This window comes from Shewanella sp. ZOR0012, assembly GCF_000798835.1.
Lineage (GTDB): Bacteria > Pseudomonadota > Gammaproteobacteria > Enterobacterales > Shewanellaceae > Shewanella > Shewanella xiamenensis.
In genome coordinates this window covers 446897-502041 of record NZ_JTLE01000094.1, presented here as the reverse complement: position 1 = coordinate 502041, position 55145 = coordinate 446897, and the positions used below count along the sequence as shown (strand labels likewise).

Genomic DNA, 55145 nt, shown 5'->3' with positions numbered 1-55145 from the left:
TATGAAAACGGGTCAAATACTCGGCCAGATACACCAGCATCTACACTAACTCCCCACGCCCGAAGGCTACTGTTAGGCCATCCACGACCCGCTCCATTGCGGCACTTCGTGAACCTTTAACTAAAACCGTCACCTGTCCCGGCAACTGGTTAATGTGTTTTATGAGTTTTTCTACTAACGTCGCCACGCTATCATGGTGCTCCGCCCCGAAAGCTTGGCTAGTATGCTGAGTCAAGGTGCCAGTACAGAACAGGGCATCAATCCCCTGTTGCTTTGCCAGTTGTCCCAGTTCAGCGTGTAAAAGGGGCGCATTGTCGCCTAATTCGCCCAAATCTCCCAGTACCAAACAACGATTTTCAGAAATTTCCTTTAACCAAGCGATAGCCGCCCCCACGGATACAGGGTTAGCGTTATAGCTATCATCGATTAAACGGACTCGGCCTAATTGAGTCGGCTGCATACGTCCCTTAACGGGGATCAGTTTGCTTAAGCCTTCGGCGATCTCTTTTAGAGTTAATCCTAATGCGATACAAACACTTGCAGCAGCTAAGGCATTGCTGACTTGATGACGTCCCGCTAAAGGTAAGGTCACTTCGCAGGACTCACCCGCATAATTAAGAATAAAGCGGTAACAACCATCGCTATTGGCTTTATGACCTGTCGCAATCACATCGATTTGGCGTTTCGCCGCGCCTTCCTGCTGGGAGAAGCTCAATTGCTTATAATGCTTGGCTTTAACACGCATCACATCAGCAAAGGCGTCGTCGGCATTAATAATCGCAGTACCGCCTTGTTGCAGATGGTTATAAATTTCCGATTTTGCCTGCGCCACACCGGCCTGCGAGCCAAAGCCTTCTAAATGGGCACTGCCGACGTTATTGACTAACGCCACATGCGGACGGACCAATGCAGAGGTGTAATCAATCTCGCCTTTATGGTTAGCCCCTAACTCAAATACCCCATACTTATCTTCGGGGGTTAAGCGCAGTAGGGTTAAAGGTACGCCGATTTCATTATTAAAATTACCCGCGGTGTAAAGTACTTGATGCTTAGCCGACAAAATAGTGGCAATCATCTCTTTCACGCTGGTTTTGCCGTTAGAGCCAGTTAATGCCACACAAATAGGATTCACTTGGTCGCGGACATAGGCGCCAATCGCGCCCATGGCCTTTTGGCAATCAGCAACAATTAGCTGCGGAATATCAAAGGCCAATTCACGTTCAACCAGTAATGCAATGGCGCCATTTTCAATTGCCGTGGCCGCAAAATCATGGCCATCAAACCGCTCACCCTTTAAGGCGACGAAAAGGGTCGCGGGGCCGATTTTACGGCTATCGCTGCTTAATGCTTGGATGGTGACATCGTCACCGACTCGATGCGCACCTAAGTATTGGCTCAGTGCCCCGAGGGAAATTGGGATCATTAGCGTTGCTCCGATAACTGACGTGCCAGGGCGCGTTCATCATAGTCATGACGCACACCTGCCGCCTCTTGGTAAGTTTCATGGCCTTTGCCCGCAAGCAAAATCACATCCCCAGATTTAGCCTGTGCGACGACTTGTTTAATCGCAGCCACACGGTCAACCTCGGTCAGCGCTCGCTCTGGGTGAGTCAGCCCTTGGATAATATCGGTAATAATTTGGTTAGGATCTTCGCTGCGGGCATTATCGCTAGTCACCATAATGCGATCGGCAAATTGCTCCGCCGCACGCCCCATTAAAGGCCGCTTACCCTTGTCACGGTCGCCACCGCAGCCAAACACGCACCAAAGCTCCCCTGCACAGTGACGACGCAGGGCATTAAGTGCCTGTTCAATCGCATCGGGGGTGTGGGCATAATCGACGACTAAGGTGATGTTGTCCGCGGTGGTAAAACGTTCCATACGGCCAGACACGGGCACTAAGTAAGGTACCTTGGCAGCTAATGCACGCATATCCATTCCCTGTAAATACAGGGCTGATAGTGCAGCGAGTAAATTCGAGAGGTTAAAAGCGCCTAATAACGGCGAACGAATATCGATTTCGCCCTCGGGCCAGACTAAGGTCGCCTGCACGCCTTGGTCGTTAAATTGGGCATTCTTAGTGTAAAACGCAGCATCGGTATGCGCTTCAATGCTAAAACCCCACATCTTCGCAGGAACGTTTGCCAGCTCGGATAACCAAGCGACGCCCACGGGATCGTCTAAATTCAGTAAACCATGGCGCAGGGAGTCGAAGCGAAACAGCATTTGCTTGGCCGCGGCATAGTTTTCCATATCGCCGTGGTAGTCCAAGTGATCACGGGTTAAGTTAGTAAATACCGCCACATCGAAGGGTACGGCATCGACTCGCCCTTGGACTAAACCATGGCTCGAGACTTCCATCGCACAGGTATTTACACCTTTATCTGCAAATTCATTAAGTTGGCGCATTAAGGTAATGGCATCGGCGGTCGTATTGCCGCTATCGACTAACTCGCCCCACAGGCCATTGCCGAGCGTGCCCATCACCGCCGCTTTACCCTCAAGCAGGGTCACTAATTGCGCGCACAATTGGCTTGTCGAAGTTTTGCCATTAGTCCCTGTAATACCCACAATGGCCATAGATTGACCTTGAACAACGGGATAACGCACCGCAGCCACCGCTGAAACGTGCTTAGCTAACTCATAGAAATAAATCTGTACGCCTTGCTCAGCCGCAATAACTTTGCCCTGCTCTTGGTGATTATCCGTATGCACTAACACTGCAGCCGCACCTTGGGCTAAGGCCTTATCGATAAACTGACGACCATCGACCTTGTGTCCAGGCAGCGCTAAAAACACATCGCCGCGACGTATTGCGCGGCTATCTAGAGTCAAATCTTGGAAGGTTTGTTCGCCCGCGTAGGGGAACCAAGGAGCGAGTAGATCCCTTAATAACATTATTCAGTTCTCCCGGCGAGACCCGCCAATTGCACCTGTTCTTTATCGGAAATGGGTTCAACATTTAACATTTGCAGTGCGCCTGACATCACCTTAGCGAAAGCAGGCCCTGCCACTGAACCACCATAATAGAGATCGCCCTTAGGTTCATTGACCACAACGACGATAGCGAGTTTGGGATTATTCACCGGCGCAACGCCTGCAAATAACGCAACATAATCATCACCATAACCACCGGCTACCGCCTTACGGCTGGTGCCCGACTTACCTGCGACGGGATAACCATCGATATGCGCAAGTGTACCTGTACCACCTTTTTCGGTGACACCCACCATCATTTGCAGCACGTCTCTAGCCACTTCTTCTGAAATCACCCGTTCACCTTCGGGCGGCTTTTTAAGTTTTAAAATCGATACTGGATATAAAGTGCCGCCATTGCCTAAAGTCGCGTACATCCGCGCTAATTGCAGCGTCGTCGCGGTTAAGCCGTAACCAAAGGATAAAGTGGCACGCTCAAAGTCAGACCAACGGTGGCGATCTTGGATAAGGCCTGCGCTTTCTCCCGTTAAGTTAATCCCTGAAAAACTACCTAATCCCATGGATTGATAAGTGCCGAGTAACTGCTGTACTGGAATCGACAGGGCTAATTTACTAATGCCCACGTTACTGGATTTGGCCAAAATACGCGCTAACGTCATATCACCGTAGTTAGATGCATCACGCACTTGGCGTCCACCTAAACGCATCCAACCTGGAGAGGTTGGGATCACATCGGTGGATTTAACGGTGCCCGCTTCTAACGCCGCCGCAACCACAAAGGGTTTAATGGTCGAGCCGGGCTCGAAGGTGTCCGTCATCGCGCGGTTACGCATTCTGAAGGTTTGAAAATTATCACGGGAATTAGGGTTGAAGGAGGGCGTATTCGCCATCGCTAACACTTCACCCGTGTGGATATCGAGTACCACAATCGACCCTGACGTCGCTTGGTTCATCTCTGTGGTGCGCTTTAACTCGCGATAGGCAAGCTGCTGGATCCTATGGTCGATACTCAGGACAAGATCATTTGGGCTTTCGCCTTCTTGGACGATATCGAGGCGCTCAACCACATGACCATCACGTGACTTACGTACTTTCTGTTTGGATGGCGTACCAGTAAGCCAACTGTTATAGGCATTTTCAACGCCTTCAATACCAACATCATCGATATTAGTGATACCAATAAGTTGGGCAGTTATCTCACCACCGGGATAGTAACGGCGAGACTCAGACTTTAAAAATACCCCAGGCAATTTAAGCTGAGTTATGTAATCAGCCACCGCGGGAGTCACTTGACGCTTAAGGTAGGTAAAACGTTTAGTTGGATTGCTACGGACTTTATCGAGTACGTCTTCAACGGGTTCGTGTAATACGTCAGCCAGTGCTTGCCAACGACGCATATCTGTAAAGCCATTGCTATCGTTAACTTGCTTTGGATCTGCCCACACTGCACGCACTGGCACACTCACCGCCAGCATATCCCCATTGCGATCAGTAATTAAGCCACGCTGTACCTCACGACTGGTAGTACGTAACGTACGCATATCGCTCTCATGGCGAAGCTTATCAGGCTCAATAATTTGGATATAAGCAGCACGACCCACCAGGCTTGAAAACATCGCAAATACAAAACCAACCACGACGTATAACCGCCAATGGATCAGTTGTGGCTTTTGCTTTTTGCTTGCCTGTTTGGTTTTTGCTTGCCTAATCATATCTTCCCTATGTTCACGGCACCTTTACCACAACTTCTTCGCTGGGTAATGGGCGACTCATGTTGAGATCCTTCGATGCAATCCGCGTAATTCGGCTATGCTCCGTTTGGGATTGCTCTTCCAATAATAAATTGCGCCACTCGATATCTAACCTGTCACGCTCCTGCAATAGCAGATCCCATTCAGTAGTGAGTTTGCGACTCACATGGCTGGTATACACCACAGCCACTGCATTACTGAGCACGAGCAGGGCAAGTAACAAAATCCATTTGTGTTGCCAAAGGTCGTGTAATACAACCTGTGGTAGACTCAATGAGGGCTTACTCATTTGTTTGCCCTCTAGTAATCTAGTCGCTCGGCAATGCGCAATACCGAACTACGGGCTCTTGCATTGCGCTCAATTTCCTCATCGGATGGCATAATCGCCTTGCCAATGGCACGTAGTTTACGCGACTTATTAATCTGATCTTCAGTGATGGGTAAACCATGGGGCACACTCTCACCTTGACTGTGGCGGCGGATAAATCGCTTCACTATGCGGTCTTCTAAAGAGTGAAAGCTGATAATCGATAAACGACCCTGCGGAGCAAGCACGGTTAATGCACCTTCAAGTGCTTGATCAATTTGATCTAACTCACTATTGATATAGATACGTATTGCCTGAAACACGCGGGTGGCAGGATGTTTATTACGCTCTTTGTTTTTGGTGATCCGCGCAATTAAATCGGCTAAATCTTTGGTACGTAAAAACGGGGTTTTATCGCGGTCGGCAGCAATGCAACGGGCAATATGACGAGCATTTTTCTCTTCGCCATAGGTTTTGAATACCCATGCCATATCTTCAATTTCAGCACGGGCTAACCACTGGGCAGCGGTTTCACCTTGGCTATTGTCCATGCGCATGTCGAGTGGACCATCACGCAAAAAGCTAAAACCACGTTCCGCATCATCGAGCTGCGGTGAGGACACGCCTAAGTCGAGTAACACACCATCAATCTTGCCAACCAGACCAAGCTCTTCGACGTAATCGGCTAACTGACCAAAGCCACCGTGTACGATTTGAAAACGGGGATCATCGGCAAATTGTTTAGCAGCTTCAATAGCCTGAGGATCGCGGTCGATCGCAATCAGGCGTCCGTTTTCACCCAGTCTTTGCAATACTTGTCTTGAATGACCACCGCGGCCAAACGTGCCATCAATATAGATGCCATCGTCTTTAATGTTTAAACCGCCAACCGTTTCTTCGAGCAAAACGGATAAATGGGCAAATTCTTGACTCATTAATTTCTTCTTATTTAATTATGCGACTCGTTAGAGTGAAAAATCCGCCAGACGCTCGTTGTTAGCAAGCTCCTCGCTTCGAATCGTTTCCTGACACTCATCAATTTGCTGCAGCCAAGCTTGCTCATCCCACAGCTCAAATTTGTTTAACTGTCCCACCAGCATGATGCGCTTATCCAAATTGGCATACTGCCTTAGCGGTGGTGGCAGTAATATGCGTCCGTTGCTATCGAGCTCCACCTCATGGGCATAGCCCAGCAACATGCGCTTAAGGGATCGTTGGGTTTTATCTGTATCCGAAAGCTTGAGCAACTTAGCTTCAATCAACTCCCATTCGTGGAGGGGATAAAGGAGCAAACACGCAGATTGAATATCGACTGTGATGACGATGCGGCTCTGGTGCTCTAGTTGCAAAGGTTCGCGGTATCGCACTGGAATAGCGATCCGTCCCTTTGTATCTAAGTTGATAGCACTGGCTCCACGAAACACGCTAATTCATCCTATCCTTTGCTTTTTGATCCACAAATATCCACTATTTCCCACAAATGCTAAGTTTAGGGATAGTCGACAAGCATTGTCAAGGGATGGGATCCTTTTATAAAGCCAGTCGGCAAGCGGGTTAGCAGCATGTTGACCCCATAACTTAGCGACAATGTTTTGACAAAATGAGCAGCTTAAAATCAGCTAAACGATGGAAACCATAGAAATAAAAAGCGGACAAAAAAACAGCAGCCTTTTGCTTTCAGGCAGTTGCAATGAAATTTCTGCCACAAAATTTCGGTAAATGTGGGATTTTCCTCATAGGTAAATCACGCTAGACTCACAACGCGTAACAAAACAAACCTAAAATTAACCTTTTTGTGATCCCGTAAAGTGTAAAATTTCAGCATAAATAGCTGAAATTTTATTTTTGGTTGTAGATTTATTCTGCAATTAGGTGAGTATTTTTATTTCACGATTGCGAGGAAGATCAAAACTCCCATGGGATTAACTCAAAATAAATCGCCTATGACCGCAACTCAGATCCGCACCTACCACAAATGGTTTGCACTCCTCGCCGCCTTTCAATTGTTGATATGGGTTGCAACAGGTGCTTATATGGTATGGATGGATATCGAGTTTATCCGTGGCAAACCTTTGGCAAACAAGAACAATGCCGCAATTTTCCATGTAGAAGCTCCCGCTTATAGCTTGACGGATTTCATCAAAACTCACCCAGATGCAACAGAAATCAATTTATATGCTCACCAAAGCACACTCTTTTATAGCGCCAAAATAGCGGGGAAATTACAGCGTTTTAGCACTGTGACGGGAGAATTATTACCCCTCTTAAATCAACAACAAGCACTCGACACTGCTCAGCAACTATACACGGGCAAGGCTAAGATCATCCATTCAACACTCCACCAGCAAACAGCACCGAATGAAATCTCCCTCCGCGCATTACCTGTATGGCAGTTGGAGTTGGACGATGCAATGAACTCGACACTCTATATCTCCGCGGTCACAGGACAATTGGTCAGCGCTCGACATAATTACTGGCGGCTGTTCGATATAATGTGGATGCTGCACATTATGGACTACAAGACTCGGGAGAATGTGCAGAACCCGTTACTCACGGTAATGAGTACACTCGCCCTATTGACCGCACTCTTTGGTATCGCGTTGAGCTATATCAGTTTTCGCAATACTAACTCCCAAGAGGAGCCAAAATGAGCTTCTCAAACAAACGGAATGCTGAGAGTAAACGCCATATCAGTTTAGTGATGCAAACTCTACACAAATGGCTATCACTTATTGTTGGCCTGCAACTGTTGATTTGGATCGTAACAGGACTGGCCTTTAACCTGATTGACGAGCGTTTTTTCGATGCGAACCCATATCGCACTACGCATCAAACAGCGAGTCCCACTACTGCACTCGCCCCCACGGCTAATCTACTGCAACAATATCAAGCAGAAGGCATTATCGAGCTTAAGTTGACTTCAGTGCTTAGCCGCGCAGTGTATGCCCTTACAACAACTCAGCAAAACCGCTGGTTTTGGGCCGACTCACTCCAACCGCTATCCTTGCATGATGCCGAGATACTCGCTATTGCCAAACAGAGTTACTCAGGCCCTGGTGAACTCAGCGCACCGCAAATCCTCACCCATGAAACGCCATTCGACGCCAGTGGCCCAGTTGCTATGCTGACAGCCGCGGACAAAGTAGGCACTCGGATTTATATCGATACAGCCTCGGGCCTGATTCTTGCCCACCAAAATCGCCAATCGGATCTTAAAGATCTGCTGTTTATGCTGCATTTTATGGATTATGCTCCCGATAATGGCATTGGTTTTAACCACGTATTGGTACAACTCGTCAGCATTGCCGCGCTGTTATTCGGTCTTTCGGGGATTTACATCCTTGGGCATAAATTCCATCAAAGTCAGTTATCACTCCCTTTCTTTAGACGTAAGGCCGCAACAGGAAAACTGGCGCTTTATACTCAGGACAATCAACCTCTTGCCGAATTTACCGAGCTCAATGGCACTTATTTAGAAAGCATTAATCGAGGGAGTGAAAGGCTAAGAACCCAATGTGGCGGTGGCGGACGCTGCGGCCTGTGTAAACTCAGGTTTGTCGAGCAGGCGCCCAGTCCCAATGATTATGATCTGGATAAACTCACCACAGCAGAGCTTGAACAGGGCATTCGCCTAAGCTGCCAACACAAGGCCAGCTCTAGCAAACTTGCACTCGTCACTAAGGCGCAACACAGATATTGGCCAAAGTCAGAGTGCCAGTAGAGTATCGCGCATAAGCTTCAATCGGCGTATAGTCTAAATATTGAGCAGCCCCTGCCGATAAAGGATTAAGTGGTCATAAACCAAGGAGGCGCTATGAGTGGATTGGACAGTCTTTACGCTATGCTGGCTCAGCCAGTAAAACCCGTATTAACCCCAAAGCGGATCGTTGATCAGGTGAGCAGTGCCACCGCCAATGCGCCCGATAGCCATGAAACGCCGCAGTCGCAATTGCCACCCACCCTAGATGCGAAAGTCAGGGAAAGACGTAAACAGGATAATGCCAGTCGCAATAAAAAACGCCGCGCAGCGGACAAACAAGATTTAAAAGAAGGAAAAGTACTTGAAGTCACTGACGATACCGCTGACACAGCGCAGCCAGCTAACAAACATATTATCGATATCGAAGTTTAACGTGCTGGCCGTTAAATAAATATATTCTCGCAGGCGCAACCTCAGGGTGCGCCTTATGTGTTTCAAGCCTAAACGAAACTAAGAACGCGTTCTTGCCACCGCATCTTGCCAACCAGCGTATAACCGCTCCCTTTTACTCGCATCAATATTCGGTTTGAAGTGTTTATCGATACAGGCCTTATGCTCCAGCTCAGTTACCGAGTGCCAAAATCCAACGGCCAGCCCAGCTAAGAATGCCGCACCCAAAGCGGTCGTTTCGCAAACACTCGGCCGTAACACTTCAACATCGGTAATATCTGCTTGAAATTGCATTAAAAAGTCATTTGCGACCGCGCCACCATCCACTTTCAAACGCTTTAGGCTGACGCCACTGTCTTTAATCATGGCATCGAGTAAATCCTTACTCTGGTAGGCAATCGACTCTAATGCAGCACGGATAATATGATTACGGTTAGCGCCGCGCGTTAACCCAAACAGTGCGCCACGGGCATTAGGATCCCAATAGGGAGCACCGAGCCCAACAAAAGCAGGCACTAAATACACCCCATTGGTATCCGCGACTTTAGAGGCAAAATATTCGGTATCGCTGGCATCGCGAATAAGCCCCAGCTCATCCCTTAACCATTGAATTGTCGCGCCGCCCATAAACACTGAGCCTTCTAGGGCGTAGTTCACTTCACCTTGAGCGCCTACCGCCACTGTGGTTAATAACCCATGGGATGAGCGCACGGCTTTATTGCCTGTGTTCATTAATAAAAAGCAGCCAGTGCCATAAGTATTTTTAGCCATTCCCGGCTCGACACAAAGCTGGCCAAAGAGCGCTGCCTGTTGGTCGCCCGCGATCCCCGCGAGTGGAATTTCGCTGCCCTCACCGGCAATACGGGTTGTGCCATAGACACTGCAAGAAGGTTTTACTTCAGGCAACATGGCGGCAGGAATATCGAGCGCCTCCAGCAGCTTGCTATCCCAACTCAGGCTGTGGATATTAAACAGCAACGTACGGGCTGCATTGGTGGGATCGGTCACATGGACTTTGCCTTCGGTGAGTTTCCACAGCAACCAAGTATCCACAGTGCCGAATAACAGTTCACCTCGTTTGGCCTTCGCACGTGCATCCGGCACATTATCTAAGATCCATTTGATCTTAGTGCCTGAAAAATAAGGATCGAGTAAAAGGCCGGTATTCTCACGCACATAATCTTCTAAGCCGTGCGCTTTCAGTTGCTCACAGATCTCAGCGCTGCGGCGACACTGCCACACAATGGCATTGTAAACCGGTTTGCCTGTGGCCTTTTCCCAAACAACGGTGGTTTCCCGCTGATTGGTAATACCAATCGCCGCCACTTCATCGCTGTGAATCCCCGCTCGAGCCAACGACTCAATAAGCACTGAACTTTGGCTTGCCCAAATCTCCATTGGATCGTGTTCAACCCAGCCGGGATTAGGATAAAGCTGAGTAAACTCCCGCTGTGAAACACTGACAATATTGGCATCGTGGTCAAACACAATCGCTCTTGAGCTGGTTGTGCCTTGATCTAACGCCACTACATATTTTTTCTGCACACTCTTTCCTTTCTTCAAGCCAAATCAACGCCATTGAGATTTTATGGTCAACATTATCGCCACAAAATTCCCTTGGGGTGAATATATTCTTAATGGCTGTCTTTGACCAGCATCGGCCGAAACAGTGAATAAAATCAAATAAATCATTAAGAAGATACTCAGGTGTGTAGCGTGTCCGATGACATACTGTTTGCTAGGGCAGCACTATTATCCGTTTATCTAGAATAAGGACAGCACAAGTGCATACGCCCGCTTAATTGCAGCCAAAATGCCCCTAAAGCATCAATGCGCCCAACTCGCTTTGCAAATAAACAAATACCTTCTACGCTTTATATAATTAGAAAAATCTAATTGATAAAATTTAGATTATACAAAGACCAAGGCAGGTTCTTTGTTAACAATATCCATTCGGAGGAGTAGATAATGAAAAGAGTCATTGTAATTGGGGCGGGACTAGGTGGCGTATCGGCAGCATTTGAACTCAAACAGCGACTGCCTTCCGATTGTGAAATAGGTGTGATCAGTGAAGGGGCTGACTTCCAATTTGTTCCCTCAAATCCTTGGGTAGCACTCGGTGAACGTAAGCGCGAAGACATCAGTCTTCCAATTGGAACCTACTTAGCTAAACGTAAGATTAGTTATTCCGGTGAAGGTGTTACCCATATAGACCCACTCAACAAAAAGCTCACCTTAGGGGATGGTACAACAAATAATTACGACTATTTAGTCATCTGCACAGGCCCTAAACTCGCCTTTGAAAACGTCCCAGGTTCGGGCCCTGAAGGGTTTACTCAATCTATTTGTACCATTGATCACGCCGAAAAAGCCTATGAATGCTTTCAACAACTGCTCGCAAAACCCGGCCCAGTGGTAGTAGGCGCATTGCAAGGGGCAAGTTGTTTTGGTCCAGCCTATGAGTATGTGTTATCCCTAGAAAGCTTATTACGTAAACATAAAGTTCGTCAGCATATCCCTATTACCTTTGTGACCAGTGAGCCCTATGTGGGTCATATGGGGCTCGGTGGCGTTGGGGACTCTAAGTCACTTATGGAACATGAATTTAGAGAACGTAGCATCAAGTGGATTTGCAATGCTAAAACAACCCACTTTGAATCAGGTATGGCTTATGTTGACGAATTGGATCGAAAGGGCGAAGTAGAATTCCAACATATCTTACCCTTCTCCTTGGCGATGTTTTTACCGCCCTTCAAGGGCAGTGCAGCCATTGCATCGGTACCTGAGCTATGTAACGAGAAAGGCTTTGTTCTCACCGACTCCTTCCAACGATCACCACGTTACCCAGAAATCTATGCCGCTGGAGTTTGTGTCGCGCTGCCACCACTGGAAAAAACCCCCGTACCGATTGGCGTACCCAAAACAGGTTTTATGATTGAATCGATGACGACAGCAATTGTGGATAACATCCTTGCCAACCTAAAAGGAGAGCCACCACAAACCCACCCAACACTCAACGCCATTTGTTTAGCTGACATGGGAGATAAAGGCGCCGCTTTTGTGGCTCTGCCGCAAAATCCACCCCGTAATGCTAACTGGACGTCCATGGGTAAATGGGTGCATGTGGCCAAAATTGCCTTTGAGAAATACTTTCTCTACAAAGTCCGCAATGGCACCAGCGAGCCTATTTACGAAAAATACGTACTCGGAAGTTTAGGGATCCATCGAACACATGGCCCAAAAGATAGTGAGTAGCCCTACGCTTAGAGACAAAAAAGCCCTGAGAATTCAGGGCTTTTTAATTATTTAGGCATTACATCTTATAACTCATTTGAATGCCTGCTAACCAAACATCACCGCTCGCTTCGCCGTTAAAGTTCACTGTTGCTAAGTTGAGCAGGTTTTGCTGCTCATTAATAGGAGCATCACCCATTGCACGGATATAAGTGATCGCCAAATCAATATTGAGATTCTTAGTCGCTCGATAACCTGCCCCCACAGAGAACCACAAACGGTCAGAGTCAGGGATAGTTGTCGTGCGCCACTCATCATTTGCGGCGGTTTTATCTAAGGCAACACCGGCTCGAACTAACCAATCATTGCTCACTTGGTAAGTCGTACCTAAAGCAAAACGCCAGTTATCTTCAAAGTGTTCTTCTTTTACTAGATCAGATTCTAGACCACCCTTTGGCTTAACTTCACCAGGAAAATAAGCCACTAACTGATCGAATACACTCCAATCCGTCCAGTTAACACTGGCGTGCATTGCCCAGTTGTCTGTCAATTGGTGATAAGACGACAGCTCTGCAAACGCAGGCAACTCAAGTGGTAAATAACCTTCGATTGACAGATTTTGACCACCATCGTAAATCACACCAGAAGCATGACCGTCTAAATCAAGCTGCACACCACTGTGGTAAGCAAAACCTAAACGATGGGCAGGGTTAATTTGCCAGCTAGCACCGAGTTGCCAACCGTAACCAATGTCATCACCCTTCATGCTTTTGAGTTCAGTGCCACCAGGAGGCAGCATACCAGCTACTTGTGGAGGTAAACCGGGTTTAATTTTATCCACCCAGCCCGGTAACGAAGCACCGATTTCACCTTCACCATAAACGATACGCACACCACCACCAACACTGACTGCATCATTGATGCGGTACGCAATGTTTGGATTAAACTCAACGGTCGTTACTGATGTCTTGTTACCAAAAATGGCCGCAGCATGGGTCGCTGGCAATTCAGTGGCGAGACCATAGTTAGAGTTTACCGCTAGACCCCAAGTCCATTGGTCATTTAACTGATTGGAATAATAGAAGTTAGGTACCAAAGCGTCATCGGCTACGTCGATAGCATCACCGTTCATCACGATTGGATTAGGACCAAGCAGAGGCGAGCTTAGGCTCACATCACCTTTTACATCCACATTTGGCATCACATAGATACCACCAGCAGATAACTGGCGACCTTCTAAATAGGTCAGCATCGCAGGGTTGCGCGCTTGTGCCGAAGCATTATCCGCCATCGCAGCTTCACCGGCGAAGGCACGGCCTAGGCCAGTTGCTGAGTATTCGGCAAGTTGAAAACCTGCGGCATGGACTTGAGTCGTTGTACTTAATAGGGCCGCAGTCACAGCCAAAGTCAGAAGACGTTTTTGCATCATTATTCTCGAAAAATATTATTGTTATCTTGTGCCATTCACGGGATCACAATGGCGCTCACACAAAATAGAGCAAACACTCCATATTGAATGCTCGGCAGTTTACTGATGCAGAAGATGTTTGCAACAAGCGAGAATAAAACAGATAAAAAAACTAGCCAAAACAATCTAATCAATATTTTTAGTGAGGCAAATCACTTTTAAAACAAGAATAATCAGTGCATTTCCAAAGATAGATTTGCTGAAAGCATTTTCAAGGCAAGCACCACAAGAGTTAAATTAATTTAAAAACAATAAATTAAATAACATAAAACTCATAAACACTTGTAAGCCATTTTATTCATAAAAATTCAGCACAAATCACTATCGATCATTTTCCTTACCATACAGGAAAGTCACCCTTCATTTTAAACTAATAAATACAATAAATTACATTTAGCCGCTTAAGCAGAAATAACAAAAACGCCTAGTTTTCGAACTAGGCGTTTAAGATTAACATCTATTAAGGTACAAGTGTTCGCCGAATAGCTCAGCGTCGCCAACTTGGGATTTGTGATTCGTATTCGCTGATCTGCGTCCCGTGGGATAAGGTCAATCCAATGGCATCTAATCCATTCAGCAATTTATGTCGCGCCGACTCGGCCAGTGTAAAGCTAAACTCAGCGCCAGAAGGCGATGTCACCTTACAAGTGGTTAAGTCGACGGTGATTTGTGCGCCTTCTTCGCTCGCCACCTCATCCATTAACTGACGCACTTCACTCGCGCTAAGCTTCACCGGCAGTAAACCGTTATTGATGGAGTTTCCATAAAAAATATCGGCAAAGCTCGGGGCGATAATGGCGCGCAGGCCAAAATCCGCCAATGCCCACGGGGCGTGTTCACGGCTAGAACCACAGCCAAAGTTTTCCTGCGCCAGCAGAATCGAGGCGCCGCTATAGCGAGGTTTGTTTAGGGTGAACTCAGGGTTTGGCACATCTCCCGCATCATCGAAATAGCGCCAATCGTGAAATAAGTGCACGCCGAATCCATCGCGCGTCACCTTAGATAAAAATTGCTTCGGGATAATTTGATCGGTATCGATATTCGCGCTGTCGATCATCACCGCAAGCCCGGTATGGCAAGTAAAAGGTTGCATTAACTTCTCCTGTTGGGATTACGGTTAGTAAGGTTTGCGGATATCGACAAAATGGCCCGCGATCGCCGCCGCTGCCGCCATCGCCGGACTCACCAAGTGCGTACGACTACCACGTCCTTGGCGACCTTCGAAGTTACGGTTACTGGTCGAAGCGCAGCGATCACCCGCCTCTAATCTGTCATCGTTCATCGCCAAACACATAGAGCAGCCCGGTAAACGCCATTCGAATCCGGCCTCGATAAAGATTTTATCTAAGCCTTCGGCCTCGGCCTGCGCCTTCACTTGGCCAGAGCCAGGTACTACGATTGCCGTAACGCCCGCAGCCACTTTGCGCCCTTGCGCCTGTTTCGCCGCGCTGCGTAAATCTTCAATCCGCGAGTTAGTGCAAGATCCGATAAAGACCTTATTGATCGCCACAGCTGTCATTGGCGAACCAGCAGTTAAGCCGATATAGTCCAGTGCTTTTTCCATGCTAGCGCGAATTGTTGGATTCACCTCATCGGCAGGATTAGGCACTGGCGCATCGATAGCAACGACTTGTCCAGGGTTAGTACCCCACGTGAGCTGCGGCGCGATATCGACAGCATCCAACACCACGGTGGCATCAAACTCAGCGCCAACATCGGTTTTCAGTGTTTTCCATTCAGCGACGGCTTGCGCCCAATCTTCGCCCTTGGGTGCAAATTCACGCCCTTCTAAGTAATCGAAGGTAGTTTGATCCGGCGCAACCATGCCCGCCTTAGCGCCCATTTCAATCGCCATATTGCAGACTGTCATACGCCCTTCCATCGATAAGGCTTCAATGGCATCACCACAAAACTCAACCACATAGCCAGTGCCGCCATCCATACCTATCTTACCGATAATCGCCAGTACGATATCTTTGGCGGTCACGCCATCGGTGACCTGACCACGGACTTCGATTTTCATGGTCTTGGCTTTTAATTGGCGCAGAGTCTGGGTCGCCAACACATGCTCCACCTCGGAAGTGCCGATACCGAAGGCCAAGGCGCCAAAGGCGCCGTGGGTCGCGGTGTGAGAATCACCACAGACGATCACAGTGCCGGGTAAGGTAATCCCAAGCTCAGGCCCCATAACATGTACAATCCCTTGATTCGGATGGTGAATATCATATAAGCATACGCCGAAGTCTTTACAGTTTTGCGCCAAGGTCTCGACCTGAGTGCGCGCCATCGGACTTAAAGCATCTAGACTAGCGCTGCGGGTCGAGGTGTTGTGATCCATGGTCGCGAAAGTTTTCTCCGGGGCACGTAATTTACGCCCCGCCACTTTTAAGCCACTAAAGGCTTGAGGCGATGTCACTTCGTGAACCAAATGTCTGTCGACATAAATGATCGGTGCTTCACCCTCGGGAATTGCTACAACGTGGGCATCCCACACCTTTTGATACAGGGTTTTCGGAGCGCTTGATATTGAAGGATTAGTCATTACACACCTGCCTTAACTGCATCGGCGATAAAGTTGCCCATTTCGACCGTCGATTTAGCCTTATGGCGTTGGTCGCTACTTAATAGCTCACCGGTTAAATAGCCAGAATTCAGCGCCTTAGTCACAGCACGTTCAATCGCACTTGCCGCCTCTTCTTGCTTTAAGCTGTGGCGCAGCATCAGTGCTGCCGATAGAATTTGTGCAATCGGGTTAGCAATACCTTTACCTGCAATATCCGGCGCGCTGCCACCAGCGGGTTCAAACAAACCAAAGCCAGTACTATTCATACTCGCCGAAGACAACAAGCCCATAGAACCCGTCAGCATGGCGATTTCATCCGATAGAATGTCACCAAACAAGTTAGAACACAGCATGACGTCAAACTCATCGGGGCGACGCAGCAACTGCATGGTCGCGTTGTCGATATAGATATGTTCCAGCTCAACGTCGGGAAAATCGACCGCCACTTCTTCGACCACTTGACGCCACAATACCGAGCAAGCCAATACGTTTGCCTTATCGACCGAAGTGACTTTTTTACGGCGTCCGCGAGCGGCTTCAAAGGCAATGCGCGCAATACGGCTAATTTCACGGCGGCTGTAACGCATGGTATCGAAGGCTTCTTCGCTCTCACCTTCACCTTGGCGCCCCTTAGGCTTTCCGAAGTAGATCCCACCCGTTAACTCACGCACGCAGAGAACATCGAAACCTCTTGCAGAAATATCGCTGCGCAGCGGTGACATATGTTCTAAACCATCATGCAATTTAGCGGGGCGTAGGTTACAAAACAGTTCGAAGTGACCCCGTAGCGGTAACAATGCACCGCGCTCGGGCTGATCATTGGGCGGCAGTTTTTCCCACTTTGGGCCACCGACAGAGCCGAATAGAATGGCATCGGCCGCTTCACAGCCTTTCAGTGTTGCCTCTGGCAATGGACAGCCATGATTGTCGATGGCGATACCGCCAACATCATATTCAGTGTATTCAATATTAAGACCAAAACGTGCCTCAACCGCCTTTAACACCTTACGCGCCTCGGCCATCACTTCAGGCCCAATGCCATCCCCGGCTAATACTGCAATTTGATAACTCATACGCCCGCTCACTCCTTCAATGTGAAAACTTTATGCTCGATATTACCTTGGCTATACGCCGCCCAGCTCTTTGTTTTTATGCATATTCTGTTTGTAATCTGCAACCTTATCGGCGCGGCATGTCAGGTTCATCACGTGCACTAATGCACGGGCTGATGCCTCAACCACGTCGGTCGCTAACCCGACACCGTGGAAATTTTGCTCATGGTAAACCGCGGTAATATCAACTTGGCCGAGCGCATTTTGTCCTACGCCCTTAGCCCCCAATTTGTAGCTGATGATATCGATACGGCGGTCAGTCGCGCGGGCGATAGCATTATAGGCAGCATCAACAGGGCCATTACCTGTAGCGGCCTCAGTTTTAATCTCACCGCCGACATCAATACGCACCGTCGCCGTGGCCACGCCTTCGGTTGAGTCAGATTGCACCACTAACTGCTGTAATTGATAAAAGTTATCTTCTGCGGCTTGTGTCTCCATGAAGGCTAAGGCTTCTAAGTCATAATCGAAGACTTGGCCCTTTTTATCCGCCAATTTTAAAAACTGTTCGTACAGGGCATCCAAGTTGTAATCCTGCTCGCTGTAGCCCATTTCCTCCATGCGATGCTTAATCACATGACGGCCGGAGCGCGAGGTCATATTCAGATTGTTACGATTCAGGCCGATGCTCTCTGGCGTCATAATTTCATAAGTGTTTTGCGCTTTTAACATGCCATCTTGGTGAATCCCCGACGAATGGGTAAAGGCATTAGCGCCAACAATCGCCTTATTCGACTGGATTGGCATATTGCACAACTGGCTGACTAAATTTGAGGTGCGGTGAATTTCCTTCGCATTGATCCCCGTTTCAAACCCTAGCAGGTTCTTACGGGTTGCTAAGATCATGGCGATCTCTTCTAAAGAGCAGTTACCCGCACGCTCACCAATACCATTCATGGTACATTCGATTTGGCGCGCGCCATGCTGCACAGCAGTAATCGAATTGGCGACCGACAGACCTAAGTCATCGTGGCAGTGAACCGAAATAATGGCTTGGTCGATATTCGGTACGCGATTAAACAAGGTTTGAATAATGCCACCAAACTCGCTTGGCACTGTGTAGCCCACGGTATCTGGGATATTGATAGTGCGCGCCCCCGCATGAATCGCCGCTTCCACCATACGGCACAAATTATCAATCGGCGTACGTCCCGCATCTTCGCATGAAAATTCAACATCATCGGTAAAACGACGGGCATATTTCACTGCACCGACCGCCATTTCCAACACTTGCTCGAATGAACGTTTTAATTTGCTCTCAACATGGATGGTCGAGGTGGAGATAAACGTATGAATGCGGAACTGATCAGCCACCGATAATGCTTGAGCGGCGGCATCAATATCTTTTTCCAAGGCGCGGGATAATGCGCACACGCGGCTATTTTTAATGGTGCGAGCAATGGTTTGCACCGACTCAAAATCACCGGGGGAAGATACGGGAAAACCGACTTCCATCACATCGACACCGAGACGTTCCAACGCCATGGCGATCTGTAACTTTTCTTTGACCGACAAGCTTGCCGCTAACGCCTGCTCGCCATCACGTAACGTGGTATCAAATATAATGACTCTGTTAGACATCGGGTTTCTCCATGGAACGTCACCGTTCATTATTTAACTTTTGCTGTATTCAGATACAAAAAACCCCGCAACATCGGTGCGGGGTTTTTGAGTGTTTTGCCTATCTATCGAGCGAGCAACACTAAGACCTCCGCGTTTGTGGCGCGAGAGAGAGAAGGAGGAGGTCGAGTTTGCTGCTAATTCTATTCATTTAAATTAAATATTTATTCTGTTGATTGAATATTGCTTTGGTTAATATTTAACTCGCTTGGCTAAATGTGTCAACCCCAATTTTTTTCATGTTCCTTAATATATCTGCTGCAAAATGGCAGAAACAGATATGTTTGTCTCAAGGTTGTATTGTTAATCCCTTGCAATACAAGATAAATAAATTAAATGCTGCACCTCAAACTTTTAACAAAAAAATCATTTTTTATGCAAAAATAGCCTGAGACACGTTATAATCCTCGCCCGAAGTTACGGATACTAGAATAAATGCACGGTATGGAGCAAAAAATGGATTTTCGCGTCTTAGCGCTGAGCCTATTATTGTGGCTTGTGCCATTATGGGCTTGCGCTAATGAGCAGTTAGATAAATTGACATGGGAAGTTTATCAGTATCCAACCAAGGCTTTGGCACAAATTACCGCATTAGAAAAACTGCAATCCACTCAATCCACTGATAATAAAAACGATATCGATAGGCTCCGCCTCAGTATATTGAAGTGTCAAAACCTGTTACAACTCGGTGAAAATGAAGCGGCGATTAATCTTGCGCAAATGGGTGAAGCCCATGCTAAACAGCTTAAGTTAGATCAAGCACGCCCCTATTTTTTGAATTGTCAGGCCGATGCCTATCTAAATTACGACAATATTAAAGATGCATTACCCATACTGGACTCCGCAATCACTCTTGCTAGACGCTACCAGCAGCCCCAAGCCCTTATCGATGCACTCCGCTTGAGGGGGCAACTGGATACCAATACGGATAATTTTTCCTCCGCGATTGAAGATTTACGCATCGCTATTGATATCTATCCCGATATCCATACTCAAACGCAAAATTGGGTCTGGCCGCCAGAGGGATATGTCTATGCTGCGATGGGGAATTTACTCTATGCCACCGAAGATTTACCCCAAGCCATGTATTACGCCAAGCTTGCCCTAAAAAGCGCTGATGCCCAAGGAAAAGTCCGGCATATATTACTGCGAAATGCCGCGCGGATTGCACTAGATAATGGTGAGCGTGAATATAGTGATCAACTAGAAAAACAAGCCAAAACTTTACTACCAGAAATAGGCTCCCCACTTGAACTCGCCTACAGCTATGCCATTCTGGCTTCAATTTCCCTTGATAAAGGCAAAATTGATACAGCCGAAGAGTATATCTCCATTGCAATGAACACTTTTAAGCAGCAAAAGCAACAGGTTGCCATGATGCGTTCGACTCGTTTACTCGCTCAAGTACGATTTGCACAACATAGGGATGAAGCAGCGCTAACACTCATGCACTCTGCCATTGAACAAGGCGAAACGCTTAAGCAATATACTGATCTTAAATGGTTTTATGGTATATTGAGTGATTATTACCACACTCAAGATAACTACAAACTCGCCTACGAATTTTTACAAAAGCGCTTCGATGCCGCAGAACTGGCTAACGAATCAATAAACAACATGCGAATTTTGCAGTTTAAAGCCAGATTAAATCAGCAGGGATTACAGCAACTCAGCGCAGATGATCCACAGAGCAATCCCACCTTAATGGATGAGCTGAATGTAGATTGGGCCTTTAGTACCTTGTTTTTAGTGAGCATGACACTCTTAGGTGGCGCCATTTGGTACTTTATTGATAAGCAAAATAAACATGCCCCATCACCTGACACCAAATCCAAGCGCCTTGCACCTATTCAGCAGCTTGAGCTCACCCTGCATAGTGCCAAACAGGGCGCTTATCCACTGACATTATTACTTTTTAATGCTAGCCAAATTCGCCAAGTCGATCTGCCAACCTTGATCGATAAATTACAAGATAAACTCCGTGAGCAAGACATACTATTACGGTATTCGATGGATGAAATTGTGATAGTGCTACCTTACACCTCCGCCCGCGGCGCACAACGAGTCGTCAACCAATTAACGCCCACAATTCAAACATCACAAGGATCAAGCAAGGTCAATATCGGGATTGCAGTGATGCAACAGTTTGATACTTTGGATTCTTTAGTGAAACGTGCCAATATCAATCAACTCAGCAAACTCAAGGTGACCGATACACAAAGCGACTACTCCCCCGCTAAATAAGCCGCGATTTCATCAAGGAACTCACCGCCAAATCGACTGAGTTTACGTTCCCCCACGCCATTAACTGCCAGCATTTCCCCAGGGCTTGTCGGCATCATAGCCGCCATTTCCGCTAAAGTAGCATCGTTAAACACCAGATAAGGCGGCACATCCTGCTCTTCGGCAATGGTGCGGCGCAGTGTTTTAAGGCGGGCAAATAACTTGCGATCATAGTTAAGCGGCACTCTCGACTGTGTCGTTTTACGCTTTATGCTGGTGAGTTGGATACGCGGCTCAGCCAACATCAACGCCACCTCTCCCTTCAATATTGGCCTTGCAGAGGGATTTAAGGTGATGGATGAGCCACGAGTAATATCTTGACTCGCTAAGCCTAAATGGATCAGTTGGCGAATAACACTCAGCCAATACTCATGGCTCTTATCTTTACCAATCCCCCATGTACTGAGCTTATCGTGGCCACGGTCAACAATCGCGGCCCCCTTGGAGCCACGCAACACTTCAATCAAATGATTAATACCAAAGCGTTGCCCGAGACGATAGATGCAAGAAAGCACCTTCTGCGCATCTTCGGTGCCGTTATAACGCTTAGGCGGGTCAAGACAAATATCACAGTTACCACAGGGTTCTAATGCGCTTTCATCGAAGTAATGCAACAGCACTTGGCGCCGACAGGTTTGCGCCTCGGCAAAGGCGGCCATGGTATTGAGTTTATGGAAATCCACCTGCTGCTGCGGCCCTGGCTCCGATTGCTCGATAAGATGGCGCACTCGACCAATATCAGCGGGATCGAACAACATAAAGGCTTCGGCCTCGAGTCCATCACGGCCCGCTCGGCCAGTTTCTTGATAATAAGCTTCGATACTCTTCGGGATATCGTAATGCACCACAAAGCGCACGTTGGATTTGTTAATCCCCATACCAAAGGCGACGGTCGCAACGACAATATCAATTTGATCTTTAAGGAAGCTATCCTGCACTTCGCCGCGCTCTTCTGCCGTCATGCCCGCATGGTAAGCCTTAGCATGAAACCCTTGCAGGGTGAGCCTTTCTGCCACCTCATCCACGCGGCGTCGACTGCTACAGTAGACAATGCCGCTACTGCCATTTTGTTGCAGTAAAAACTGTCGTAATTGATTCGCGGCATTGAGTTTTTCGGCAACCGTATAGCGAATATTGGGCCGATCGAAACTCGATAGTAATTTAAAGGGATTAATCCCTAGGCGCTCGCAAATATTTTGTCGCGTCGCCTGATCCGCGGTGGCGGTGAGCGCCATCATTGGCACATGGGGAAAGAGCTGCTTTAACTGCCCAAGGGCGGCATATTCGGGTCTAAAATCATGCCCCCACTGGCTGATGCAGTGCGCCTCGTCAATAGCAAACATCGACAGCGGCAGTGACTGCATGCGCTCGATAAAATCAGCCGTTAGCAACCGCTCGGGGGACACATACAGCAGTTTGAGCTCGCCGCGATGCAACTGCCTAAGCACCTCTACACTCTGCTCCCGCGGCTGCGATGAGTTTAAATAAGCGGCATTAACCCCCGTCTGTAACAGGCTGTCGACCTGATCTTTCATCAATGAAATCAGTGGTGAAACCACGATAGTGATGCCAGGCATCAGCAGTGCGGGCAACTGGTAACACAGACTCTTACCGCCGCCGGTGGGCATGATCACCAGGCAGTCCTCACCACTGCATACACGTTCGATAATCTCGCGTTGACCGTCCCTAAAGTCACGGTAACCAAACACCTGCGCTAGGCGTTGGGACAGCGGATCATCATGTATGTCGAGTAACTGAGTTTCCATGGATCTTCTAGCTAAAAAGTAAGGGCGCCTATTCTAAAGGACAGAATCGCTCCTGTCTTGCGCCATCTTGCCCAAACTGACCCACGCTAACAACCAGAGGATAGACTTAGCCTACTTCCACTGCTCATCACAACACCGAAGACGATTTGCCAGCACAGCGGCTTAAGTTGCATTAGGCATAGGCTTAGCGGTAGATTAATTGCTCTAAGTCGAATGCCATTACGCACACTTCGACCCTATTCTAAGAAGCCCTACAGCCTACAAGGACGAACTGCATGACAAACCCAATTCAAGCCGAAGTACTCAAACGTGTTGCCGAAGTGTTTGACCAGCACGTGCCGTTTCATAATTTATTGGGTCTGGATATCAAGCGCTACGACATAGATGGCGTTGAAGTGGTGATCAATATGAAGCCAGAGCTCATTGGCAATATTCATCAACAAATTCTCCACGGTGGTGTCACCGCCACAGTGCTTGATGTCGTAGGAGGGCTCACCGCCTTTGCAGGACTGGTCGCTAGCCGTGATGATTGGACGCTTGAAGAGTTACAGCAACGGCTGCAAACCTTAGGCACTATTGATATGCGTGTCGATTACCTGCGCCCCGGGCGTGGAAAGATTTTCACTGGCACTGGCAGTGTGATCCGAGCTGGCAATCGCGTCTCGGTCTGCCGAATGGAGTTACACAACGAGCAAGGAACCCATATCGCCTTCGGCACTGGCACTTATATGGTGGGATAGTCCGTTGTCACCCATGGTTTTTCAAGATTTCTTTATCGCATTCAACATCAATAAACAAAAGGGAAACACCTTGATTATTCAGGTTTTTCCCCTATTCTTTTTGTTGAGCTCTCGCCATTAGAGACATCCTGTAACGAAAAAGGCGGCTGTACACACCTTGAGTCAATTCCCATAGCCTCCTACAATCGCCGTCCTGTTGTCCTTCGAAGATGTCTCATGCCTGATACCGAATACCGCAAAGGGATCCTACTTGCCGTCAGTGCTTACTGTATGTGGGGATTTGCGCCCTTATATTTCAAACTACTCCACCATGTTTCGGCGACCGAAATTTTACTGCATCGGGTGATCTGGTCATTTGTATTTATGGTGATCATCATGCTGTTTATCGGTGGCTTTGGAAAACTGCGCCAGCTGTTTAAACAGCCAAAACAGCTACTCGTACTCACCATCACCTCCCTATTAATTGCAGGTAACTGGTTGATTTTTATCTGGGCAGTGAATAATGATCATATGCTCGATGCTAGCCTAGGCTATTTTATTAACCCATTACTCAATGTGCTGCTCGGCATGCTGTTTTTAGGGGAAAGATTACGTAAGTTGCAATGGTTTGCTGTCGCGCTGGCGAGTACTGGCGTGCTGCTCCAATTAGTCTCATTCGGCTCAATCCCCATTGTCTCCCTCGCCTTAGCGGGCACCTTCGGGGTATATGCGCTGCTACGTAAAAAGGTCAACGTGGATGCTAAATCGGGTCTGCTAGTCGAAACCGCCATTCTGCTACCGGTCGCATTGGTTTATCTGGTTGCGACCTTAGATAGCGCCACGGCGAATATGCTCACCAACGATTGGCACCTTAATTTATTGTTGATGGCAGCCGGGATTGTTACCACGATTCCACTATTGTGTTTTGCTGGTGCAGCGGTACGCATTCCATTGTCTATGCTCGGCTTTTTCCAATATATCGGCCCGAGTATTATGTTTATTCTCGCAGTAACCTTATTCAATGAACCCTTCGATGCAGAGAAGAGTATCACCTTTGGTTTTATCTGGAGCGCCCTGCTGGTGTTCACCTTCGATATGGCCTATAAACGCAAAACGGCGCGATAATATCGCGCTGTAGCCAATGGTTACAAAAGTAGTGGTAAGTGTACTGGACCTGCTACTTTTGTAGTTGGGCTAAAAATTTCTCGCCCTCGGGTACAGATAAGAGCAGATTGTAGCCTCGCGTCGTTGGCACTAACACTAGCTCGGATTTATCCGTCACTGCCACAAATGCCTTGCCCTTCCCCTTCAAATTAAACCAGCCGAGTTGAAACCCTGGCATACCGATACCATTGGTTTTAAAGCTGGGTACCAAATCCGCCTCCAGCTTCAAGTCGATAAGACGCGCCTGCTCGACTAACAGTTCGGAACGCGCTAATTGCACTTTATAGAAGGGAATATCGAGTTTTAGCTCGGTGTCGGTTAGCGCGATTTCAGCATTATGGGATTGATAAAACACCCAAGAAAATCCGCCAATCATTACTAACAAGATGCCTAAGCTCGCCGATTTAGCCACTTTCGGCATAGGTTTAACCCACAACATCCACAGTACGCCAGCTAAACCTAACAACAAGATAATAAAGCTTAAAATTGAAGTTTGAGTCAGAGGTGCGAGGGAGAAAAACTGAGTCACCATGGTGGGCAGTCCTTAAGGAAGAAAAGCTTAATCTGCCAACAAAGACATATTATGTCAACAAAAATGCCAGCGCTAGGCTGGCATCTTATCAAGCGTAAAAAGCTTACAGATCAAGGGCGAGAATTTTAGAGCGGCGCTGATAGTTATACAGCTGCTTTTTCTTCTGCGGCAATGCATCCACATCTTCAATCACAAAGCCATGCTCTAAGAACCAGTGAATGCTACGGGTAGTCAAGGCAAATAAACGGGAATAACCCCGATGACGCGCCTGACCTATGATGTTTTTCAGCAGCAGACTGCCCCTATCCGCATCGCGATAATCTGGATGTACCACCAAGCAGGCAAACTCACCGGCGTTATCCTCCTCGAACGGATACAGAGCCGCGCAGCCAATCACTAAGCCGTCTCGCTCAATCAACATAAACTGCTCGATCTCAATCTCAAGCTGCTCACGGCTTCGGCGCACTAAAATGCCTTGCTCTTCCAGAGGACGGATTAAATTCAATATGCCGCCAATATCGCTAATCGATGCGCGGCGCAGGCGCTCAGCGCTTTCTGTTACGATTTGCGTACCTATGCCTTCACGGGAGAACAACTCCTGCAGCAAGGCGCCGTCATCGAGGTAACTGACCAAATGACAACGTGGCACCCCATTGCGGCACGCATCAATACTCGCCTTGAGGAAGGCCATAGTGCCCACACAGGCAGAACCTTGCTCAGCGAGCTTATTAAGAATGTTTTGCGCGTCATTTGGCATTAATTCGGCAATCACATCGCCATTGCGATCGAGGATGCCATTTTGCGAACTAAAGCCAATCATCTTGTCGGCCTTCAGCTTGATAGCAACCTGAGTGGCAATCTCTTCGGCCGTGAGGTTAAAGCTTTCGCCAGTGACGGATGCAGCAATCGGCCCCATCAACACGATACAGTGGTTATCGAGCTGACGCTTAAGCCCTTGAGTATCGATACGGCGCACTTTGCCGCTTAGACAAAAATCCACACCATTATCGACGCCCAGTGGCTGAGCAATCACAAAGTTACCGCTGACTAAGTTAATTTGCGCACCTTGCATCGGCGTATTGCTTAAACTCATCGATAAACGCGCGGTAATATCAAACTGTAATGCACCCGCGACTTGCTTAATGACTTTGAGTGAGTCTTCATCCGTGATACGTACACCTTCGTGGTAGGCGGGTTCAATCCCATTGGCGGCTAACGCTGCATCGATTTGCGGCCTCGCGCCATACACCAACACCACTTTAATACCCAAACTGTGTAACAACGCCACGTCATTCAAAATGCCGCGAAATTGATTTTGTGCTAAAGCCTCGCCACCCAACATCACCACAAAGGTTTTCCCTCTATGGGCATTAACGTAAGGGGCAGAATGACGAAATCCATCAACCAGTTCAGTGGTACGCACGCGTTGTTTACACCTCATATTTAAGCTGGTAACCCCAAAATGGCTTACCAGGAGTGAATAACGAAAACCCGCGTATAGTATTGCATTTTAATTCACCAATAAAGAATTTATTCTCATTAAAATGCAGTTTTAATACAATAAAGTGCTTATATTTTCAAAAAATTGCACTTTTGATAAATGATCACATTTTTTTAACCAAATATGATTTAGTCGCGCTCGCCAAGTATGGGGCAGATTTATCTCATCTTGATGACGAAAAGCCAAAAAAAAGCCCCTTAGATAAGGGGCTTTTCTCGAAACAGGAAACCAAGATTACTTGATTTTTGCTTCTTTGTAGATAACGTGCTGACGAATAACGGGATCAAATTTTTTGATTTCCATTTTTTCTGGCATGTTACGCTTGTTTTTTTCAGTTGTGTAGAAATGACCAGTTTTAGCGCTTGAAACTAATTTGATCTTCTCACGATTACCTTTAGCTTTAGCCATGATCTATTACACCTTCTCGCCACGGGCACGAAGTTCAGCAACAACAACTTCAATACCTTTTTTATCGATCAGACGGATACCTTTAGTAGATACACGTAACTGCACGAAACGCTTTTCTTCTTCTAACCAAAAACGGTGGTTTTGTAGGTTAGGTAAAAAACGACGACGGGTCGCGTTTTTTGCGTGCGAACGGTTGTTACCAACCATCGGCTTCTTGCCAGTAACTTGGCATACTCTTGACATGTCAATCTTCTCCAAAAACAATTTTAACGCTCGAGCATTAATGTACCTCGTATGGCCGTCGCCCGAGGCACAAAGAGGGCGCATTTTATACACGATCACAGAGTGAAGATCAAGTGTTAGATTAATTAATCCAGCCTCGTTCCGCAAAAGAAACTATCTCTCGATCACCTACAACCATATGATCCAGCAAGGATACGTCTATGGTTGCTAACGCATTTTTTAATCGCTCAGTTATTCGTCTGTCAGCCTGACTGGGCTCGGCAATACCAGACGGATGATTGTGACACACTATAACGGCAGCTGCCTTTTTTTCAAGCACTAAGCTCACCACTTCACGCGGATACACTGAGGCTGAATCTATGGTGCCGCGGAATAATTCAACAAACTGAATTACTCTATGCTGGCTATCCAGCAGCAAAATTGCGAACACTTCATAGGAACGATCGGCTAATTGTCTCATTAAATAGTCCCGAGTTAAATCGGGATTTGTCAAAACCTGACCTCTATGCAGATTTTCTTGGGCAACACGCCGCGCTAATTCAGCCGCAGCTTGAAGCTGGGCGTATTTTACAGGGCCTACGCCCGGAAGTCGACACACCTGACTTTTGGGGGCACAAAGTAGGCTTCTTAGCCCGCCAAATTCTTGAATGAGGGCGCGAGCCAAATCCACCGCATTCAGCCCCGACAGGCCATTACGTAGTAATACCGCCAGTAATTCCGCATCAGACAAATGGGCCGCCCCCTTTTGCAAGAGCTTATCCCTTGGTCCCTCTCCTGTTGGCCAGTCCTTTATCGTCATAACACCTCCCTGTGATTACACACGCTGACTTAATTGCAGCTTACTGAGTATGGTTGAGTTTTTTTGAACTAGGATAGTCACTCACATTCGCTGCTTTGTGTTATGGTTGGCGGCATGATTTCAATCTCGGATGATGTCTGTGAGCCTGATAACGAAAAACGTCCTACTGGGTATTGGTGGCGGCATTGCGGCCTACAAAAGTGCGGATTTAGTGCGCCGCTTAAAAGAACGCGGCTTTGATGTACGTGTGGTCATGAGCCAAAGTGCGATAGAATTTATTACCCCACTCACACTGCAAGCCTTATCAGGGCATCCGGTATCATCGAGCTTACTCGATCCCGCTGCCGAAGCTGCGATGGGGCATATTGAACTGGCGCGCTGGGCCGATTTAGTGATTATCGCCCCCGCTACAGCAAATCTTCTCGCCCGAATCAATGCAGGCATGGCAGATGAATTAATCACAACCACTTGTCTTGCCACTGAAGCGCCAATTGCGCTCTGCCCTGCGATGAATCAGCAGATGTATCGTAATCTCGCCACTCAAGCCAATTTAGCCAGTTTACAAAGCCGTGGTTACACCCTATGGGGACCGGCAAGTGGCAGTCAAGCTTGCGGTGAAGTGGGCCCTGGCCGCATGCTCGAACCGCTCGAAATTGTCGAACTCGCGAGTCGCTTTTTTGCAACAAAAGATGTCTATGCTGAACAGGAGTCACAACCGCTAGCAGGCCAATCGGTACTGATCACTGCAGGCCCAACCCGCGAAGCCATCGATCCTGTACGCTATATCTCTAATCACAGCTCAGGCAAGATGGGCTTTGCCTTAGCGAAGGCCGCGGCCGATATGGGCGCAGTTGTGACCTTGGTCGCAGGACCCGTAAATTTAGCCACGCCTGAAGGGGTGACACGAATCGATGTCGAATCGGCGCAAAACATGCTCGAGGCGGTGATGAACCATGTTGATAAAAAAGATATTTTTATCGGCTGTGCGGCGGTTGCTGACTATCGCGTCAGCGATATTGCCACCAGTAAAATCAAAAAGTCAGCGGAAGAAATGCAACTTGCGCTGGTGAGGAATCCTGATATCTTAGCGACGGTCGCAAGCTTGGCAAACCGTCCTTTTATGGTGGGATTTGCCGCAGAAACCCATGATGTAGAAGCCTACGCCCGCGATAAACTCAAACGTAAAAATTTGAATATGATCGCGGCAAACGATGTATCCGTTGCTGGTCTAGGCTTTAACGCCGATGCCAATGCCCTGCGCGTATTCTGGCCACAGGGTAGTCAAGATTTGCCTGCTACCGATAAACTCACGTTGGCTCGGCAATTACTTTCGTTGATAGTGAAAGAAAAACAACACAAATGAAAACACCGATTGAATTAAAGATCCTCGATTCCCGTATTGGCTCTGAATTCCCGCTGCCTGCCTATGCCACACCAGGCAGCGCAGGCATGGATCTTCGCGCCATGATAGATACCACAATGACGATAGCCCCAGGAGAAACTCAGTTAATCCCAACGGGTATCGCCATCCACGTAGCCGATCCAGGCCTTGCAGCAGTGATTTTACCGCGTTCAGGCCTTGGGCATAAGCACGGTATCGTCCTTGGAAATCTGGTTGGGCTTATCGATTCGGATTATCAGGGGCCCTTAATGGTCTCTTGTTGGAACCGCAGCGATACCCCATTTACCTTAGAAATCGGTGATCGTCTCGCACAACTGGTGTTTGTCCCTGTGGTACAAGCACAATTCAAACTCGTTGATGAGTTCGATAGCTCAGACCGTGGTGAAGGTGGATTTGGCCATTCTGGCACTAAATAACCTGAATCGTTATTGAGCGAAGGATACTGCAATGGCTGTAAGCCCAAAAATTAATCGTCGTGAACACATACTGCAATGCCTAGCACAAATGCTAGAAACCAGCCCAGGACAACGTATTACCACCGCTAAACTCGCCTCAGAAGTCGGCGTATCGGAAGCGGCACTCTATCGCCACTTCCCGAGTAAGGCACGGATGTTCGAAGGGTTAATTGAGTTTATTGAAGAGTCATTACTCTCTCGTATCAACATCATCATGGATGATGAAAAAGACACCATGAAACGCTGTCAACTGGTGCTGCAACTACTGCTGATTTTTGCCGAGCGTAATCCAGGGATCTCGCGCGTCCTCAATGGTGATGCGCTTTTAGGTGAAAATGAGCGTCTGCGTAGCCGCATTAGTACGCTATTTGCAAAAATAGAAACTCAACTTAAGCAAATTTTGCGGGAAAAGACCCTGCGAGAAGGCAAAGGCTTTAATTTAGATGAGGCTATTTTAGCTAATTTGCTGTTAGCCTTCGCAGAGGGGCGAATTGCTCAATTTGTCCGCAGTGAGTTTAAACTAAAACCCACACAACACTTCGATGAACAGTGGCGCTTTATTCAGCATCAGCTGTTGCAAAGCTAATGATTTATCAACATAAAGGACGGTAATCACCGTCCTTTCTTTTATCCCGACTCCTTGTATCAGTAGTGCTTTTGCTTTAATCTTGTTTACACATTGTTAAAACTAAAACCACAATAATATTACAAGGATGTCAGATGAAATCTTTGCCATTTGCTGCATTGGCCGTAATTTGCTTACCCATCATGCCAATCAACACATTCGCGGCTGAAACATCGGCCAAGAATGCATTATCACAATCACAATTATTCAGTCGCGGTGATGAGTACGCTGATGTGAAAATATCACCTACCGGCAAATACTTAAGTGCAATTACCAGTGTTGAGGGTAAAAATGTACTCATAGTATTAGATGCTCAAACCAAAAAACTGCTGAATGCGATTCGCTTCCCAAGCAACGCCCAGGTAGGCACCTATGAATGGGCCAATAGCGAGCGTATTGTACTGGCAAAAGAATACCTTAAGGGCTGGAGCGATGTGCCCCAATACTACGGCGAATTAATGGCGGTCAACGCCGATGGTTCTCGCCCTAAATATCTCTTTGGATATAACAGCGGTGAGCAACAGACAGGTTCAAATATCAAGAAAAACACCGCCATAAATGCCACAGCATTCATTCTGGATCCTCTTCCGGATGATGAACGCTATATGCTGGTCAATGCGCTCCCATGGACTGGTGCCCCTGACTTGAGTGAAACGCCTCAGGATGTCTACCGCGTTGACCTTTTTAGCGGGGTGCGTAAACGCATCACAGGCTCTCCCATAGGCCAAGCTCGCTTTATGACCGACCATGATGGTGAAGTCCGCTTTGTGGCAGGGAAAGACAGCAAAAACATCACTAAAGTGTTTTACCGCAAAGATGGCGAGTGGATAAATACCGATAAACTCAACCTTGGCTTAAGTGATTTTACACCGATCTCCTTCGCTGATAATAAAAATACCATCTATGCTGCGGGTCGAGTAGGCACTGAAACCTTAGGCGTCTATCGCATCAACCTCGAAACAGGCGAGAAGGCCGAGATCATTCAAGATGAGGTCGTTGATCCCAATAACTTCTGGATCAACGGTACCAATAAGCAGCTTTATGCCGTTGAGTTTGAAAATGGCTATCCAAGCTATGCCTTTGTGGATAACAACGACAGCCACGCCAAACTACTTAAGGATTTAATTGCTGCCCTACCTGGGCATCAAGTACGGATTGTCAGCGAAACCCGTAATGGTGAGCAATTGGTGGTGATTGCATTTAATGACCGCAATCCCGGTGATTACTATGTGTTTGATACGAAAAAGCTCAAGCTAGAGTATCTATCCGCCGCCCGTAAATGGCTCGACCCAGAGCAAATGGCGGAGGTCAAACCTATTAGCTTCACTAACCGCGATGGCCAGAAAATACATGGCTATTTAACCTTACCCTTCGGCAAAGAAGCCAAAAATTTACCCTTGGTCGTTAATCCCCATGGCGGTCCCCATGGCATTCGTGACTGGTGGGGATTTGATCCACAAAATCAATTACTTGCCCAAAACGGCATGGCGGTGTTGCAGGTTAACTTCCGCGGCTCAGGTGGTTATGGTGAGGCCTTCCAGCAAGCTGGCTATCGAAAATGGGGCTCCGATATTCAGCACGACATAATAGACGCAACTCAATACGTCATTGACCAAGGCTTTGCCGATAAGGAACGGGTATGTATCGCTGGCGGTAGCTTTGGCGGCTATAGCGCACTACAAAGCGCGGTATTGGCGCCCGATATGTTTAAATGCGCGGTAGGGGTTGCCGGTGTGTATGATCTGGAGTTGATGTTTAATGAAGGTGACATCGCCAGAACACGTTCAGGAACAAGCTATCTTAAGGACGTACTTGGCCAAGATAAAGCCACCCTAAAAGCCATGTCTCCCTCTGAAAACGTTGCTAAATTAAAAGCGAACCTCTTACTCGTTCACGGTGGTGAAGATGAGCGAGCGCCAATTGAACAGTTGGAATCACTCGAAAAAGCCCTCAAAGCCCATAATTATCCCTACCAAAAACTGGTGATGGATAGCGAAGGTCATGGTTTTTATAACGATACTCATAGAGCCAAGTATTACGATCAGATGCTGAGCTTCTTAAAAACTAACCTGAAACTTTAGTACTCACTAAAATAACTAGGGCGTGTTGACGTTTCGAGATTAAATTTTGTTCGTTCTGGCAAGCACGTGCTCGCGAAACGAGGAATGATGTGTAGTTTACTCAAATGACGAGCGGCTCTTATGACAGAAAGTAAGAGCAAGGGCTTGCCAGACGAACCCTTCGGGCAGCATTTGGCTGACTTTTCTGCAGCGTTATCATCCGTTTATGTAGAATAACTACACTGCACGGACTTTGCCTTGCATAAAGCTGCAAAAATAACCCTGAAACGTCAACACGCCCTAACAATGGCAACAATATCTGTAGAAGAATAACTCAACACAGGCAAGAAACGAGCGAATCTAAAGCCTATATCGATATTTGTAATACATTTGCTCGGCGTTTAATCCCTAAAATGGCAAGGCCAAAAAATGCCGCAAATAATCCCCAAAGCTGTAACCACTTTGGCAGTACACTTGCCCACGTCGCGCCCATTTGGTTCAGCTCCAACATCCCCATAATGGCGGGCACCGCAGGGATAATCTGCGAGCCCAGCACAAGCGGCTCAGGGATTAAGGCAATCGGCCAGACAAAGCCGGAGACAAACAAAATTGGCATTGAAATTAATAGCAATACTTGAGTAGGCAAATCGCGGCGGGTAAACAAGGTGCTCATTGCAACTCCAGCCGCCGCCGTCGCCAGTAAAAACGGTAATAGCCACAGTGCGACCAGGCCAAAGCGCGCTTGAATACTCACGTTATACCAGTGATAGCAATAGCCCACATAAAAGCTGGTAAACACCATATAAATCAACATAAACGCCATAATTCGACCGCAAACCAATTGCAGCGGCGACACCTGCTGCCAATAGCCCTGATGGCGCCACTGGCCTGCACCTAAAATGCCAGTACCGATCAGCAATGTTTGATGCAGGATCAGTAAAAATAACCCCGGCACGACATAAGGTGTATAGCCTAGACTTGGGTTAAACGCAGGAACACTATTTAAGTGCAGCGAGTTGAGGTTCTGCTCGGCCTCTTTAGGATTTTTCCCCTGGGCGAGCATGCCAATCCATTGAATTTGTTTACCGGCATCCATCCCCGCACTGACAAGACCTTCGGCCACAGCAGAGTAAATCAAGAAGTAACTGGCATCACCGCCGTAGCTTAAGGTTACGCCCTTACCGAGCAACAAATCGCGGCGAAATCCTTCAGGGATCACCAATAAACCGTGCGCCTTACCCGTTTCGATAAAGCGTTTCGCCTCGGAGATAGAGCCGACTTGGCCTATCACTTGGATTTTTGCACTGGCATCCGCATGGCGAATAAGTTGACGACTCAGGGAAGAATGGTCTAAATCCACCACGATAAGCTGCTGTTCTGTTGGGACTTGGTGCAAATAAGGCAAGGGATAGAGCACCGAATAAAACAGCACACCGCCAAATAGGGTCACAGCGATAGCCTTATCGCTAATAATCGCCTTTAATTCAGTGAGCACTAACTGCCATAAATTCATGTTATTGCCCCTTCACTGATAGAGATGTATCGGTGTCAGCCGCTACCGAATTGGGGGTTACCGTTATCGGCAGTAGTTTGCTCGCCAAGGCATAAATCACGGGGAGCAGGCAAATAAATCCCCAATAACTACTCAATTGCTGCGCCATCGTTGACCAAGTAGCACCATAACTGACCACGCTCACATGGGATTCAATATAATGGCTCGATGGCATAATGAGCCGCCACCACTGGGCAAGTTGTGGCATTTCGTGGGTAGGAAAAGTGATCCCCATAAAGGCAAAGGCAGGTGCAAATAATGCGGTACAAAAACTGATGACCCGCGCGCTATCACGCATCAGCACAAACACCAGTAACACCAAACTCCAAACCGCCAGCAGCATGATCAACTGGGCAAACAGCAGCAGCGCTATACTGCCCGCAAAAGGCAGGACCAGATACAAATACAACCAAGTGAGGATAAACCCGCCCTGTAACATAAAGATAGGCGTAAACAGCAGGATTTTAGCCAACACCTTAGGCCAAAAATGCTCGGTCAATTGATTGGAGATCCCCTCCTCTGACTGCGCGGCATTAAGGTGTAACTCGCGATTTAAGCTGTTAGCCATCACTAGCATAGATAACAACTGCCAAAGGGCTACCAATACCGGCGGCACTAAAAAGCCAATATAGTTATTGTTACGATTAAACAATGCAGTGGTCTGGCTTTTGACCGGGCTTAAATTCACCGCCACTTGTGATTTTGGCGTGCCCGTCATCAGTTGCTTAAGGCCTGCGACCTGCAACAACCCATCGCCGAGACTCAACTGAATTTGACTCGACAACAGCTTACCCACCAGCAAAAACTGGCTGTTGTAGCGCACATCGATTGTGGGTGTATGGCCGGTAAGCAAATCCTTTTTCATATCATAGGGAAATACTACCACCGCATAGACCTGCGCCTGCTGCATGGCCTCGACGGCCAAGGAGAGATCGGTAAAACTCTGGGGATCGGTCACAGGATTGGCTTTGAGTTGACGGGTCAACATCCGGCTAAGTTGGCTATGGTCTTGGTCAACAATCGCCACGGGTAACTGCCGCGGTAAACCCGCACTAAATAACCACCACAGGCACAAAATCCCCAGTAACGGAATGTAACTGATAAGGGCTAGTTGCCAAGGATCGCGCCATAGCGCCTTAAGCTCGCGGCGCACCAATGCCATGAACAACGCCATAAAGCCTACGGAGGCAGACTCTGTCGCATCGGCGTTAGTGCCATGCTCGCTCAATGGCTTAGGCTCGCTCGGTAACTTGGTCACAGTCGTTACTCTGCACTGAGCAACACAGACATACCGACGCGCAGATCAGCAATTGGCGCCGTTGGGCGTAATTCAACCTCAAAGGTGCGCATATCAAAATCGTGGCCGCTTTCGGTCGAACGCCAAGTCGCAAAATCCCCCATCACACTGATATGGGAGACAGTAAACTCTACCGTTTTATCCAGCGCTGGCAGTGTTAATTGCAGTTTATCGCCCTTTTTAAAACGCTTTAGTTGATCTTCACGTACTTGGAATACCGCCCAAGCGTCCTGCATATCAATCAGACTCACCACAGGGAAACCACTCGGCGCCAGTTCACCTGCTTGCAATAATACTTCGCTAATTTCCCCAGATTTAGGCGCACGCATTTGGCTATCAGCCATAATGGCACTGACTTCTTTCACCGCGCCTTCGGCCATACGCGCATTCCCCGCCGCAGCAGCTTTGGTTTCGACCCGCGCGCCTTCTTCGGCCATTTGATACATGGCTAACGCCGCTTGTTCTGTATATTTTGCCGCTTGCCACTGGGTAAAGGCTTCATCGCGTTTTTGCCGTGCAGCGACTCCTTCAGCAAATAAGTTTTCAACGCGGGTATAGGTAGTTTTTGCCAGTGTTGCCGCGGCTTGCGCCTTAAGCCATTGCTCTTTAGCTGCCATCACTTCTTGGCTACGGGCACCATTATTTGCCTCTTGTTGCAAGGCTTTAGCGGCATCACGGCCACCTTCGGCCTGCATCAACTTGGCATCTAGCTCAGGGCTGTGGATCGCAAATAACAAATCACCTTCATTGACACTATCGCCACGGCGTACAAGCACTTGCTCGACCCGCCCAGGCACCTTAGAGGATACGTTATATTCGCGGGCTTCAATCTGCCCCTGCAACACACTCGGCTTTGGGCTATAAGCCAGTTTGAGCCCATAGGCTAAAATAAGGCCTAATGCGACCAACGCCGTGAGAGCAAGAATTCTGTTAGCGCGCATTGATAGTCTCCTGCGATTGAGTGCCTGTGGCACTGCGACCGATAAATTCATCTAATTGACCACTGATGGCCATTAATCTGGCATAGGCTTGCACATAGCGATAACTGGCACCAAGCTGCTGGGTTTTAACGGCGCTCAGTTTTAATTCGGCATCGACCCTATCGATAGACGTTGAAAGCCCTTGATTAAAGGCGATTTCCCTTAAACGCAGGTTCTCGGTGGCCAGTTCGAGTGAGGTATTCAGGGCCTTGAACTCTTCTTCGGCCTGTAATAACTGGCGGTAACTTTGGTCGAGCAGCAAACTTAAGTCTTGGCGTGTCTGCGCCTTAGTGTAACGGGCTTGCAGCAAGGCACTCTTAGCCGCTTCCACTTTACCGCTGCGGCCATCGCGGCTCAGCAAGGGCACTTTTACACCGACACCGACCATCCAGTCCGGTTCTACCTTAGAAAACAAGCTGTCATCTTCGTATAAGGTGTAATTACCAAAGAGGAAAACCGTGGGGTGATATTTACCTTTCTCTAAGGAAACCAAACCATTCGCCTGCGCCTCTTTAGCCTCGAGCAGTTTAAGCGCCGGGTGTTGATTTAAGGTCATTTGGGTCAAGTCCCCCAATGACGGCGCCTGCGGTAACACAAACAGTGGCGAGTTAGTACTAACATCACTCCGTTGCAACATACGCGATAGGGCGATAACGGCCATTTCATGTTGGCGGCGGGCGCTGCCTAAATTGACCTTAGCATTATCTAAGGCCACTTGAGCATTCAGGCGCTCGACCTTAGCGATTTGCCCCTCGCGCTCCAGCGCCAGCGCATGGTCAACGTGCTTAGTTAAGGAGGCCACCAGCTCGGTTTGGGTGCTGACGAGGGATTGAGTCACATCAACGGCATAATAACGATCAACCAACTGAGTGAATAAGTCGCGGGTTGCTAACTGTAATTCCTGTTGTTTCTCGGCCACCATGGCGGCATGAATGCCTTGAGCCGCAGTGATCTGGCCGCCGGTATAAATCGGCCACATCGCCTGTAAGCTGGCGCGAAAAATATCTTGCTCGGTAAAGGGCGTGACAAATAATGAACCTGGAATACTCGCCAATATGCCACCTAATTCAGGAGGTAATGGCAATGAACCCGAGGCTAGGGGATTGAGATCCCTTAAATCTAATTCAATTGGTTTTTCGAGGTGGGTATAACTGCCATTCAGACTGAGGGACGGCAGATTTAAACTTTCGCCCGCCTCTTGCTCGCCCTTGGCGCGATTCACCTCTTGGGATTGAGCCTGGAGTTTATCGCTCACCTTAAGCACTTGCTGCCAAGCCTCAGTAAAGCTACTGGGCTGGGCGTAGGCCGCTAACGGCAATAGTGAGGGCAAAGGCAATAAACACAGCCATGCCAAACGTGATAGTTTCATTAACACCTCTAGAGTAGTTACTCTAATTTCCTTTGCAAATGATAACATCCATCATGGAAGGCGGCTAGAACCCACCACAGGAAGTGTAAGATGGGTTCTAAAATAAGCACTTAGCCAATCAAGGTAGGAGCTTCTAGCTTCTCGTTTTACGCAGTACCGCCTACGGTCAGCTTATCGAGCTTAAGGGTCGGTTGACCGACACCCACAGGCACGCTTTGACCATCCTTACCACATACACCAACGCCCTTATCTAGCGCCATGTCGTTACCCACCATGGAAATCTGACTCATGGCTTCAGGGCCATTACCGATCAGGGTTGCGCCCTTAATCGCTTGAGTCACTTCACCATTTTCGATCAAATAGGCTTCAGAGGCCGAGAACACAAACTTGCCCGAGGTGATATCGACCTGACCACCACCAAAGTTAGGCGCATAAATCCCCTTCTTCACCGACTTGATGATCTCGCTTGGGTCGGACTCGCCCGCCGTCATATAAGTGTTGGTCATCCGCGGCATCGGCAGATGCGCATAAGATTCACGGCGACCATTACCCGTTGGTGCCACACCCATCAGGCGCGCATTTAATTTATCTTGTATGTAACCTTTAAGAATACCGTCTTCAATTAACACGGTTCTCTGGGTTTGTACGCCTTCATCGTCGATGCTCAATGAGCCACGACGATTCGCAAGCGTGCCATCGTCCACCACAGTCACCAGTTTCGACGCCACTTGCTGGCCAACCATGCCACTAAAGGCGCTGCTACCCTTGCGGTTAAAGTCGCCTTCCAGACCATGGCCTACAGCTTCGTGCAATAACACGCCTGGCCAACCATTACCGAGCACCACGGGCATTTCTCCGGCGGGCGCATCGATGGCATTGAGGTTAACTTGTGCCTGACGCACCGCTTCACGGGCAAAGGCAAAGCACATAGATAAACCGGTTTCATCATTTACCATAAACACGCTGTAATCGTGACGACCACCGCCACCGGCACTGCCACGTTCACGCTTGCCATTTTCTTCTAAAATCACGCTGCAATTAAAGCGCACTAACGGGCGAATATCGGCAGCTAAGGTGCCATCGCTGGCAGCGACCAAGATTTCTTCGTGCACACCCGCGAGGCTAATCACCACTTGAATAATGCGGCTATCGAGGCTACGAACATAAGCATCGGCCTCTTTCAGCAGGTTGATTTTTTTCACTTCCTCCATGGCGGCGATAGGGTCGAGACTATCGTACAGCGCCAAGGCTTGTCGGCGTTTGAAGGCCTGAACCTTGGCCTGCTCACCCGCCCCTGCAATACCGCGCGCCGCCTCGGCCGCAGCGCTTAAGGCCGCTGGCGTAATATCATCGGCATAGGCAAAACCGGTTTTCTCGCCGCTGATAGCACGCACACCGACACCACGTTCGATATGGAAGCTACCATCTTTAATAATGCCATCTTCGAGCACCCAAGATTCGTGGCGACTGCCTTGGAAATAGAGATCGGAAAAATCGACTTTATGTTGATGTATGGTGTTTAAATAACTTTGTAACCCATCTAGGGCTAAGCCACCCTTTAATAAACTTTGCTCTACTTGTGCTAAAAAAGGCATCGCGGTTCTCTCTGAAAGCTTGGCTAAAATTGGCAACTCACTCATTTTTAAAATAACTTAAATTCGCTGTGAGTCTATTTCATCTAAATCTGTTGAAGGCTTAATCTGTTCAAGGTTTAAGGTTCGGTGCAGTAAAGCGATTATGTTGCGCCACGGGCATTTTACTGCGGATGCTGTGCACCTCGGCCACATCGATATCGGCATGCACCCAACCTGTACCGGTTTTCTGCTCGGCAATTACCTCGCCCCAAGGGCCTATCACCATGCTCTGCCCCCAGGTCTCACGACTACCTTGGTTATGGGCGCCCCATTGGGCTGCGGCCAAAATAAAGCATTGAGTTTCAATGGCTCTGGCCTGTAATAACACCTGCCAATGGGCTTCTCCCGTGACCTTAGTAAAGGCCGAAGGCACGGTAATAATCTCGGCTCCCGCAAGGCGCAGCGCCCTAAATAAGTCCGGAAAGCGTAAATCATAACAGATGGTCAAGCCAATTTTGCCAAAAGGGGTGTCGATGACACTGATATGATTGCCGGGGCAGAAGGTTTCACTCTCGCGGTATTGCTTAGTGCCGTCGGCGACATCCACATCAAACAGATGCAGTTTATCGTATTGCCCTAAGGTATCACCTTTATCATCAAACAAATAACAACGGCTGTAGATGCGCCCATCCTCCGCCAGCGCAGGAATCGTCCCTGCCACCATAAACACCCGATAGCGCGTAGCTAAGGCACTTAAGGCAGATTTTAACGGACTGTGATGACTATCGCCCGCATAGGCTAGTTGCTGGCTCTCATGGCCACCAAACAATAAACTGCATTCGGGTAACACCACTAAATGCGGGGCATCTTTGTCCCATTGCAGGCACTCACGGGTTAATTCCTCAAGCTGCGATTCGATAAACAACAGATTCGCACTGACGTCGCGACTGCTCTGACATTGCAACAGGCTGATGCGCATGACTATCTCCTTGAATTGTGTTTATCGACAATACCACCTTGGGGCTCACAGGCTTAGGTTGTTCTGGTTCGGCTTTAGGCGGCTCAGCAGGCTCAACCTTAGGGAGCGTCGGCGTTTGCGGCGATGTCTCTTCCTTAACAGCTTTTACAGGTTTCTCTTTAGCTTTATCAGCATCTAGCGCAGGTTGCTCGTTGTTTTTTTCGGGCTCGACGGGCGGCTTATCGTCTGTCTTGGTCGGGGCGCTATTCTTGACGGGTGGCGCATCATTCGGCTCAGCACCCTCGGTTAGCGCTGGCAATTCGCCCCCCACCATAGGCAGAATCGACTCGGGGATTTCAATCTCTTTACTCTTACGTTCCAGTTCCTCTACCACAGGCTCAGACATAGTGCCCGTTACTCGGAAACGGATCTCAGAGATCACCTCAATCACAGGCTCTAACACTTTGGTTAAGGCAAACGCCCCAAGCCCGAGCGTCCACGCACTGGTACTGAGCAGCACCACAGTTGGCACACTTGAGGCCAGTTGCGGCACAAAACGGATATCGTAATTTAAGCTTTCGCTGGTGAGATCCGTATAGCCGCGCACCTTCATATTACCTGCTATCGCATCCATTTCAGTGTCCGTAGTTTTCACTACACCATTATCGATTTGCAGATTACCGGTAAAGGAATTGAAGTACATGCCTTGACCAAATACATCACTGAAATCTAAGGACAATTTACGTACTAATGAATCGAGGCTAAACAGTGAGAAAATCCGTGCGCCCTTATCGCTCACTTGGGATAAATGGCCTTTGCCCAATTCAAATTTAACTTTACCATTCAAGGTTTCAAGGGAAAACGCATAGGGTGCACCTTGCCAAGCTAGCTCGGCATTCACCTTCAATGGAGCTTCATTTACACCGGGATCGATCCCAAGTTGGTGACTCAAATAGCTAAACTGACTAGCATTCAAACTGACGGATAACTCGGTTTGATTTTGACCATTCTGCTGTTGCCAAATCCCATTCCCCTGCAAAGACACCTCAGGAGTGGTTAAAGATAACGTCTGAATGCGGTAACCCGAGGCTTGCGGACTTGCTTGCACCACTAACTGGCCAAATGGCTTATCGAAAAAACGAAAATCCTCTACATTCACCGCAACGGGCGGCAAATTAGTGAGCACCTGCTCCGCCGCAAAATCCGCTTCACCTTCAGGCTTCACATTGGGTGAAAAATAGAACTTACTGGCAGTCACTTTTAAACCTTGCGTCAACCAATTAGGGTAAAAATCTACCGTTCCTTCAAACTCACTAGCTTTGGCATCGAAGCGCCAACCATTTTCATTGGGTTTAGCGCTGAGTCTCAACTCTGTAAGCCCTTGCCCTAATAAATCAAACTTGCCGATATTTGCATCAACCCCAGCCACTGAAGGGAATAAGTTAGCGTTATTTGCCTCTTCCACCAAAATACCAGTGCGAGTCGGTTTGTTATCTGAAGCAACAAAGGCATTAATTACGGGTAACCAATTAGCTAACTTGCCACTGGTTACATCGATCTTAATGTGTCCAAGCTCGGTATTGGGCACCTCGGTAGCCTCGAAGAGTCGCCCTAATAGCAGATCAAAATAATTGAATTGCGTACCTTTTTCAGCCTCAAAGCCGCCAATAAACTCAGCTTGTTTATCGAGTTTTACCCTCAGGGTTGAAGTCTGCTGATCACCAGAAAACTCGGCCATTAAAGGCCTAGGCTCGTCAGCAGGTTTTGCGAAAATGCCCGGTAATGTTAAGGTGGCACCGACCAGATCGGAACCTAAATTGGCTTGAATTTGATAGCCTTGCTCATCGAATATCATGCTCAAGTTACCGCCCCAAGCGACTTTACCTTGGTAAAACTTACTTAAGGGATTTTGTAACTCTAAGGGTAAACGACTGAGATCCCAACGACTCTTCATATCCACATTCAGCGCAAAATCTTTACCTTCGGGTTGAGTGACAAAACTAAACTCCAAGGGCTGCTCAAACAGGCGAGACTTAATCCCTTTGCCTTCGACTATCTCGTTGGCAAATTGCACTGTGCCCGTCACCGCCTTGAGTTGTAACCCTGGCTGCGCAATAAACACCGGCGTGTTATCAAACATAATTTGACCGCGGATATCCTCAGCCTCACCCTCATACAAGGGAATACTAATATCTAAATTCCCCGTTATCGCGCCCTGCACTTGCACAACCTTTAAGGTTTTGCCCACAGTATCGGCAAGGGGAGAAGCCTGTAGCACTTGAGTCGCAGCACTGCCTTGGGTCGCAAGATCGGCCTGAATTTTTAACAGCGAATGCTCGCCTAACTCGGGAATAAACACGTGGGCACCATCGGCAACCACATTCATCAACTTTCCTTGGTTAACCCAGATATCCATGCGGGCATTTTCAAACAAGGCATCGAGGGAAAGATCAGTGACTGCGGGCCAATCTGGTTGGAATTGGTATTCGGCATTGTTTAAGGTAAATGCCGCTTGGAACACACCGCTATTATCCTCAAAGGGAAAACTCGATAATGCCCCCTGCCATAATACTTGGGCGTTTTGACTCTGCCCCGCTTTAATCGCACCATCCAGATACTCAACCAGTGACTCGCCCATGGCTTTGATCGGGAAGTATTTATCCGCATTGGCGGCATTTTTGACTTCAACATTGGCGGCAAGGGACATACTGGTAGCAGCGCTAAAATCCAGCTTTAGAGCAGCAGCAAGACCAATATCGTCGTTTTCGAACTGCACCTGAGGCACAGATAAGGTTGCCCTTTGGGTATCGAAGGCACCGGTTAACGCCGCGCCATGCAGCACTAAAGGCGCTGAAAATTGATCGCCAAAATCGAAGGTATAAGTTTGCTCGGGAAGCGAAAAAATTAACTTTTCATCCTGCCATTGCAACTTCAGATCCAAGGGGTTGATATTGGGTATTCCTTCCACTTTCTGCCAGTGCAATTGCTTAACGCTAGTGCTTGCGAGCAAAGGCTGATCTGCCGCTTGATAGAGACGAATCGGTCCGACGCTACCCTCGGGCGCGAGCTGAAACCATTGCTGCAATACGGCTAAATCGACACCCGGAAATAATGGCAAGAGTGGAAATAAGGTCGGTAAATCCAAACGGCTAACATAGGCATATAAAGCATCGTCTTGCTGCTTGGCCGCAAACTTCAGCTCGGGCCAATGCACTCCATTGGTGACAAAATCCAAATGAGTGCTGCTGATCTCCCAACCTGCCGCGTTTGGCTCCCAATGAATGCTACCGGACTGGATCTCAAACTTTTGCGGTTGACCTTGCATCGACCATTGCAACCAACTTGGCTCAAACTGCACGAGTCCAGAACGTAAACTTCGATGGGCAAAATCAAACCACGCCTTAAGATTGACTATCCCTTCTAAGGGCAGTTTTTTGCTTGGATCATAGGGATTAGGTTGGCGTGATGCCCATTCGCCCAAATCTAAGGACTGAGCCGCCAGATAAACTTGTCCAGTTAAACTCTCGGGCGCTGTAGCATCGCCGTTAATATCGAGTTGCAGGCTGAGCGATTCCTTAACCAAGGTATTGTTATCGAGGTAAATCTCCCCCGCGCCGCGGTGGCGCTCACCACTATTACGCCAATTGAGGTGACGAATATGAATGGGTCGATATTCATGTTGCAAGCTAAGCAGTTGCACCGAAGCATCCGTCAGCGAGAAACGCTCGAGCTGCTTTAAGAGCAGCTTATACAACCAATCGGTTTGCGCCGTTTGATTGGCCGCCCCCTGCGCCTTATTACCCGATAATTTATCGATATCGAGGGCAATATGAACACCATCGAAATTGACATCTTCAATGCGTGGACTGGTGGTCAGTAGCGATTGCCAAAAATCCAATTTGATTTGGACATGCTTCACCAACACGGTAACAGGGAGCTTGTCCTGCGTAGGGATCACTAGATTATCAACCGTTACCGCTGGGCCAAAGGCCTGCCAGTGGGCGGATAACTCGCCAACTTGGATATCAATTTGATATTCGCTTTTTACATACTCAACTAACTGCTGGCGTACTTCATCGACCTGAGGCAATAATCCACGGATCAAGCTTACCGTCAAGGCAAACAAGACTAAGATCAGTGCCAGTAATTGCCAGCAAAAACGGCTTAGTTTTTTAGCAGTAAAAAGCGTTGCCACTACATCATCACCACGTCGTATTTATGCTGGGAATACATAGGCTCATTTTGCAGGCGAATACGCTTACCTATATAAACTTCAAGCTCGGCGACCAAATGACTTTCATCTCCACTTAAACTGTTATAGACAGCGGGCGAGCAGTAAAGCAAAAACTCGTCGGCGTCATAGGCCCGATTCAAGCGAATAATTTCGCGGAAGATTTCATAAGAAACAGTTTCTACCGTCTTCATGCTACCCGTGCCCTGACAGGCTGGACACTCACTGCATAGCACATGCTCTAGGCTCTCGCGGGTGCGCTTACGGGTCATTTCAACTAGACCCAACCCAGAGAAACCACTGACATTAGTCTTAACTCTGTCCTTGGCGAGCGCACTATTTAAGCTATTGAGTACCCGCGTTTTATGCTCGTCGCTCAGCATATCGATAAAGTCGATAATGATGATGCCGCCGAGATTTCGTAGCCGCAGTTGCCGTGCAATCGCTTGGGTGGCTTCAAGGTTAGTGTTAAAGATGGTTTCTTCAAGATTACGGTGGCCCACAAAGGCACCAGTGTTGATATCGACCGTAGTCATAGCTTCAGTCTGATCGATAATCAGATAACCGCCAGATTTAAGCTCCACCTTGCGTCCCAGAGCGCGCTGGATTTCATTTTCGACATCGTACAAATCGAAAATTGGCGCTGGGCCAGAATAGTGCTCAATCTTGTCAGCGATTTCCGGCATAAACTCTTGGGCGAAGGCTTGCAGCTCGGCAAAGGTGCGGCGCGAATCGACTTGAATTCGGTCTAATTCGGTTCCCACAAAGTCGCGCACAATGCGCACCGGCAGGGCCAGATCTTGATAGAGTAATGCTACGCCACGGCGCTGACGCCGCTCGGAGACCTTAGACCATACTCGGCGCAAAAAAGCCGCATCTTGGGCAAGTTCGTCCTCACCTACGCCCTCGGCAGCAGTGCGGATAATAAAGCCGCCGTCTTCATCGACGAATGGCAGAGTGATTTTTTTAAGACGACTGCGCTCTTCTTCCTGCTCAATCCGCTGGGACACCCCAACATGGCTAGAGCCAGGCATAAACACCAAATAACGGGAAGGCAGTGTGATATCTGTGGTTAGGCGCGCACCTTTAGTGCCCAGAGGGTCTTTCACCACTTGCACCATAATATCTTGCCCTTGGCGAACCAGCTCGGCGATATCACGGACCACAAAATGGCCCTTCTCCACATCGGCCACGCATTCAGTGTGCGGCACAATGTCGGAGGCATGTAAAAACGCGGCTTTATCTAAGCCAATATCCACAAATGCGGCTTGCATGCCGGGCAACACTCGGCTGATTTTGCCCTTGTAAATATTGCCCACCAAACCACGCTTCATGCGCCGTTCAATATGAACTTCTTGCAGCACGCCGTGCTCGACTAAGGCAACGCGCGCCTCAGAGGGGGTTACATTAATCAGTAATTCTGAACCCATCTTGCGCTGAATTTTATTCGGATTTAAGCGACTGGTATTCACGACTCACCCCATTAGGGAAATTAAATTAATCTCAGTATGTTTTAAGCCTGAAAACCAATACCGCAGACTAGATAATGCCCGCCTCAGATAAGAGTTGGCGAGTTTCGACTAATGGCAAACCGACAACACAGGAGTAACTACCATCAATTGACTCGACAAAACAGCCACCTAATCCTTGGATCCCATAGCTGCCCGCTTTATCCATGGGCTCTTGTGAGGCAACATAGGCATCGATATCTGCATCAGAAAGCACACAAAAACGCACTAAGGTTTCAACTAAACGCACTGCGGTATGATTGACACTTGCTAAGGCGACGGCGGTCATCACAATGTGTGCTCTTCCAGAAAGCGCACGTAGTACCCGCTTGGCATCGGCCTCATCAACTGGCTTACCTAATATTTCATTTTCAAGCACCACGATAGTATCAGAACCTAATACAGCAGGCTGTGACATACCTGAGCATAATGCAAGCCCAGCCTGGGCCTTTTCAGCCGCAAGGCGCTGAACATAATCCCGTGGTAACTCTCCTGTCTTCGGAGTTTCGTCAATATCTGGTGCTACTTGCGCAAACGTAAAATCAGCCCGTCCGAATCCAATATGAGTCAGTAATTCTTTCCGGCGCGGCGATGTCGAGGCTAAAACTAAATTCACAACTAACGAACCTTATAATGACGTCGAATGCGACGTAAAATCCAAAAAATCCAAGGCCAAAAAACGAGGCCCGATAGTGCAGGCAAAAACAGTTCAGAGTGGAATGTTGCGCCATCCATCACAAACTCAACCCAATAAACAATGAGGTGATAGATAGCAATTAACAGCATTATGACCAGCGACTGTTGCCATTTCGGGAAGTTACGTAAACGCTGACAATGTAAAATAGCAATATAAATCACCAACGACATTGCCAAAGATCGAACACCTAAAGTCGCGCCCAAGAGAATATCGAGAGCTAAGCCCATAACCCAAGCCGTCAGAATGTTATATCTGTGGGGCAACGCAATGGACCAATAGATCAAAATCATCAGTAACCAATCAGGACGCCAGGCCTCAACAATTACTGGCAGTGGCATAATTTGGCTTAAGAGCCCAACAAATAGGGTTAGCCAAACCGCGATGCGTCCATTAGCAGCTTGTAAACTCATTAGTGCACCTCTGCTGGCGGTTGGGTAGTAGCAGCGTTAGATGCCCCATTAGCGTTACTGGATGCTGCATTGGGATTACTGGGTACCACATTGACATTTGTGCCCTGAGTACCGCCTTGAGTCGTTGGCGTTCCATTACTGGTATCAGGCTTAACGTCTTGTGCAGGATGATCTGCGGCCGGTACTGGCACTTGATTAGGCAGTGTCACACCCGAATCTGGCGATGGCCAAATTAACAGGAGATAACGAATACGGTCGAGTGCCGCCAGTGGCTGAGCCGTGACTCGCGCATAACTTTGGCCATCTTCGGTAAAGACTTCCACTACCCGCGCAACCGGATACCCTTCAGGGAAGCGGTTACCTAAGCCAGAAGTGACCAGTAGGTCGCCCACACGAATATCGGTACTCTTGGCAACATGGCGTAACTCAATTTCATCAAGTTCCCCCGTCCCGTTGGCGACAAGGCGCACATCATTACGGGTAATCCGTACGGGTAAGCCATGGGACACATCAGACAGTAGTAACACTCGGCTAGTCATCTCACTGACCTGCACAACTTGCCCCACCACACCTTGCGCATCCACAACAGGCTGACCAACAAAGACACCACTGCGGGAACCTCGGTTTAAAACCACATAATGATGGGAAGGATCGCTGGCAACCTCCATGACCTCTGCAACCATCTTGAGAGAATCCTGATAGGCAGGCGAACCTAGCAAGGCGCGTAAGCGTTCGTTTTCCTGACGTAAATGCTCGAAACGCTGTAAGCGTTCACTCATTAATAATTGTTGCCTTAACAGCTCTTTATTTTGCAACGCCAACATATTGCGGGTCGCAAAACTCTCAGAAGACCAATCGAGGATCGCACTGGGGACACTCGCGAGGTATTGAATAGGGCTTAAAGCGGATGAAAGGGATTCACGGGCAGGCTCAAGGCGGTGATTTGCCGCAAGCAAAATCACCGACAGGATAATTGCCAGTGTTAAACGGAACTGGTTCGAAATACCACGAACAAAAATTGGCTTCATAGGAAAGCTAAGGCGGTGATTAGCCGCCCTATACCGAAGTTAGATTAGGTTTCTTCGGAGAACAGATCGCCGCCGTGCATATCAATCATTTCAAGGGCTTTACCACCGCCACGCGCAACGCAGGTCAGAGGATCGTCCGCCACCATGACTGGAATTCCCGTTTCTTGCATTAATAAACGGTCTAGGTCACGCAGCAGCGCACCACCACCAGTTAACACCATGCCGCGCTCAGAGATATCAGAGGCTAATTCTGGTGGCGATTGCTCTAATGCCACCATAACCGCACTCACAATACCCGATAATGGCTCTTGCAGTGCTTCTAAAATTTCGTTGCTGTTGAGGGTAAAGCTACGAGGCACACCTTCGGCCAAGTTACGACCACGGACTTCAATTTCTAACACTTCATCGCCTGGGTAAGCAGTACCGATTGTGTGTTTGATACGCTCGGCGGTAGCTTCACCAATCAAGCTGCCATAGTTACGGCGAACATAGTTGATGATCGCGTCATCAAACTTGTCGCCACCAATACGCACTGAGGAAGAATATACAACACCGTTCAAGGAGATAATGGCGACTTCAGTCGTACCACCGCCGATATCAACGACCATTGAACCTGTGGCTTCAGAAACAGGTAAACCTGCACCGATGGCCGCGGCCATTGGCTCTTCAATCAAATACACCTCACGGGCACCCGCGCCCATGGCTGACTCGCGAATGGCGCGGCGTTCAACTTGCGTTGCGCCAACGGGAACACAGACTAAAACGCGTGGGCTTGGACGAAAAAAGCTGTTGTTATGCACTTGTTTAATAAAATGCTGCAACATTTTCTCTGTCACATAAAAATCAGCAATCACACCGTCTTTCATCGGACGAATTGCTTGAATATTGCCAGGAGTACGGCCTAACATCTGTTTAGCTTCTGTACCGACAGCCGCTACAGATTTCTGACCAGAGCTGTTACGCTCACCACGTATAGCAACAACAGAAGGCTCATTGAGGACTATGCCTTCGTCACGAACATAAATTAAGGTGTTAGCTGTACCCAAATCGATCGATAGATCATTAGAAAAAATGCCACGCAGCTTCTTGAACATGTAACTAGCCTGTATTCTGTGGAGTCAGAAGAAAAGAAAAATCAGCTAACTTTATCAATGCCACCCTGATTCCACAAGACCGTTGAGGTTAACAATCGCTAATGGAGTGATTTTTTTTCAAATAGACCACTCAAAAACACTATTTAATCGATAAACGCGCCTTATTGAACAAAAATCAAACAACCCAAAACCCCATTTAATACAAGCTGGCAACATGCGTAAAACCTGTATCTTGCATTTTAGCCTCAGCATGATGCTTTGAGTTCATGCAACAAAACGCATCGCATAACGATAAATCACTACGGACTAATTCCAATTCAGCAAAATCGATCTACCCCACTAATTAACTTCTCGCCAGTAGATGATTCTGTCATGACCACGGTAACGCCCAAAAAATGCACTCGCACGGGGATCGGATAAGCTGGTTGGAGACACCCCATTCCAGTTCCAATACCATTCTAACCAAGTCGGTACGTCTAAAGGCGCGGTCACTTGACCGCGATATAAGTTGCCACTAGAGGTGAGAGCTCGCCACAGCAAATCAAATTGCCCCGCTTGAAATGCTGAAGATGCGCCAGTGCGAGTAATACTCTGCCCCGTGGCTAAATCCGGGTCAAAATTGTAGCCAAGGCCTGCATTATCCACCTGCGAACCTAAACCATAAGTGGCAATGGTGCAGCTATCATTTCCATTTATTACCCAACTAGTGCCATTCCAATACTCAGCTCTTGTCGGCATTTTAAGGATTTCAGTCTCTGGGCCATAGGTGTTATCCATCACCACTCGGCCGTGGCGTAGGAGTTGAGTGGTGATTTTCTTAGCATTACAGTTAGTGCAAGCGCCCGAAGATGCCGCATCCATATCCGGTAAGGCCACATAGCTGTAAAGTCCATTTGGCCGAGGATCGTTATCCAGCAACTGCACGCCAATATCGAGCAGCTCGAAGGGGCCATCCTGATACAGATTGGCAGCAAGATTTGGCGTTATTCGACTAAAGGTTGCTCGATAAGCGCCATCCACCGTCGCCACACCCTGACTCCAACTATCAACCTTTACAGGCAAGGCACTTAAGCGACTCTGTAAATCGACACCATTGTTATTGTTTTCTCCGACCAATTTCGCAGTTGCAAGGGAGAATGGTGGGAAATAGTTTTGTGTCACCGCGCCGCCGATATTCAAGGCTTTGATGCTCATTGACATAGGAAAAGGTTGATCCATATAACTAAAACTGCCACAGGCAGGTAAGACAGAAACGTCTCCCACTAAAAATCTATCGGGCACAAAGCGACCAATATTGGCTGAATAGCCAATCGGAATATTCAAGCTGCTGGCTGAGCCAAGGTAATTAGGACTCGCCTGCGCCGTAATTTGAAACACGCCAACTTCGCTAATACTTTGATTACTGATGGTGTTGAGATTATTAGTTTGCGCGGTATGGCTATAGGAAGTGACGCCTAACACCCCATCATGGCCACCACTGGCGATACTAGGCGCAACAACTTTACTGACAAGCTTCATGGCTTGGTCGCTAAAGTTAGGCGTCGATAAGTTGCCCGAACAAAAATCCGTATCGCCATCTTTTTCCCATGCCATGGCTTGTAGTGTCATAGCGAAATTCTGCCCCGCTTTAAGGTAAGCATTACAGCTCATATCCGCACTTGGGCAACTGGCACTGGCATCCACGGCTTTGACACATAATCCTGCCGGCACACTGACAAACTGATCGGAGCCTGTCATCAAAAGACCCGCATCTTCACCCGTGCCATCAAACCTAGCATCAAGTTGTACTCGTCCGGCATCGGGATAATTTATCTCGAGGGATGCAACGCCATTAGTAAACTGTAACGGAATTTGGGTACGTGAAACCTCAGTTTTGCCGATAGCAGTCGTTGTCGAGCCAGATACATTCCCTTTAATACTAAGAGGTTGCTGCCAAGTGCTTGGGATGGAAGAGGGGGAAATATAGCTACTCCAAAAACCAATATTCTTAGTCGTATTTTCAAATACTGGTACGCATTCCAAACTCGAATTTGACTTTCTTACTGCAGAAATATTGATGGAAGTAGGCTTGTTTGCCAATTTATCAGGGACGTCGAAAATAAATCCACTATCAGCAAAAGCTAAAGTACATGAAGCCGTATTTAAAGGACCAGTCCCCTTACGGCAAAGAGTATCGCTTCCAGCAATGGTAGATGGAATAGAACTACTGACGCCAATCGTCACTGGCGAAGCTGTCACATTATAACGTAGGCTTGCGGTTGCTATGCCATTAACAAAACTAAGACTCGAAGTATTTACTCCACCAACATACCAAGCGCCATTGGTATTGGGATTTAACGACAACTGCGCAACAACAGGATCGGTAAATAACTGACTACAATCAGCATTTGCACAGGCACGCACGGCCATTGTTTCAGCTTTACAGGTCAACGGCGAGTTCGAATAATCAAATTCAAAATGATGCACTTGTTGACCAACAGGCCGTGATTTTATGGCGCACACTTTGAAGTTATCGATTTCATGGTTGTTATTTGCTCCCCCAGTAGAACCCGTGAATGACAAATAAAAATCTTCAGGTACCGCACCCTGGCCAGCTTTTGCCCTTGCATCAAAAGCCGAAACAAGTGCTTGATAGCCTCTTCCATCACGAACATCCCGTTCAACGGAGACCCACGCTTGCCCATTGATCGTTGAATCAATTTTGATTCGATACTTATGGTTAGGTTGCGCCGTTTGGGTACTTCGCACATCAATAGCAGGGTTTAAATTTGCAGCTGTTCCAGCTAAATAACTATAATTTGATGCAGCGGAACCACGTAGGGCAATGGATTGCGCCCTAAATCCAGGCCCCCCCACTTTACCTTCGTTACCGCTCGAAAAGTTACCATATTCATCTAAACCAACACCTAGCCAACCACCAGCAAAACCCGATGTACCATCATTACGCTGAGCATACCCTAGGGCACCACCAAAACTACCCGGTTGAGGAGTCACTGATGCATCAGAGAGAATAACCGCAATACCATCCCCCCCGGTACCTGACGATGGAGACCAAGCAAAATAGTCAAACTCAACAGTGACTAGGTTATCCTCAGCAGGAAATAGCCGCTGGAAGGTACTTGATGTCGCTTGGTTACCCGATGCAGGAGTAATTCTAAGCCTGTTACCCACAATACTTGGTGGCGTTGAACTCCCTAATACTTTTATTGCCCAGTCATTTCCAAGGCTAGAACGGGAAAAATCGTCAGTAAAACATTCTTCAACAGGGGCGACTTTCTCGAGCGCGATAAACCCATAATCTTCCGAAACATGCGTCCGATCAGTATCTTGATAAGTATCTTCGTCATTGACGACACTAACCAGTGTCGATGTCAGTGTACAACGCCTTAACCAACCACCATCACTACCATTACGAGATGACTTACCCGCCACAAAGGTTGGAGCATTGTCAAACCCTGTTAACGCCGTGGTGTAAGCACATTGCTGTGTTAATGAAGTGCCTGATTGATGGGTGATGGTGTTAGCGAATTGATAGCGAACATTTTCTCCACCGAGCGCCATAGTGCCAACACCCGGTTCGATGGCAAGATAAGCAATTGTCTCATCGTTAAGTGAATTCACACCACTAGGCTGACAACGCCGATTACTACCTGAACCAGAATACACTTCAGAAGTATCTAAATTTAATTGCATGCCGCCGTTATAGGGCCGAGAGATACTGGTTAACCAACAATTATTATTGCGGGTTTGCAACTGATTGAGTCTTACCGTTAATCCACTGGCAAGAGGTTGATTAACCCAGGCCGACGAAGACATGTTTAAAGCACTATTGGTCGTCACTGTGCCTGCGGTAAAACGTTTACCGTTTGATAATGTGTAGCTACCCGGAGTTACCGCAATCCAATGCACTTCTGGCATGGGCGAAGATGGAATGTAACGATTGTTTGGGCTCGAAGGCTCTGCTTGGTACCAAGTAAAACCTGTATTGCTCACATTCGACAAGAAAACCGAAGCAGGTCCATCAGCATTAATGGATGAACTCGAAATGGTAGGCATCAAGAATACGAGGGGAGTCACTCCAGCAGGAAAGGCCTCATCAAAAACCACTGAAGTAGATGTCGCCTTACCAAAACTCAGTTGAGGGTTCGAACCGCCAATAATTTTTGAATCATCATTAACCGTTAATTTACGAGAGGTTATACGGCCAAAAATGGTATTAGTGCCATTAATAGTGACTTCTGCATCGCTGTAGATATAAGCATTTATATCAATATTAGATGTATTTAGAGCGATATTACTGTACCCCAAAAACAGTAATTCACCGGCGCCAGATGCATTAAACTTTAGGGCGCCTGAAATGTTAACGGCATTTTTAACAAAAAATCGTACATCGCCCGCGATATTAATATTGGGTGAACCACCAGTAACGGTAAAATTCTCAACCCAATAATCTCCCGCGGATAAATTAAGCACAGTCGATTTATCGAGAATCAGATTTTTAATTTTATAAGTAGAGTGATTAGCAGAAAACGCTAGCTGACAGCCATTTTTATCTAAAATAATTGAACCAAATTCCGTTGTATTATCAGCCCCAAAGGTGGTACTGGGTTGGCATTGACCATAACCAATCCCAACAGAACCATTACCCGTTTGAAACTGATTAGCGGGAGAATTCAAATTAAGGCCTGCAATATCAGAACCCGTAATATCACAATATCGAACCCCTCCGGCACCATCATCACAGACATTATTCTGCATACTATTACCCGCCTTATTGCTGCTGCAATAAGCGAGATGTTGCCCGCCCGTTCCATCAATAAAACCGCGATAGATAGTTAAGTTTGAAGCAGGGCTTGCACATCCACTGGCCGTTCCATGGTGTCCTTGAACCACCGCAGGAAAATACTTGTTATAGTCAACACTCTCAAACGCTTGAGTCGAATAACTGCATAACAGCAAACTAATTAACATCCCTAGCAATCTAACCACGGGCTTCTACCTCTACTTGACGGCTAACACGGGTATCACCATTCTCACACACCGCTTTACTATTGATCCGATATTGAGTGACAGCGCCAGCCGCATAGGATGTGCAGCTTAAACTGACGCTACAGGCATGAAAGCCCACCACATCGGGTGGCGTCCAACTGCTTGAAACACTGGTACAAGTCGCCGTAGCGTTGGCAGGCGCATTCAATGGGAATAATTGCGCTAATGCGGCATCGGCACCGCTATTCGCCGCGGCTAAAGCCCGGGTTCCCCACACCTCTTGAGTTAATCCGGTATCGGCATCTTCGACGATGTTGATTAGGGCGGCGGCCAATAAAAACATCACAGTAATAACAAAA

At 47.9% G+C, this 55145-nt stretch carries 43 protein-coding genes; 11 read left to right on the top strand and 32 right to left on the bottom strand.

The genetic code is table 11. The features are described 5' to 3' along the window. Positions 1 to 40 precede the first annotated feature (40 nt). The 6 genes from L976_RS04070 to mraZ are packed head-to-tail and all read right to left on the bottom strand — an operon-like array spanning position 41 to position 6419. Positions 41 to 1423 (bottom strand): UDP-N-acetylmuramoyl-tripeptide--D-alanyl-D-alanine ligase, encoded by a 1383-nt coding sequence (locus L976_RS04070; protein WP_047534511.1) that lies wholly within the window; start codon positions 1421 to 1423, stop codon positions 41 to 43. Further along, entirely contained in the window at positions 1423 to 2901 is a 1479-nt protein-coding gene (gene murE, locus L976_RS04065) for a UDP-N-acetylmuramoyl-L-alanyl-D-glutamate--2,6-diaminopimelate ligase (RefSeq protein WP_047534508.1), read from the bottom strand. Before murE ends, L976_RS04070 begins: the two co-directional genes overlap by 1 nt. Next, positions 2898 to 4649 (bottom strand): peptidoglycan D,D-transpeptidase FtsI family protein, encoded by a 1752-nt coding sequence (locus tag L976_RS04060; protein WP_037422838.1) that lies wholly within the window; start codon positions 4647 to 4649, stop codon positions 2898 to 2900. The genes murE and L976_RS04060 overlap by 4 nt, the downstream gene beginning before the upstream one ends. Positions 4650 to 4662: 13 nt before the next feature. After that, positions 4663 to 4977, bottom strand: a complete 315-nt coding sequence (gene ftsL / locus L976_RS04055) for a cell division protein FtsL (RefSeq protein WP_037422840.1) — start codon at positions 4975 to 4977, stop codon at positions 4663 to 4665. An 11-nt stretch (positions 4978 to 4988) separates the two neighbouring features. Then, positions 4989 to 5930: a 16S rRNA (cytosine(1402)-N(4))-methyltransferase RsmH gene (rsmH, locus tag L976_RS04050; protein ID WP_011624305.1), complete on the bottom strand. Its 942-nt coding sequence runs from the start codon at positions 5928 to 5930 to the stop codon at positions 4989 to 4991. Between the two features lie 30 nt (positions 5931 to 5960). Next, positions 5961 to 6419, bottom strand: a complete 459-nt coding sequence (gene mraZ / locus L976_RS04045; RefSeq protein WP_037422844.1) for a division/cell wall cluster transcriptional repressor MraZ — start codon at positions 6417 to 6419, stop codon at positions 5961 to 5963. Positions 6420 to 6911: 492 nt separating this feature from the next. On the opposite strand from mraZ, the gene L976_RS04040 reads away from it, so the two are divergent. The 3 genes from L976_RS04040 (at position 6912) to L976_RS04030 (ending at position 9127) form a co-directional block, all read left to right on the top strand. Further along, complete coding sequence (locus L976_RS04040; RefSeq protein ID WP_231570469.1) at positions 6912 to 7646, top strand: peptidase; 735 nt, start codon at positions 6912 to 6914, stop codon at positions 7644 to 7646. Next, positions 7643 to 8716, top strand: coding sequence for a PepSY domain-containing protein (locus tag L976_RS04035; protein ID WP_047534502.1), 1074 nt, complete (start codon positions 7643 to 7645; stop codon positions 8714 to 8716). The genes L976_RS04040 and L976_RS04035 overlap by 4 nt, the downstream gene beginning before the upstream one ends. A 93-nt stretch (positions 8717 to 8809) precedes the next feature. Further along, positions 8810 to 9127: a hypothetical protein gene (locus L976_RS04030; protein ID WP_037422850.1), complete on the top strand. Its 318-nt coding sequence runs from the start codon at positions 8810 to 8812 to the stop codon at positions 9125 to 9127. A 78-nt stretch (positions 9128 to 9205) separates the two neighbouring features. Here L976_RS04030 and glpK read toward each other — a convergent pair whose 3' ends face one another. Then, positions 9206 to 10690 carry a glycerol kinase GlpK gene (gene glpK / locus L976_RS04025; RefSeq protein WP_037428871.1) on the bottom strand — a complete coding sequence of 495 codons (1485 nt, stop codon included), beginning with the start codon at positions 10688 to 10690 and terminating at the stop codon, positions 9206 to 9208. A 423-nt stretch (positions 10691 to 11113) separates the two neighbouring features. On the opposite strand from glpK, the gene L976_RS04020 reads away from it, so the two are divergent. Continuing rightward, the gene (locus L976_RS04020) at positions 11114 to 12400 is read left to right on the top strand and encodes an NAD(P)/FAD-dependent oxidoreductase (protein WP_047534498.1); all 1287 of its coding nucleotides are present in this window, start codon (positions 11114 to 11116) and stop codon (positions 12398 to 12400) included. A gap of 58 nt (positions 12401 to 12458) precedes the next feature. Here the strand turns inward: L976_RS04020 and L976_RS04015 are convergent, their stop codons facing one another. The 5 genes from L976_RS04015 to leuA form a co-directional block, all read right to left on the bottom strand. Further along, positions 12459 to 13805 (bottom strand): outer membrane protein transport protein, encoded by a 1347-nt coding sequence (locus tag L976_RS04015; RefSeq protein ID WP_047540122.1) that lies wholly within the window; start codon positions 13803 to 13805, stop codon positions 12459 to 12461. Positions 13806 to 14334: 529 nt separating this feature from the next. After that, positions 14335 to 14940: a 3-isopropylmalate dehydratase small subunit gene (gene leuD, locus L976_RS04010; protein ID WP_047534496.1), complete on the bottom strand. Its 606-nt coding sequence runs from the start codon at positions 14938 to 14940 to the stop codon at positions 14335 to 14337. A gap of 24 nt (positions 14941 to 14964) precedes the next feature. Further along, positions 14965 to 16389, bottom strand: a complete 1425-nt coding sequence (leuC, locus tag L976_RS04005; protein ID WP_047534492.1) for a 3-isopropylmalate dehydratase large subunit — start codon at positions 16387 to 16389, stop codon at positions 14965 to 14967. Next, positions 16389 to 17483 carry a 3-isopropylmalate dehydrogenase gene (leuB, locus tag L976_RS04000; protein WP_047534490.1) on the bottom strand — a complete coding sequence of 365 codons (1095 nt, stop codon included), beginning with the start codon at positions 17481 to 17483 and terminating at the stop codon, positions 16389 to 16391. Before leuB ends, leuC begins: the two co-directional genes overlap by 1 nt. Before the next feature lie 51 nt (positions 17484 to 17534). After that, on the bottom strand, positions 17535 to 19103 hold the full coding sequence (leuA, locus tag L976_RS03995; RefSeq protein WP_047534488.1) for a 2-isopropylmalate synthase: 1569 nt from the start codon (positions 19101 to 19103) through the stop codon (positions 17535 to 17537). Positions 19104 to 19598: 495 nt separating this feature from the next. On the opposite strand from leuA, the gene L976_RS03990 reads away from it, so the two are divergent. After that, entirely contained in the window at positions 19599 to 21386 is a 1788-nt protein-coding gene (locus tag L976_RS03990) for a diguanylate cyclase domain-containing protein (RefSeq protein WP_047534486.1), read from the top strand. Here the strand turns inward: L976_RS03990 and recQ are convergent. After that, positions 21368 to 23191: a DNA helicase RecQ gene (gene recQ, locus L976_RS03985; protein ID WP_047534485.1), complete on the bottom strand. Its 1824-nt coding sequence runs from the start codon at positions 23189 to 23191 to the stop codon at positions 21368 to 21370. The genes L976_RS03990 and recQ overlap by 19 nt on opposite strands. Before the next feature lie 275 nt (positions 23192 to 23466). Between recQ and L976_RS03980 the strand changes: the two genes are divergently transcribed. Continuing rightward, on the top strand, positions 23467 to 23931 hold the full coding sequence (locus tag L976_RS03980) for a thioesterase family protein (RefSeq protein ID WP_047534482.1): 465 nt from the start codon (positions 23467 to 23469) through the stop codon (positions 23929 to 23931). Between the two features lie 216 nt (positions 23932 to 24147). Then, positions 24148 to 25035 (top strand): EamA family transporter RarD, encoded by an 888-nt coding sequence (gene rarD, locus L976_RS03975; RefSeq protein WP_047534479.1) that lies wholly within the window; start codon positions 24148 to 24150, stop codon positions 25033 to 25035. 52 nt (positions 25036 to 25087) lie between these two features. On the opposite strand, the gene L976_RS03970 is transcribed toward rarD, so the two are convergent. From L976_RS03970 to radC, 5 genes are all read right to left on the bottom strand, one after another. Next, positions 25088 to 25606 carry a PH domain-containing protein gene (locus L976_RS03970; RefSeq protein ID WP_047534474.1) on the bottom strand — a complete coding sequence of 173 codons (519 nt, stop codon included), beginning with the start codon at positions 25604 to 25606 and terminating at the stop codon, positions 25088 to 25090. A gap of 103 nt (positions 25607 to 25709) precedes the next feature. Beyond that, positions 25710 to 27029 carry an amino-acid N-acetyltransferase gene (argA, locus tag L976_RS03965; RefSeq protein ID WP_037422897.1) on the bottom strand — a complete coding sequence of 440 codons (1320 nt, stop codon included), beginning with the start codon at positions 27027 to 27029 and terminating at the stop codon, positions 25710 to 25712. A gap of 312 nt (positions 27030 to 27341) precedes the next feature. Beyond that, positions 27342 to 27515 (bottom strand): 50S ribosomal protein L33, encoded by a 174-nt coding sequence (gene rpmG, locus L976_RS03955; protein WP_007651290.1) that lies wholly within the window; start codon positions 27513 to 27515, stop codon positions 27342 to 27344. A 6-nt stretch (positions 27516 to 27521) separates the two neighbouring features. Further along, positions 27522 to 27758 carry a 50S ribosomal protein L28 gene (rpmB, locus tag L976_RS03950; protein WP_006079870.1) on the bottom strand — a complete coding sequence of 79 codons (237 nt, stop codon included), beginning with the start codon at positions 27756 to 27758 and terminating at the stop codon, positions 27522 to 27524. Positions 27759 to 27879: 121 nt separating this feature from the next. Continuing rightward, the gene (radC, locus tag L976_RS03945; protein ID WP_047534447.1) at positions 27880 to 28557 is read right to left on the bottom strand and encodes a RadC family protein; all 678 of its coding nucleotides are present in this window, start codon (positions 28555 to 28557) and stop codon (positions 27880 to 27882) included. A 130-nt stretch (positions 28558 to 28687) separates the two neighbouring features. Here radC and coaBC point away from each other — a divergent pair, with 130 nt between their 5' ends. From coaBC to L976_RS03925, 4 genes are all read left to right on the top strand, one after another. Beyond that, on the top strand, positions 28688 to 29920 hold the full coding sequence (gene coaBC / locus L976_RS03940; protein WP_047534445.1) for a bifunctional phosphopantothenoylcysteine decarboxylase/phosphopantothenate--cysteine ligase CoaBC: 1233 nt from the start codon (positions 28688 to 28690) through the stop codon (positions 29918 to 29920). Then, entirely contained in the window at positions 29917 to 30375 is a 459-nt protein-coding gene (gene dut / locus L976_RS03935; protein WP_011624324.1) for a dUTP diphosphatase, read from the top strand. Before coaBC ends, dut begins: the two co-directional genes overlap by 4 nt. 31 nt (positions 30376 to 30406) lie before the next feature. Then, on the top strand, positions 30407 to 31000 hold the full coding sequence (gene slmA, locus L976_RS03930) for a nucleoid occlusion factor SlmA (RefSeq protein WP_011073926.1): 594 nt from the start codon (positions 30407 to 30409) through the stop codon (positions 30998 to 31000). A gap of 134 nt (positions 31001 to 31134) precedes the next feature. Next, on the top strand, positions 31135 to 33120 hold the full coding sequence (locus tag L976_RS03925; RefSeq protein ID WP_047534437.1) for a S9 family peptidase: 1986 nt from the start codon (positions 31135 to 31137) through the stop codon (positions 33118 to 33120). A 346-nt stretch (positions 33121 to 33466) separates the two neighbouring features. Here the strand turns inward: L976_RS03925 and L976_RS03920 are convergent, their stop codons facing one another. The 14 genes from L976_RS03920 to L976_RS03855 form a co-directional block, all read right to left on the bottom strand. Beyond that, complete coding sequence (locus L976_RS03920; RefSeq protein ID WP_047534434.1) at positions 33467 to 34612, bottom strand: ABC transporter permease; 1146 nt, start codon at positions 34610 to 34612, stop codon at positions 33467 to 33469. Position 34613: 1 nt separating this feature from the next. Then, positions 34614 to 35825, bottom strand: coding sequence for an ABC transporter permease (locus tag L976_RS03915; RefSeq protein ID WP_047540120.1), 1212 nt, complete (start codon positions 35823 to 35825; stop codon positions 34614 to 34616). An 89-nt stretch (positions 35826 to 35914) separates the two neighbouring features. Continuing rightward, a complete protein-coding gene (locus L976_RS03910; RefSeq protein WP_037430615.1) occupies positions 35915 to 36889 on the bottom strand; it encodes an HlyD family secretion protein in 975 nt (324 codons plus the stop codon). Beyond that, positions 36879 to 38297 carry a TolC family protein gene (locus tag L976_RS03905; RefSeq protein ID WP_047534431.1) on the bottom strand — a complete coding sequence of 473 codons (1419 nt, stop codon included), beginning with the start codon at positions 38295 to 38297 and terminating at the stop codon, positions 36879 to 36881. The genes L976_RS03910 and L976_RS03905 overlap by 11 nt, the downstream gene beginning before the upstream one ends. A gap of 146 nt (positions 38298 to 38443) precedes the next feature. Then, positions 38444 to 39892 (bottom strand): metalloprotease TldD, encoded by a 1449-nt coding sequence (gene tldD, locus L976_RS03900; protein WP_047540118.1) that lies wholly within the window; start codon positions 39890 to 39892, stop codon positions 38444 to 38446. Positions 39893 to 40001: 109 nt separating this feature from the next. Continuing rightward, positions 40002 to 40850 (bottom strand): carbon-nitrogen hydrolase family protein, encoded by an 849-nt coding sequence (locus L976_RS03895; RefSeq protein ID WP_047534428.1) that lies wholly within the window; start codon positions 40848 to 40850, stop codon positions 40002 to 40004. Continuing rightward, positions 40774 to 45024 (bottom strand): YhdP family protein, encoded by a 4251-nt coding sequence (locus L976_RS03890; RefSeq protein ID WP_047534424.1) that lies wholly within the window; start codon positions 45022 to 45024, stop codon positions 40774 to 40776. The genes L976_RS03895 and L976_RS03890 overlap by 77 nt, the downstream gene beginning before the upstream one ends. Further along, positions 45024 to 46490, bottom strand: coding sequence for a ribonuclease G (rng, locus tag L976_RS03885; RefSeq protein ID WP_051714234.1), 1467 nt, complete (start codon positions 46488 to 46490; stop codon positions 45024 to 45026). The genes L976_RS03890 and rng overlap by 1 nt, the downstream gene beginning before the upstream one ends. Before the next feature lie 109 nt (positions 46491 to 46599). Next, complete coding sequence (locus L976_RS03880) at positions 46600 to 47184, bottom strand: Maf family protein (protein ID WP_037422448.1); 585 nt, start codon at positions 47182 to 47184, stop codon at positions 46600 to 46602. Positions 47185 to 47186: 2 nt separating this feature from the next. Then, a complete protein-coding gene (mreD, locus tag L976_RS03875; RefSeq protein WP_037422445.1) occupies positions 47187 to 47675 on the bottom strand; it encodes a rod shape-determining protein MreD in 489 nt (162 codons plus the stop codon). Next, the gene (gene mreC / locus L976_RS03870; protein ID WP_037422442.1) at positions 47675 to 48703 is read right to left on the bottom strand and encodes a rod shape-determining protein MreC; all 1029 of its coding nucleotides are present in this window, start codon (positions 48701 to 48703) and stop codon (positions 47675 to 47677) included. The genes mreD and mreC overlap by 1 nt, the downstream gene beginning before the upstream one ends. Positions 48704 to 48747: 44 nt before the next feature. After that, the gene (locus tag L976_RS03865; protein WP_007651015.1) at positions 48748 to 49797 is read right to left on the bottom strand and encodes a rod shape-determining protein; all 1050 of its coding nucleotides are present in this window, start codon (positions 49795 to 49797) and stop codon (positions 48748 to 48750) included. A gap of 339 nt (positions 49798 to 50136) precedes the next feature. Beyond that, the gene (locus tag L976_RS03860) at positions 50137 to 54768 is read right to left on the bottom strand and encodes a DUF6701 domain-containing protein (RefSeq protein ID WP_047534416.1); all 4632 of its coding nucleotides are present in this window, start codon (positions 54766 to 54768) and stop codon (positions 50137 to 50139) included. 10 nt (positions 54769 to 54778) lie between these two features. Beyond that, the coding region (locus L976_RS03855) for an MSHA biogenesis protein MshP (protein ID WP_081990947.1) at positions 54779 to 55145 on the bottom strand (367 nt) is incomplete at its 5' end.

Coding starts and splice junctions, on each gene's coding strand:
- L976_RS03925 (WP_047534437.1), top strand. CDS start 31,135: ATGAAATCTTTGCCATTTGCTGCATTGGCCGTAATTTGCTTACCCATC.
- rng (WP_051714234.1), bottom strand. CDS start 46,490: ATGGGTTCAGAATTACTGATTAATGTAACCCCCTCTGAGGCGCGCGTT.
- L976_RS04070 (WP_047534511.1), bottom strand. CDS start 1,423: ATGATCCCAATTTCCCTCGGGGCACTGAGCCAATACTTAGGTGCGCAT.
- L976_RS04015 (WP_047540122.1), bottom strand. CDS start 13,805: ATGCAAAAACGTCTTCTGACTTTGGCTGTGACTGCGGCCCTATTAAGT.
- radC (WP_047534447.1), bottom strand. CDS start 28,557: ATGACGATAAAGGACTGGCCAACAGGAGAGGGACCAAGGGATAAGCTC.
- leuC (WP_047534492.1), bottom strand. CDS start 16,389: ATGACTAATCCTTCAATATCAAGCGCTCCGAAAACCCTGTATCAAAAG.
- rsmH (WP_011624305.1), bottom strand. CDS start 5,930: ATGAGTCAAGAATTTGCCCATTTATCCGTTTTGCTCGAAGAAACGGTT.
- L976_RS03865 (WP_007651015.1), bottom strand. CDS start 49,797: ATGTTCAAGAAGCTGCGTGGCATTTTTTCTAATGATCTATCGATCGAT.
- rarD (WP_047534479.1), top strand. CDS start 24,148: ATGCCTGATACCGAATACCGCAAAGGGATCCTACTTGCCGTCAGTGCT.
- L976_RS04020 (WP_047534498.1), top strand. CDS start 11,114: ATGAAAAGAGTCATTGTAATTGGGGCGGGACTAGGTGGCGTATCGGCA.
- ftsL (WP_037422840.1), bottom strand. CDS start 4,977: ATGAGTAAGCCCTCATTGAGTCTACCACAGGTTGTATTACACGACCTT.
- L976_RS03910 (WP_037430615.1), bottom strand. CDS start 36,889: ATGCGCGCTAACAGAATTCTTGCTCTCACGGCGTTGGTCGCATTAGGC.
- slmA (WP_011073926.1), top strand. CDS start 30,407: ATGGCTGTAAGCCCAAAAATTAATCGTCGTGAACACATACTGCAATGC.
- L976_RS04030 (WP_037422850.1), top strand. CDS start 8,810: ATGAGTGGATTGGACAGTCTTTACGCTATGCTGGCTCAGCCAGTAAAA.
- L976_RS04060 (WP_037422838.1), bottom strand. CDS start 4,649: ATGATTAGGCAAGCAAAAACCAAACAGGCAAGCAAAAAGCAAAAGCCA.
- coaBC (WP_047534445.1), top strand. CDS start 28,688: ATGATGTCTGTGAGCCTGATAACGAAAAACGTCCTACTGGGTATTGGT.
- L976_RS04040 (WP_231570469.1), top strand. CDS start 6,912: ATGGGATTAACTCAAAATAAATCGCCTATGACCGCAACTCAGATCCGC.
- leuA (WP_047534488.1), bottom strand. CDS start 19,103: ATGTCTAACAGAGTCATTATATTTGATACCACGTTACGTGATGGCGAG.
- recQ (WP_047534485.1), bottom strand. CDS start 23,191: ATGGAAACTCAGTTACTCGACATACATGATGATCCGCTGTCCCAACGC.
- L976_RS03980 (WP_047534482.1), top strand. CDS start 23,467: ATGACAAACCCAATTCAAGCCGAAGTACTCAAACGTGTTGCCGAAGTG.
- rpmB (WP_006079870.1), bottom strand. CDS start 27,758: ATGTCAAGAGTATGCCAAGTTACTGGCAAGAAGCCGATGGTTGGTAAC.
- mreC (WP_037422442.1), bottom strand. CDS start 48,703: ATGAAGCCAATTTTTGTTCGTGGTATTTCGAACCAGTTCCGTTTAACA.
- leuB (WP_047534490.1), bottom strand. CDS start 17,483: ATGAGTTATCAAATTGCAGTATTAGCCGGGGATGGCATTGGGCCTGAA.
- L976_RS03990 (WP_047534486.1), top strand. CDS start 19,599: ATGGATTTTCGCGTCTTAGCGCTGAGCCTATTATTGTGGCTTGTGCCA.
- L976_RS03970 (WP_047534474.1), bottom strand. CDS start 25,606: ATGGTGACTCAGTTTTTCTCCCTCGCACCTCTGACTCAAACTTCAATT.
- L976_RS03860 (WP_047534416.1), bottom strand. CDS start 54,768: ATGTTAATTAGTTTGCTGTTATGCAGTTATTCGACTCAAGCGTTTGAG.
- dut (WP_011624324.1), top strand. CDS start 29,917: ATGAAAACACCGATTGAATTAAAGATCCTCGATTCCCGTATTGGCTCT.
- L976_RS03920 (WP_047534434.1), bottom strand. CDS start 34,612: ATGAATTTATGGCAGTTAGTGCTCACTGAATTAAAGGCGATTATTAGC.
- L976_RS03895 (WP_047534428.1), bottom strand. CDS start 40,850: ATGCGCATCAGCCTGTTGCAATGTCAGAGCAGTCGCGACGTCAGTGCG.
- leuD (WP_047534496.1), bottom strand. CDS start 14,940: ATGCAACCTTTTACTTGCCATACCGGGCTTGCGGTGATGATCGACAGC.
- tldD (WP_047540118.1), bottom strand. CDS start 39,892: ATGCCTTTTTTAGCACAAGTAGAGCAAAGTTTATTAAAGGGTGGCTTA.
- L976_RS03905 (WP_047534431.1), bottom strand. CDS start 38,297: ATGAAACTATCACGTTTGGCATGGCTGTGTTTATTGCCTTTGCCCTCA.
- mreD (WP_037422445.1), bottom strand. CDS start 47,675: ATGAGTTTACAAGCTGCTAATGGACGCATCGCGGTTTGGCTAACCCTA.
- rpmG (WP_007651290.1), bottom strand. CDS start 27,515: ATGGCTAAAGCTAAAGGTAATCGTGAGAAGATCAAATTAGTTTCAAGC.
- L976_RS03915 (WP_047540120.1), bottom strand. CDS start 35,825: ATGGCGTTGTTCATGGCATTGGTGCGCCGCGAGCTTAAGGCGCTATGG.
- L976_RS04035 (WP_047534502.1), top strand. CDS start 7,643: ATGAGCTTCTCAAACAAACGGAATGCTGAGAGTAAACGCCATATCAGT.